The organism is Gardnerella sp. c23Ub_4 (assembly GCF_055804115.1).
This window is the reverse complement of the sequence record NZ_JANUYO010000001.1, coordinates 748,850-806,520: the sequence shown is the minus strand read 5'-3', so window position 1 is coordinate 806,520 and position 57,671 is coordinate 748,850. Positions and strand designations below refer to the sequence as shown.

The 57,671-nt window shown below is 41.0% G+C and carries 44 protein-coding genes and 3 tRNA genes (2 of these 47 running past the window's edge); 14 read left to right on the top strand and 33 right to left on the bottom strand.

The features are described from left to right. Positions 1-1,550, top strand: partial view of an FAD-binding protein gene (locus tag NYP67_RS03180; RefSeq protein WP_473411167.1) — the 3' portion only. 394 nt of this gene lie to the left of the window's left edge; the window shows 1,550 of its 1,944 coding nt (coding positions 395-1,944); its start codon lies off the left edge, out of view; it ends in the stop codon at positions 1,548-1,550. 66 nt (positions 1,551-1,616) lie between these two features. Continuing rightward, positions 1,617-1,703 (top strand) — tRNA-Leu (locus NYP67_RS03175). Positions 1,704-1,807: 104 nt separating this feature from the next. On the opposite strand, the gene NYP67_RS03170 is transcribed toward NYP67_RS03175, so the two are convergent. The 8 genes from NYP67_RS03170 to NYP67_RS03135 all read right to left on the bottom strand — a co-directional run bounded on the left by NYP67_RS03170 (position 1,808) and on the right by NYP67_RS03135 (position 12,136). After that, positions 1,808-2,662, bottom strand: a complete 855-nt coding sequence (locus NYP67_RS03170) for a Nif3-like dinuclear metal center hexameric protein (protein WP_018633800.1) — start codon at positions 2,660-2,662, stop codon at positions 1,808-1,810. Positions 2,663-2,732: 70 nt separating this feature from the next. Further along, complete coding sequence (gene polA / locus NYP67_RS03165) at positions 2,733-5,744, bottom strand: DNA polymerase I (RefSeq protein ID WP_473411166.1); 3,012 nt, start codon at positions 5,742-5,744, stop codon at positions 2,733-2,735. A 97-nt stretch (positions 5,745-5,841) separates the two neighbouring features. After that, positions 5,842-6,630, bottom strand: coding sequence for an ANTAR domain-containing response regulator (locus NYP67_RS03160; RefSeq protein ID WP_102704988.1), 789 nt, complete (start codon positions 6,628-6,630; stop codon positions 5,842-5,844). Positions 6,631-6,844: 214 nt separating this feature from the next. After that, on the bottom strand, positions 6,845-7,945 hold the full coding sequence (menA, locus tag NYP67_RS03155; RefSeq protein WP_116286012.1) for a 1,4-dihydroxy-2-naphthoate octaprenyltransferase: 1,101 nt from the start codon (positions 7,943-7,945) through the stop codon (positions 6,845-6,847). 56 nt (positions 7,946-8,001) lie between these two features. Continuing rightward, a complete protein-coding gene (locus tag NYP67_RS03150) occupies positions 8,002-8,775 on the bottom strand; it encodes an energy-coupling factor transporter transmembrane component T family protein (RefSeq protein WP_473411165.1) in 774 nt (257 codons plus the stop codon). Between the two features lie 14 nt (positions 8,776-8,789). Continuing rightward, a complete protein-coding gene (locus NYP67_RS03145; RefSeq protein ID WP_020759067.1) occupies positions 8,790-10,658 on the bottom strand; it encodes an ABC transporter ATP-binding protein in 1,869 nt (622 codons plus the stop codon). Between the two features lie 125 nt (positions 10,659-10,783). After that, the gene (locus NYP67_RS03140) at positions 10,784-11,365 is read right to left on the bottom strand and encodes a tryptophan transporter (RefSeq protein ID WP_473411164.1); all 582 of its coding nucleotides are present in this window, start codon (positions 11,363-11,365) and stop codon (positions 10,784-10,786) included. 141 nt (positions 11,366-11,506) lie between these two features. Continuing rightward, positions 11,507-12,136, bottom strand: coding sequence for a hypothetical protein (locus NYP67_RS03135; RefSeq protein ID WP_004130264.1), 630 nt, complete (start codon positions 12,134-12,136; stop codon positions 11,507-11,509). Between the two features lie 609 nt (positions 12,137-12,745). Between NYP67_RS03135 and NYP67_RS03130 the strand changes: the two genes are divergently transcribed. Continuing rightward, positions 12,746-12,818: transfer RNA gene (locus tag NYP67_RS03130), tRNA-Arg, on the top strand. Between the two features lie 66 nt (positions 12,819-12,884). On the opposite strand, the gene NYP67_RS03125 is transcribed toward NYP67_RS03130, so the two are convergent. Continuing rightward, positions 12,885-15,575 (bottom strand): ATP-binding cassette domain-containing protein, encoded by a 2,691-nt coding sequence (locus tag NYP67_RS03125; RefSeq protein WP_473411163.1) that lies wholly within the window; start codon positions 15,573-15,575, stop codon positions 12,885-12,887. A 434-nt stretch (positions 15,576-16,009) separates the two neighbouring features. Further along, on the bottom strand, positions 16,010-17,377 hold the full coding sequence (locus NYP67_RS03120) for a dipeptidase (protein WP_020757943.1): 1,368 nt from the start codon (positions 17,375-17,377) through the stop codon (positions 16,010-16,012). Positions 17,378-17,514: 137 nt separating this feature from the next. Between NYP67_RS03120 and NYP67_RS03115 the strand changes: the two genes are divergently transcribed. Both NYP67_RS03115 and NYP67_RS03110 read left to right on the top strand, forming a co-directional pair. Beyond that, positions 17,515-18,171 carry a DUF3043 domain-containing protein gene (locus NYP67_RS03115; RefSeq protein ID WP_016635977.1) on the top strand — a complete coding sequence of 219 codons (657 nt, stop codon included), beginning with the start codon at positions 17,515-17,517 and terminating at the stop codon, positions 18,169-18,171. A 171-nt stretch (positions 18,172-18,342) separates the two neighbouring features. Beyond that, positions 18,343-19,128 carry a DUF4191 domain-containing protein gene (locus tag NYP67_RS03110; protein ID WP_020973363.1) on the top strand — a complete coding sequence of 262 codons (786 nt, stop codon included), beginning with the start codon at positions 18,343-18,345 and terminating at the stop codon, positions 19,126-19,128. A gap of 113 nt (positions 19,129-19,241) precedes the next feature. Here NYP67_RS03110 and NYP67_RS03105 read toward each other — a convergent pair whose 3' ends face one another. From NYP67_RS03105 to NYP67_RS03095, 3 genes are all read right to left on the bottom strand, one after another. Then, on the bottom strand, positions 19,242-19,787 hold the full coding sequence (locus NYP67_RS03105) for a low molecular weight protein-tyrosine-phosphatase (RefSeq protein ID WP_004130272.1): 546 nt from the start codon (positions 19,785-19,787) through the stop codon (positions 19,242-19,244). Between the two features lie 18 nt (positions 19,788-19,805). Next, positions 19,806-20,429, bottom strand: coding sequence for a dihydrofolate reductase (locus NYP67_RS03100; protein WP_473411219.1), 624 nt, complete (start codon positions 20,427-20,429; stop codon positions 19,806-19,808). Between the two features lie 79 nt (positions 20,430-20,508). Next, positions 20,509-21,381, bottom strand: a complete 873-nt coding sequence (locus NYP67_RS03095; protein ID WP_004132547.1) for a thymidylate synthase — start codon at positions 21,379-21,381, stop codon at positions 20,509-20,511. Positions 21,382-21,497: 116 nt separating this feature from the next. On the opposite strand from NYP67_RS03095, the gene NYP67_RS03090 reads away from it, so the two are divergent. Together NYP67_RS03090 and NYP67_RS03085 are read left to right on the top strand one after the other, a co-directional pair. Continuing rightward, positions 21,498-21,917, top strand: coding sequence for an OsmC family protein (locus NYP67_RS03090; protein ID WP_004132549.1), 420 nt, complete (start codon positions 21,498-21,500; stop codon positions 21,915-21,917). Positions 21,918-22,068: 151 nt separating this feature from the next. After that, positions 22,069-23,307 carry a glycosyltransferase gene (locus NYP67_RS03085; protein ID WP_004130279.1) on the top strand — a complete coding sequence of 413 codons (1,239 nt, stop codon included), beginning with the start codon at positions 22,069-22,071 and terminating at the stop codon, positions 23,305-23,307. Positions 23,308-23,414: 107 nt separating this feature from the next. Here the strand turns inward: NYP67_RS03085 and NYP67_RS03080 are convergent, their stop codons facing one another. The 3 genes from NYP67_RS03080 to NYP67_RS03070 form a co-directional block, all read right to left on the bottom strand. Beyond that, positions 23,415-24,458, bottom strand: coding sequence for a universal stress protein (locus tag NYP67_RS03080; RefSeq protein ID WP_004132552.1), 1,044 nt, complete (start codon positions 24,456-24,458; stop codon positions 23,415-23,417). Positions 24,459-24,656: 198 nt separating this feature from the next. Continuing rightward, positions 24,657-25,424 (bottom strand): C40 family peptidase, encoded by a 768-nt coding sequence (locus NYP67_RS03075; protein WP_128831910.1) that lies wholly within the window; start codon positions 25,422-25,424, stop codon positions 24,657-24,659. A 100-nt stretch (positions 25,425-25,524) separates the two neighbouring features. Further along, positions 25,525-26,550: a CHAP domain-containing protein gene (locus NYP67_RS03070; RefSeq protein ID WP_004130282.1), complete on the bottom strand. Its 1,026-nt coding sequence runs from the start codon at positions 26,548-26,550 to the stop codon at positions 25,525-25,527. Between the two features lie 145 nt (positions 26,551-26,695). Between NYP67_RS03070 and NYP67_RS03065 the strand changes: the two genes are divergently transcribed. Next, positions 26,696-26,962: a hypothetical protein gene (locus tag NYP67_RS03065; RefSeq protein ID WP_004130283.1), complete on the top strand. Its 267-nt coding sequence runs from the start codon at positions 26,696-26,698 to the stop codon at positions 26,960-26,962. 71 nt (positions 26,963-27,033) lie between these two features. Here NYP67_RS03065 and NYP67_RS03060 read toward each other — a convergent pair whose 3' ends face one another. Then, positions 27,034-28,449, bottom strand: a complete 1,416-nt coding sequence (locus tag NYP67_RS03060; protein ID WP_473411162.1) for a sensor histidine kinase — start codon at positions 28,447-28,449, stop codon at positions 27,034-27,036. A gap of 166 nt (positions 28,450-28,615) precedes the next feature. Here NYP67_RS03060 and phoU point away from each other — a divergent pair, with 166 nt between their 5' ends. Then, positions 28,616-29,296: a phosphate signaling complex protein PhoU gene (gene phoU / locus NYP67_RS03055; RefSeq protein ID WP_032843002.1), complete on the top strand. Its 681-nt coding sequence runs from the start codon at positions 28,616-28,618 to the stop codon at positions 29,294-29,296. 144 nt (positions 29,297-29,440) lie between these two features. On the opposite strand, the gene NYP67_RS03050 is transcribed toward phoU, so the two are convergent. Then, the gene (locus NYP67_RS03050; protein WP_004132563.1) at positions 29,441-30,181 is read right to left on the bottom strand and encodes a phosphoglyceromutase; all 741 of its coding nucleotides are present in this window, start codon (positions 30,179-30,181) and stop codon (positions 29,441-29,443) included. A gap of 172 nt (positions 30,182-30,353) precedes the next feature. Continuing rightward, entirely contained in the window at positions 30,354-32,030 is a 1,677-nt protein-coding gene (gene lysS, locus NYP67_RS03045; RefSeq protein WP_473411161.1) for a lysine--tRNA ligase, read from the bottom strand. 433 nt (positions 32,031-32,463) lie between these two features. Between lysS and NYP67_RS03040 the strand changes: the two genes are divergently transcribed. The 3 genes from NYP67_RS03040 to NYP67_RS03030 all read left to right on the top strand — a co-directional run bounded on the left by NYP67_RS03040 (position 32,464) and on the right by NYP67_RS03030 (position 35,509). After that, positions 32,464-32,537 (top strand) — tRNA-Pro (locus tag NYP67_RS03040). Positions 32,538-32,667: 130 nt separating this feature from the next. Next, positions 32,668-34,758 (top strand): DUF4037 domain-containing protein, encoded by a 2,091-nt coding sequence (locus NYP67_RS03035; protein ID WP_473411160.1) that lies wholly within the window; start codon positions 32,668-32,670, stop codon positions 34,756-34,758. 100 nt (positions 34,759-34,858) lie between these two features. Then, entirely contained in the window at positions 34,859-35,509 is a 651-nt protein-coding gene (locus NYP67_RS03030) for a DUF4125 family protein (protein WP_115761792.1), read from the top strand. A 25-nt stretch (positions 35,510-35,534) separates the two neighbouring features. On the opposite strand, the gene NYP67_RS03025 is transcribed toward NYP67_RS03030, so the two are convergent. The 6 genes from NYP67_RS03025 to hflX form a co-directional block, all read right to left on the bottom strand. Then, positions 35,535-36,215 (bottom strand): HAD family hydrolase, encoded by a 681-nt coding sequence (locus NYP67_RS03025; RefSeq protein WP_473411159.1) that lies wholly within the window; start codon positions 36,213-36,215, stop codon positions 35,535-35,537. Positions 36,216-36,228: 13 nt separating this feature from the next. Next, on the bottom strand, positions 36,229-36,705 hold the full coding sequence (locus NYP67_RS03020) for a metal-sulfur cluster assembly factor (protein WP_004130295.1): 477 nt from the start codon (positions 36,703-36,705) through the stop codon (positions 36,229-36,231). 77 nt (positions 36,706-36,782) lie between these two features. Then, positions 36,783-37,442 carry a Fe-S cluster assembly sulfur transfer protein SufU gene (sufU, locus tag NYP67_RS03015; protein ID WP_427898332.1) on the bottom strand — a complete coding sequence of 220 codons (660 nt, stop codon included), beginning with the start codon at positions 37,440-37,442 and terminating at the stop codon, positions 36,783-36,785. Between the two features lie 28 nt (positions 37,443-37,470). After that, complete coding sequence (locus NYP67_RS03010; RefSeq protein ID WP_473411158.1) at positions 37,471-38,817, bottom strand: SufS family cysteine desulfurase; 1,347 nt, start codon at positions 38,815-38,817, stop codon at positions 37,471-37,473. A 192-nt stretch (positions 38,818-39,009) separates the two neighbouring features. Beyond that, positions 39,010-39,972 (bottom strand): L-lactate dehydrogenase, encoded by a 963-nt coding sequence (locus NYP67_RS03005; protein WP_004130300.1) that lies wholly within the window; start codon positions 39,970-39,972, stop codon positions 39,010-39,012. Between the two features lie 130 nt (positions 39,973-40,102). Further along, entirely contained in the window at positions 40,103-41,572 is a 1,470-nt protein-coding gene (hflX, locus tag NYP67_RS03000) for a GTPase HflX (protein ID WP_020758225.1), read from the bottom strand. 168 nt (positions 41,573-41,740) lie between these two features. On the opposite strand from hflX, the gene NYP67_RS02995 reads away from it, so the two are divergent. Further along, the gene (locus tag NYP67_RS02995; protein ID WP_016787395.1) at positions 41,741-42,442 is read left to right on the top strand and encodes a class I SAM-dependent methyltransferase; all 702 of its coding nucleotides are present in this window, start codon (positions 41,741-41,743) and stop codon (positions 42,440-42,442) included. A gap of 28 nt (positions 42,443-42,470) precedes the next feature. After that, positions 42,471-46,544, top strand: coding sequence for an ATP-dependent RNA helicase HrpA (hrpA, locus tag NYP67_RS02990; RefSeq protein WP_473411157.1), 4,074 nt, complete (start codon positions 42,471-42,473; stop codon positions 46,542-46,544). Positions 46,545-46,639: 95 nt separating this feature from the next. Here the strand turns inward: hrpA and NYP67_RS02985 are convergent, their stop codons facing one another. The 8 genes from NYP67_RS02985 to NYP67_RS02950 form a co-directional block, all read right to left on the bottom strand. Then, complete coding sequence (locus tag NYP67_RS02985; protein ID WP_415695128.1) at positions 46,640-48,043, bottom strand: MFS transporter; 1,404 nt, start codon at positions 48,041-48,043, stop codon at positions 46,640-46,642. Positions 48,044-48,172: 129 nt separating this feature from the next. Continuing rightward, complete coding sequence (locus NYP67_RS02980; RefSeq protein ID WP_032813541.1) at positions 48,173-49,129, bottom strand: nucleoside hydrolase; 957 nt, start codon at positions 49,127-49,129, stop codon at positions 48,173-48,175. A gap of 420 nt (positions 49,130-49,549) precedes the next feature. Beyond that, positions 49,550-50,887 carry a type I glutamate--ammonia ligase gene (gene glnA, locus NYP67_RS02975; RefSeq protein WP_004130324.1) on the bottom strand — a complete coding sequence of 446 codons (1,338 nt, stop codon included), beginning with the start codon at positions 50,885-50,887 and terminating at the stop codon, positions 49,550-49,552. Positions 50,888-51,075: 188 nt separating this feature from the next. Next, entirely contained in the window at positions 51,076-51,768 is a 693-nt protein-coding gene (locus NYP67_RS02970; RefSeq protein ID WP_004130326.1) for a hypothetical protein, read from the bottom strand. Positions 51,769-51,922: 154 nt separating this feature from the next. After that, a complete protein-coding gene (gene dnaE / locus NYP67_RS02965; protein ID WP_004130328.1) occupies positions 51,923-55,474 on the bottom strand; it encodes a DNA polymerase III subunit alpha in 3,552 nt (1,183 codons plus the stop codon). 52 nt (positions 55,475-55,526) lie between these two features. After that, entirely contained in the window at positions 55,527-56,495 is a 969-nt protein-coding gene (locus tag NYP67_RS02960; protein ID WP_020758929.1) for an RluA family pseudouridine synthase, read from the bottom strand. Beyond that, positions 56,488-56,982, bottom strand: a complete 495-nt coding sequence (locus NYP67_RS02955; RefSeq protein ID WP_473411218.1) for a signal peptidase II — start codon at positions 56,980-56,982, stop codon at positions 56,488-56,490. Before NYP67_RS02955 ends, NYP67_RS02960 begins: the two co-directional genes overlap by 8 nt. A gap of 68 nt (positions 56,983-57,050) precedes the next feature. Then, positions 57,051-57,671: the 3' end of a DivIVA domain-containing protein gene (locus NYP67_RS02950; protein ID WP_004132601.1), read on the bottom strand. Its footprint extends 693 nt past the window's final position; 621 of the gene's 1,314 nt are visible here — the last part of the coding sequence; the start codon falls outside the window, past its right edge — the gene reads right to left on this strand; the stop codon is at positions 57,051-57,053.

The following is a 57,671-nucleotide window of genomic DNA, read 5'->3' as shown; positions in this document are numbered from 1 at the left end:
ACTTTGGAGTTGCTTTTTCTAGAACAAAAGACGGTCACATTAATCAAAGATTCTTTGGAGGTCACACTGCTGACTTTGGGAAACAGCCAGTTAGGCGAGCTGCGTACGCTGCAGATAGAATCGGTCACCAAATTCTATACAGCTTGTGGCAAAAATGCTTAGAAGAAAACATTGAAATTAGCGAAGAAATTTACGTTACAGATATTGCAATAAATAGCGAAACAAACAGCGTAGAAGGAGTTATAGCGCTAAACGAAAAAACAGGAAACGTAGAAAAAATAAGCGCAAATAATGTTCTTATTGCAACTGGAGGCGCTGGCAGACTATTTGCAACAACTTCTAACTCCTGGGATTTAACTGGAGACGGAATGGCTTTAGTGCTAAATGCTGGATTGCAATTAGAAGACATAGAGTTTATACAATTCCACCCAACTGGATTAGCGCACACTGGAATATTGCTTTCGGAAGCCGCGCGAGGAGAAGGCGGAGTGCTTAGGAATTGCAAAAACGAAGCATTTATGAAGAACTACGACAATACGCACGCGGATTTAGCTCCAAGAGACGTTGTAAGCAGGGCGATTATAGCAGAAGTCGATGCAGCGCGAGGAGTGGAAGACACAACTAGCAACGTTGATAAAAAAGATTGCGTTTGGCTAGACATGACTCATATAGAAAAACAGCATATGCTAGAGGCTCTTCCGCAAGTTGTTGAGACGATTGAAAAATATGCGCATTTAGATCCTTCAAAAGATCTTGTACCTATTAAGCCTACTGCACACTACACAATGGGCGGAATACCAATCACTCTTAACAGTCAAGTCTATAAGTTAGATAGAGGGAAAAAACAAAGCATAAAGGGATTATACGCTGCTGGAGAATGCGCTTGCTCAGGAGTACATGGCGCTAATCGCCTTGGCGGAAACTCGCTTCTTGACGCTTGCTTATTTGGAAAAATCGCAGGAAAATCTATTGCAAAAGACTTGCAAAATCAAGAAGAAACTCAAAATCAAAATAATTTGCAAAACAAAATCCAAAAAATAGACGAATTAGCTAAAAAGCGAATCCAAAAAATACTATCACTTATGCAAAGCGAGAACGATTCAAAAGATGAGCAAAATCCATACATGCTTTTAGATGCGCTAGAAGAGATTATGGAAACAGCTATTGCAGTAAGATGCAGCGAAAAGAGCATTAAAGAAGCTTTGCAAAAAATAGATACGCTTATTATTCCAAAAGCCAATATGCTTATTTTGCATTCTAAAAATCTTGTTTTTAATCAAGAGCTAACAGCTATTTTGGAATTGAAAAACTTGATTACATTTGCAAAAGCAGTTTTGCAAGCATCGTTAGCAAGGCATGAATCTAGAGGATCTTTTACAAGATTGGATTATCCACAGCATAACAACAGCCAAAATCCGCAACATTCTATAGTGGATTTAAGCGGAAAAGTGCAAAATATTCCAGTTACAGTAGTGGATTTTGACCCAAATCGTCCAATTAACGCTCAAAATGCTAGCGAAATTAAAGAAATTATTACAAAAATCAATTAATTTGCAACACGCCGAAGCAAAGAGTTGAAAAAAATGTTATAGTTCTATCTGTTGTCTAAAACACCCGTCCGGGTGGCGGAATGGTAGACGCGCTAGCTTGAGGTGCTAGTGCCTATTTGTACAGGCGTGCGGGTTCAAGTCCCGCTCCGGACACAAAATAAAGTCTTGTTGAGAAATCAGCAAGACTTTTTTGTTTCGTATTCGCAAACACTAATCGCGTAAATAATCGCACTAACTAATCGCGCTAGTTAATCACGCTAGTTAATCACGTAATTCCAAGGGTCAAAAGCTCTGCCAATCCAAGAAACATCTAATGATTCACCAAAATTCTTATATATAGAATCGTGAATATCTTTAACAGCATACTTAAACCATAAAGATTCAATAGCGCTATGAGGAGTGTTTATAAGCATAGGCTTAATAATATTAGAGTGCGCTAGTTGCGATTCATAAATAGCTTGCTCGTACGCGTCCGTTGCAGGATGATGTCTTAAATCACTTGTTACATACACGTCTGCTCCACAAGCGCGAACTTCATCAAATAAGGAATCACCAGATCCTGGAAGAACAGCTATTTTACTAACCATTGCATCAACATCTCCGCACACTTGAACCCCTAGCTTAGTAGCAGGTAAAGCGTTAAAAACGCGCATAGCAAACTCTTTAAGCGTGATTTTTTGCTCAAGCACTCCAACTCTGCCAAGCCCAATAGAAGGGTTATTGCTTGCAGGAACAAGAGGATGCAAATCCTTAAGACCAAAAGCATTCGCTGCGGCATCTGCTACTCCCCTAAAAGCCGCATCCGCATTAGTGTGACCAACCCACAATCCGCAACGATTTTCAATAAGCGTTTGAACTATTTTCCCGCGAACAGAAAAACCAGAAACTTCGTGAACCGACTTAAAAAACAAAGGATGGTGCGAAACAATCAAATCCGCTCCCATTTTGCACGATTCTTCAACAGCTTCTAAAGTTGGATCCGATAAGCAAACAATTTTATTAACTTTATGCGAAGGATTCCCAACGATTAATCCTGGATTATCCCAAGACTCAGAAAGACTTAAAGGATATAAGTCTTCTAAAACATTAACAATCTCACCTAAAGTTGCCATTATTCCTATCCTTTACAACAAGCCTACAAGTATGATTTTTTAGCGATTCACAAACACATTCGCAAACACATCAATGCGCAGCAAGCTGCCAATCAGCACCAACTCCAGTAGAAACACTAAGCGGAACAGAAAGCTCAACAGTATGTTCCATAGCATTTTTAACAATGTTTTCTACAACATCCGCCTCACCATGGGCAATCTCAAGAACAAGTTCATCGTGGATTTGCAAAATCACGCGACTCTTAACATTAGCTTTTCGCAAATCATCATCTACTCTAATCATTGCAAGCTTCATAATGTCTGCAGCGCTTCCTTGAATAGGAGCGTTTAGAGCAGCTCGTTCTGCAGCTTCTCTAGATGCTCTGTTCGTAGAATTTAACTTTGGGAAATATCTTCTTCTACCAAACATTGTTTGAGTGTATCCAAGCTTTCTAGCTTTATCTACTAAAGACTCCAAATAGTCGTGTACTGCACCAAAAGTATTGAAATACTTTTCTTTAAGCATCTCGGCAGCCGCAGGACTAATTCCTAGTTGCTTTGCAAGACCGTACGTACTGAGTCCGTACGCTAACCCGTAGCTCATTGCTTTAACATGACTACGCTGATCTGCGCTAACTTGCTCTACTGGAATCCTATAAACTAGGCTCGCTACAAACTTATGAAAATCAACACCAGACTGGAAAGCATCAATAAGCGTTTTATCTGCAGAAGCATGAGCCATGATTCTAAGTTCCACTTGCGAATAATCACAACTCATAAGCTGCTCATAGCCACTTCCTGGAACAAATGCCGCTCTAATCTCTCTTCCTGCAGCATTTCTATTAGGAATGTTTTGCAAGTTTGGGTCCGAAGAACTTAGTCGTCCAGTAGCAGCAATAGTTTGCTCAAAAGTTGTGTGAATCCTACCATCTTTATATCTTGCAGCATCAATAAGGCTCTGAACGATTTGCTTTAACTTATTAGTTTCTCGATACTTAAGCAAAGCGCCTAAAAATTGACTTGGCTTTTCATCTGGATCAATTTTTGAATACAACTCTTGTAAAGCTTCGGCATTAGTAGTATACGAGCCACTTTTTGTTCTACGAGTAGGCTTTAGACCCATGTCTTCAAACAGTAATTGCTGAATTTGCTTAGGACTTTGCAAATTTATTGGCTTAGCTGCAACGTCTAGCGCCATTTTTTGAGCAAAATTCGCTTCACTTGCAAAATTATCTTTCATAGACGCAAGTCGGAGCATATCTACAGCAGCGCCCGTATCTTCCATCTTCCTTAAAACTCTAGAAACAGGCATTTCAACGTCTATCATTAAGCCAGTTTGCTTGCGCTCATCCAACTTTTTCGCATATTGTTTAGAAAGCAAACGTATAGTCAAAGCTGTTTCTAGCATGCTTTCTTCTAATTCTTTGTTATCTTGACTTTGCGAATCTTGCTCTTTAGAATCTTGGCTGCTATCAATATCAAAATCAAGTTTGCCTTGCGTCGGTTCATCGTTTAATTGCGAAGAGCCTATATGAATATTCAAAACATGCTCAGCCATATCGCAAAGATTTTCGTTCTTAAAATCTGGCTCAATTAAGTAAGATGCTAAGCGAGTGTCGACTAGTGGGCTAAAAGAATAATTATCTTCTACGACTCTTAGAGACACTAAAAGAGCAATATGCTTTTTATAATCATGCAAAACCACTGAAGACTCATGCTTTTTTATAAAATCTCTTAGTTTAGAAGCGATTCCGCTATTTTCATTAATAACATTTGCATACACAATTGCAGCGTCGTTACCAGCTAAGATTATTAATGCTTTTGCAAAAATACCAAACTGATTAGTGTTGTTTTTTTCTTCTACAGCAAACACTACTAATTCTTTATTCTCTTTTATTGTTTTTGCGCATTCTAAGTCGTTTCTTATAAGATTTGCGCTATTTATATACGAGTCGGAAAAGTCGCTGGAATCCGCAACACAAGATTTTGCAATACTAATCCAATTATCTGCATCAGACTCGGAATTAATATTATGCACGTTTATTTTATCTAACAGAGCTTTAACGTCTTCTATATCATCTGAATCATTTAATTCCGTAGAACCACTATTTTCTGCATGCGCACTTCCAGCAGAAATCATTGTTTTAATATTCTCATCTAAAAGCTCTTTGCTCCCGCGCGTAAACTCTTTTAGAATCTTTCTTCTAGTACGTGTACCAAATTCAAGATTTTCGAACAGCTCTCCAACAGACGCAGCGTTTACATTGCCAAAATCAAGATCGTTAACACTAACTCCAAGGTCTAAATCTTTAACAAGAGTATTAACTTTTTTGTTTAATCGAATCTGATCAATGCTTTCTCGTAAAGACTCGCCTTTTTTACCACTGATTTGACTTGCGTTTTCAATAATGCCTTCTAGGCTGCCAAATTGATTAATCCACTTAGCAGCATAACCATCTCCAACTCCTGGAACTCCTGGAATATTGTCAGACGTTTCCCCGCGCAATGCTGCTAAATCTGAATACTGACTAGGCGTAACATTGTATTTTTCAACAATCGCATTAGAATCCATTTGCTTTAGATCCTTAAAATGCCTGCCTGGGTACAGCACGTTAATAGTGTTATTAATTAGCTGAAAAGCATCGCGATCTCCAGAAAGCACAAGCGTTTTATAACCAGCATTAGCACCCATAGTTGCCAAAGTAGCAATAATATCGTCGCCTTCGTAGCCCTGCTTTGTAATGTACTTAACACCTAACGCACTAAGCATTTTTTGAATAACGGGCAGCTGAGCTATAAGTTCTTCTGGAGCAGCTTCACGAGTACCCTTATATTGCGGCAAAAGCTTGTTTCTAAAAGTTCCACCTTTAACGTCGAAAGCAACCGCAAGCTTATCTGGTTTCTCTTTTTCTATGACTTGCGAAAGCATAGTAGCAAAACCCCATATTGCATTAGTTGCAAAACCAGATTTTGTAGAAAAATTGTCTGCCGATATTGCGTAAAAAGCACGAAACGCAAGTGAGTGGCCATCTACCACCAACAACGTTCCCTTATAATCCTCATTATTCAAAGAATCCTCGTTTGCAACGATGCTGGTATTCACTTAACACCCACCTGCGTTTTTTGTAAAATAAACTTTTGAAATTATTTATGCATAGCTCGCGCAAGAAACCGCGATTACCAAAATTATTTTGACTTTACTACGCTTCGTCTGATGGCTTTTCTTCGCCATACTTAGCGATAATAGCCAACGCAAGACGCTTCTTTGGAATACGCTGATCCATAGAAGTTTTTTGAATCCAACGGAAAGCACCCTGCTCCGAGAAGCCAGCTTTATCCATAAGCAAGCCTTTTGCTCTATCTACAAGCTTGCGCTCTTCGAGAGTATCTTCTGCTTTCTTAAGCTTTTCTTCTGCTTTACGAAGCTGATCTTGAGCATCTTGAAGCTTGTTTTCTGTGCGCTCAACACTATCAAGCAAATCGTTAATCTCGCTAAATCGGCCCATTGCAACTTCTAGAGCTGGCAAAAGCTTTGACTCTTCGTAAGGCTTTGTAACATACGCCATTGCTCCAGCGCCAGTAGCGCGCTTAACAAGATCTGTTTGCGAAAAAGCCGTTAGCATAACAACAGGCGCAATATTTTCATCGCAAATAGTAGCAGCTGCTTGAATTCCATCCACGCCAGGCATTTTAACATCCATGCAAACAACGTCTGGACGATTTTCACGAGTAAGATCAATAGCCTCTTGCCCATTAGCAGCTTGACCAACAACCTTATATCCGTTATCTTCCAGCATTGCTACAAGATCCATACGGTTTACTGCTTCATCTTCTGCAACAATAACAGTTTTAACGCCGTTTTCTTTTTGCTCGCTATTTTTATTATTGCTTTCTACGCCATTCGACGATTCATATGCATTACGCAATTCATCATCCGTAAGCACAACAGACGCCTTCCCCATCTCTTCATCGCTGTTTTCAGCCGACATTCTAACCTCATTTCCTTACCAAAACACAAGGCAACAGCGCTATGCATTAACTAACACATACATTCGCACACTTAATACTCATACTCGCCATCTTTGCGTTTATTTTTTAGGCTAGCATCATGCAAGTTTTATGCACAAACACTAAAAGCACACTGTGCGCGTTGCCAATGATTTTACTCGCATGCGTGTATAAAAATACGCCATAAACCGCTTTTTAATGCGGTAAAGCACATGCAAATAACGACAATACAAAAGTCAAAGCACCGAGCATTGCTAACTGTACGCACAACGGAAAAGCACTAGCATAATTCCCATTAATAACTGCGTATATTAGCGAGCACGCTTTTTTAATAAACATGCAAGTAACCAATAGTAACAGAATGCAAGAAACAATAAACACACCTTTATTAAATAAGATATTGCTTAATGCGAAAACAGTTTTATGTGGATTATTAATACTTAAAAATACGCCTATAAATCGAGAATCGAACACATATAACAGCACATAAGATGATTGTAAAATCGCCACTAAAACAGCAACACAAGTAAATACAACACCACCCTTGCGTTTGCCAAGCCAAGCCATTGCAGTAATCTTTTTATGTTGCGTATCGCTTTCTATATCTCTTAAATTATTAATCATCATAAGGCAAGCAGAAAATCCGCCTGGAATAAAAGATAATAATACGCAAAAAACAATTTGCTCAATGCTTGCTGCAGTTATTGAGTCTTTAGAAAAACCACTTGCATAAAAAAGAGCACACAATGTTCCTAAAAACGCTACTGGTCCAAAGAACAAAAACGCACTAAGCTCTCCCCAACCCCTATATCCGTATGGGTGTGATCCTCCTGCATAAAACCAAGCTGCTATAACGCAAATTAATCCAAGAGGAATAAACATCCAAATTCCGCTTCTAATCGTAATAACTAGTCCAAAAACGCACGATATTAGAGCAGATATGCAAGCAGCATACAACACTGATTTTGGCTTAATACCAGCGTTTGCAAGCCTCCAAGACACATCGCACAACGCTTTGTTTTTTACGCTTACATCTCGCTTAGACCTTTGATTATCTAATCCGCGCAAACCGTCACAATAATCGTTTGCATAGTTTACTGAAATTTGCATAAAAACAGCAACACACAAACACAAAAACGCTTGCAAAGCAAAATTTTCAACATTGTAAGTCTTTACAAGTATTTGACCGCTAAATAAATACCTTGCAAAAATCGAAATTGCCATAACAACTGGCACGATTCCAATTGGAAGAGTATAAAGTCTTGCACCTTTAAGCCAAAACTTAATATTAGTCATTAAAATCGCCTAAATTCTAGAATTTTTTAATTGATTCTAGATTAGTTTAGACTATTTTAGATTATTTGTGGAGCAAATATATACACAAGTATTGGCAAAGCAATCATTAAAACAGATATAACAAGAAGAACAAATCCACGCCAGCCAAAAGGATATTTTCTAAAAGAAGACTTACGTGTGCGCAAATAGAATCCTCGCTCTTCTGCAGCCAGCGCACAGCTATCTGCTTTACGAACAGACAAAACTAAAAGAGGCACAATCAAAGGCATCATAAGCTTAATCTTTTTGAAAGGATTCTTTGTATCGAACTCCACTCCTCTTGCCATTTGAGCTTCTGTAATTTGAGACATCTCGTACGCAAAAATAGGAACAAATCGCACAGCTGTAGTGATTGTAAAAGCATAGCAATATGGAATGTGTAAGTATTGAACAACAGCGTTAGCTAAATCGTTTAGTTTTGTAATGCTAAGCACGCTTACAAGAGGCAATGCAAAGCAAAAAAGTCTTAAAGATGCTCGCAATGCAACAGAAATTCCCTTTGTACTAAACCATAAGAACATGTAGTTTCCGCCTTGAGCAATAACTGTTTGTAAAAAGAACATTACAACGCCAAGAATAAGCATTGCGCGCACAAGAGGAAACAGCGCTTTAAGAATACCAGCCATAGCCATGCCAGCAAGAATAAGAACTGCAATAAATACAAGAATGCTAAATTGTTGAGCTATAAAAGCAGACACAACAACGCTTACAGCTAATATGAGCTTTGCAATAGGATTTGCTTTGTGAAGCAAAGTTGAGCCTTCGTTATACGTTAAGATTTTAGTTTGCATAATTACACCTTGCTTTACAAATTGCTACTCTTTTTAAGAGCATCAACCAACATATCCCTCTTATACAAGCCCTTACAAGCGTCAAAACCATTTTTGACTAAGCCTTGAGATACAGCACACAAAAGTGGAGCACATAATGCAGCTTCTTTGCAAATCGCATTGTTTTCAAAAACGCAACTTATGCTTCCGTCTTCTAGAATTTTGCCATCGTTTACTACGATTAAACGCGTTGCAAAGTCAAGAACCACTTCCATATCGTGGCAAACCATTATTATGCAACAACCGTGATCTCTAAGGTCTTCTACAACTTGCATAATGCGCAAGCATTCCATGTAGTCTAAGCCACACGTTGGCTCGTCTAAAACAAGAATCTTAGGTTTAGTTACAACAGTTGCAGCCAAAGCAACCATTTGACGCTGGCCTCTAGAAAGCATAAATGGGCTTGCTTTAGGATCTAGATTTAGCTTTTCAATCACTTGCATTGCATGATCATTAGCATCTTTAACAGACTCTCCTAAAAGAATGCAACTAAATGCTACTTCTTCTAAAACAGTATCTTTGCAAAGTTGACGATCTGGATTTTGGAAAAGCGTAGAAACATAGTGAGCAATTTGGCTTATTTTCATATTGCTAGTGTCTTTGCCATCAATAAAAATATTGCCGCCGCTCGCCTTAAGCAAACCGTTGATTAGCTTAGTAACGGTTGTTTTTCCAGCGCCATTTCTTCCAACAAGAGTTACAAGCTCCCCAGCGTAAGCTTCAAAAGACACGTTTTTTAGCGCACTAACGCCACTTGGGTAGGAAAAACTAACGTTTTTAAGCGAAAGACATGGAGAAGTATTTTGCTCCGGCTGATGTGTTGAAGATTGTTTGGAGACTTGCGACTCATTGGAAAAGTCGCCAGCAACCGCCGATGTGTTTGAATCGCATTCGCTATTATCAAATTCAGCATGAGAATCACCATGAGAATTACTATTAGAAGTCAAAGATTTTCCACTATTAATCGTATTAACAATAGTATTTACTGTATCTTCTACAGACACAGGCAAATCGCTTTTAGAGCAAACATTCTTGCTCTGTAAATCATTAACCAAATGCGTAGTGCGCGGATAATTTATTCCAATAGAATAAAGCAAATCCATGTTTTTCAACGCTTGACTAACAGGCAAATCAAGCGACAAAGTGCCATTAGAAAGCACAACTAAGCGCTTGCAATACTCGCTTAAAAGCGCCACTTTTTGCTCAATTACAACAACCGTTATTCCAAAATTCTTATTCAAATCTTTAAGAATCGAAAAAATCATTTTAGAAGAAACAGGGTCTAAAGCGCACGTAGGCTCATCTAAAACCATAACTTTAGGCTTTAGCGCAAGAATAGCAGCAATCGCAACTTTCTGCTTTTGGCCTCCAGAAAGAGTATCTAAATCGCGGTTGCGCAAATCACTAATGCCAACAATTTGCAAAGCTTCATCTATTCGACTTGGTATTTCGCTATGCGCAACGCCAAAGTTTTCTAAGCCAAAAAGAATCTCATCTTCTACATTTGCAGCAACCATTTGCGCATCAATGTCTTGAATAACAGATCCAATTAAGCAAGCAATATTAGTTAAAGCAAGATTTTTAGTGTCTTGACCAGCAATCTTAACACTTCCTAAGAGTTCGCCAGAATAATGATGCGGAATCGCGCCAGAAAAAAGCGAAGCAAGCGTTGTTTTTCCAGACCCAGAAGGGCCAATAATACCAACGAATTCGCCAGATTCTATGCTAAGACTTACATCTTTTAGCGCAAGAGTGGAATCGTGTGCCTTTGAAGAGTCTAAAGAATCATCTTTATTCCGATTCACATACTTAAAAGACACATCTTTTAACTCAAGCAAAGGCACAATAATTCCTAACTCTTAAAACCAATAAATTGATTACTAATTATTGATTATTATCTAACGATTATATAATTTACCAAACATTCCTAACACATATTGCGTAGTACATATTGCAAACACAAACTGTGCTACTTATGCAAAACGAGTCGAATTGGAGTGTAAAGAACTTCAACAACAACAGCATTAAACACAGCAGTTCCAAAAATGATTGGAAGCATAACAAGAATCATCTTAGGAGAATGAAGAACAAAGAAAGATGCAGTAGAAGCAAATATTAAACCAGAAACAACTGTAGTTATAAAAGTTGCTATGAGTGGGAAAATACTAAACTTTCTAGCAGCATCCTTAGGGAAAACGTGAACATAAGCCATAATCATCAAAGTCATAACAATTGCTGCTGGAATATCGCAAACATAATTGAGACCAGGAATAGATGCGTTAAATTGCATTAAAGTTGCAGCCAAAGCACCAATAATCGCACCCTGAATAACATTTGGACGAACCAGCAAAATCGCAAGACAGAACGATGCGATTAAGAAGTTTGGTTTAATGTTTCCAATTGAAAGTGCTTTTGCAACTGTAAAGTCAAGAATACATCCTGCTGCAAAAAGAACAGCAACCAACACTAAAGACGTAACATCTAAAGCGTGCTTTTTAACACTTACAGCATTGATCATGCTACCTGCATGTTCGTTAATTCCCTGATTCATAATCTTCTCCTTTATGTTGCGATAATCAAGTTTTAATTATCGACTTTTGATGTTTATTTACGTTTATTTACGTTTGTTTATATTTGTTTACGTTGATTCAAGTTAATTTATTTCTCATTTTCAATGGCGATTTATTTGTGATTACTTATGCAAAACGAGTCGAATTGGAGTGTAAAGAACTTCCACAACAACAGCATTAAACACAGCAGTTCCCAAAATGATTGGAAGCATAACAAGAACAGTGTTTGGAGAGTGAAGAATAAAGAAGGATGCGATTGTTGCAAAAATCATTCCAGAAATAACAGTTGCAACAAACGTAGATATAAACGGGAACACACTGAACTTTCTAGCAGCATCCTTAGGGAAAGCTTTTAGATATCCCATAAGCGCTAACGTCATAATGATTGCTGCTGGAATATCGCAAGCGTATTCAAGACCAGGAATCGAAGTGTTAAATTGAATCAAAGTAGCAGCCAAAGCGCCAATAATCGCACCTTGAATAACATTTGGACGAACAAGCAAAATAGACAAGCAGAACGATGCAATAACAAACTCTGGCTGAATGTTTCCAATCGAAAGCGACTTTGCAACTGTAAAATCAAGAATGCATCCAGCTGCAAAAAGAACAGCAACCAACACTAAAGACGTAATATCTAAAGCGTGCTTTTTAACATTTACGCCTTTTAGCAAAGTAGCTGCTTGATTAATTTCGGACTGTGCAGATGTTTGCTCTGTGTTAGTAGCTTCTACGTTAGTTGACTCTTGATTCATGATTTTCTCCTTTACGTAAATTTTTACGTTGTTTGTTTTCAACAATTTTGGTTTAAATTGTTGTTAGTTTGTAGATTGTTATTGGTTTTAGATTGTTTAGATTGTTTAGATTATTTTCAATTTGGATTAAATCCAAATGGATTCTTGCGTTTTAGGATATAAAAAAGACCCCTAGGTTTACCCTAGAGGTCTTTTATAAGCCTAAACAAGCAGCTTCTAAAACTTTAGAGTAAACTACGCCAAAGAGAAGTCTGCCACCACCACATACGAGCAGCATCAAAAGTATCGCGAGCTTGAGCATTCATGTTACGCATGATAGCCGCCTCCTTAAATACTTTAGCTGCAAAGCTAAATGCCTATGTGGTCAATCACAAACCTAACACCGTAAAATTTACGATATGCGTTTGTGTTGTGTTCGATGCTAACACCATAAAAGTACAAATGCAAACAAAAATATAAAATTAGCAAAAAATCACACAAAACACGTAAAAATATCCACACTTAAATCGGCGCAATTCCAGGCAAAACGCCGTAAGCGCATAAAACGCATGTCTAATCTTATATAAAACAACCTCAATCCCTAGCAACGTGTATACTTTCACAAGTTGCGGGCTTGTAGCTCAGTGGATAGAGCGTCTGCCTCCGGAGCAGAAGGCCGTGGGTTCAAATCCCATCAAGCCCACAAAATATCCCAAAATGGCTTTATTTCAACGTTTTCAGCATGTGTCTCACATGGGACACATCAAAATTAATTTCCACCAAGAAGTGCAAACGTACCGTAGTAAACAGATGCAATTAATGCAATTGCAGGAATAATTAAGCACACAACCATAAACACATAGTCGCGCTTATTTACGTGACTTATGCGTGCATGAGATCTTGGATTTTCTCCTCCAAAACCGCGCGCTTGCATTGCTGTTGCTAAAGTACTAGACCTACGAATCGAAAGAACAAGAAGAGCAAAAGCTTGAGGCATAAATGCGCGAATCTTACTATCGTCTCCAAGGCCGCGAGAACGCCTAGACGCACTAAGAGCTGCCCAATCGTCTTGTAAAACGCTAAAAAGCCTCATTCCTGCTAATCCGCCATAAACAAACTTATCTGGCAAGTGCATAACTTGACTAAAAGCATCTGCTAAATCAGTAGCATCAATACCAATAACAGTAACAATTGCAGGAACACCAATCGCTAAAATACGAATAAACGTTGCAATTGCAAGAGTTGTTGAGTGCTCGCTTACGTGAATAATTCCCCAATCAAACAATGTTGCTCCGCCAGATTTACCATACAACCACACTGCTAGAGCAGATCCAGGCGCACCAACCCAAACAGGCCAAGAAAGCTTAACAACACGCCAAGGATTCATTCCAACAATCCATAAAATTATAAACTCTAAAACAAGCGCAATAGTCGAAGAAAGCCAATCAAGAGTAAACAGCAAAGGAATGGAAAGCATAAAAGCTCCAAGCATGCGGTAAACAGGATTTAGTGATGCCAAAAATGGCGAGCAACTTGCAGCTCTTTCTTTCTCATCACGCTTATTTACAGCGCTAACTTTTATTCGAGAAATATTCGTTGCATTAGTTGTAGAAGACAAGCTTTGCGATGATTCTAAATCTTCTTTTGCTTGCGACTCGCCAGCGCGTGTTAAATCGTCAGAATCACTATTTTTATGCTCACTAGTATGCTCACTAGTCGGCTCGCTTGTCTGCTCACTAATAGGCAAAAGTTCAACCAAACGCGCGCCAAGAGCGTCTACTAGCTCTTTATCGTGAGTAACAACAATAACGCTAACGCCGTCTGCTCTAAGACTTGCAATCAGCTTTATAATTTGCATCCACGTTTTTCGATCTTGGCCAAAAGTTGGCTCATCTAAAATCAAAACCCTTGGAGCTGCAGCCAAAGATGCAGCAACTGTAAGCCTGCGCTTTTCTCCTCCAGAAAGCGTGTACGGATTGGCGTTGGCATATCTGCCTAATCGGAATCGCTCTAGCAATTCTTTAGCTTTTGATCGAGCATCCTCCTCGCTCATGCCTGTTCTAATAGGGCCTAACATAACCTCTTCTAAAACAGTTCCGCAAGCAAATTGATGTTCTGGATTTTGAAAAACGTACGATATTCTTTTAGCGAGTTCAGTTGACTTCCACTTTATAGGATCACTTGAGTCTAAATCTTTACAAAGTTCCTCGCTTGCTACAACTTCGCCTTCTATTGACGGAATTAGCCCTGCCAAAGTTAGAGACAAAGTTGATTTTCCAGCACCATTTGCGCCAACCAAAGCCGTTATTTGGCCAGAATTAAATTCAAGATTAATGTTTTTAGCTATTGGAGTATCCGTATGACTAATCGCAAGGTTTTTTGTAGATAAAACTACTTTCCCATCTCCTACAGAAGGATCGCAATCAGGCTCTCCTTCAACATGAATCCTACCTATATTTCGATTTTTTGAATCCTTATACTTATCTGGGAGCCATATTCCAAGATTTTCAAAGTCAAGATCCTTGCGATTAAACACCTCGTCTGGAGTTCCGTCGGCTACGATTACTGTTTTAGCACTCTCGTCTCTTGCAATATCGTCATCGTGAACAAAGTTTTTGCTATCTTCGCCATTCTTGCTATTACCGCTATTACCGCTATTTTCAAGCCCCAAAACAATTACTCGGTCAATTAAATCAATCCAAGGCTGCGCATGATGTTCCACAAGAACCATTGTTGCGTGAGTATCGTCGAGCACTTTTCCAACTGCTGAAACAATTTGCTCAACGCCGTCTGGATCCAGATTTGCTGTAGGCTCGTCTAAAAGAAGAACACTAGGCTTCATTGCCAGCGCACCCGCAAGAGCCAATCGCTGCATTTGACCACCGCTTAAATGTGCAGTAGAGCGATGAAGTTGCAAACCATCTAAGCCAACCTCTTTAAGACTTTCGTCAACAATATTCCAAATCTCTTTACGCGGAACATTCATGTTTTCTGGACCAAACGCAACGTTATCTCCTAAACGTTGAAAAATCGCTTGAGATTCTGGGTCTTGTAAAACTAAACCAACGCGTCCGCGAGCCTTATGAACTGGTACATCGTCTACAAATACTGCGCCTTCACTCACTCCGCCATCTTCGTCTTCAACTAAAACATTATGCGAAGAAGAGTTACTATTTTTATCGTTTGAATCACTTTTAAGAATAATATCGCTGCCGATTAATCCAGCAGCACCTTCAAGAATAGTGGACTTGCCTATGCCCGATGCTCCTAATAGCAATACTCTCTGCCCTGCTTCAATAGTCAGGTTCAAACCACGAACAGCAAACGCTTTGCGAGAGGCATGACGATAACCCCAATTCTCAAAACGCAACTGAGCAGCACTAAAAGCCGATGGAAGGAAAGTTTCAGCTTTGTACTGGTTAGTATTGTTCAAAACCTGCGTTTTAGATTCATCGGGCATAGCAAATCCTTTATGGCAATGATTTTTATTTAATTATTTATTAAATTATTTTTAGGATTATTAGACTTTACTATAGATTTTTAGAATCTTAACAAATCTTAGAATCTTAGCAAATCCTACAATCCCAAAACGCCTACTTGCTTAGAAAAATCTAAACAGCATACAGCATTTAATTGCTATATGCATAGAAGACGCTTGTTGACATGATTGTGCCTTTTTACTTTTAGGCACGGGAAAAACAGATCTCCGTGCGCCAGTATTACCTGGATTCACGTTCAAGCGGTTTCTCTCAGCTTTACGAATTAACGCAAAGCACCCGTGTCGAGTGAAAATTTTACGGCATTGTGTAGACTCGCGCACAAAATCCATCAAAATCCATATATCTAGGTACTTTATGCGCGAGTTAGAACTTACAATATTACTTCACTGCTTTATTACTTCGCTAAACGGCTAAGAAGCAAAGCTTCCGTTACAATATTTGACTTCAAGCCAGAAAGAGAAATCGACTCGTTTGGGCTATGAGCATTAGACTTTGGATCTTCTGGACCTGTAACCAAAACTTGAGCTTTAGGGAAGATTCTTTGCAATTCTGGAATAAATGGAATCGAACCACCTTCGCCCTTATTAATAGGATCCACACCAAAAGCGTCTTTCATAGATGCGAGCGCATCTTTAGTTGCAACAGCATTTGGATCCATAGCCCAACCCATGCCATTATCTAAAGGCTCTACAGTTACTTGCGCGCCAAACGGTGCATTTTTAACCAAAAAGTCACTCAATGCTTTTTGTGCTTCCTCAGGACGCTGGCAAGGCGCAGTTCTAAGCGAAAGTCGCAAGCGTGTCTCGTGAGCAATAACGTTAAAGCTTTCCTCTACTGGATGAGCGTCCATTCCAATAACAGTCAAGCTTGGCTTAGTCCACATACGAGCAGCAAGCGATCCCGTTCCTGCAAGCTTGTATGAATCCACTACCGAAGAATCGGCTCTAACTTGCGATTCGTCTAAATCGCGTTGCAAACCGCCAACAGGCTCTTGCGATTCAACTCCAGGAACATCTAAATCGCCGTCTTTGTTGTAAAGAGAAGCAACAAGCATTGAAGCAAGCGTGTATGCGTCTAAAATAGGACCACCAAATTGACCAGAGTGAACTTGATGATCAAGAACCTTAACCTTAACGTCTACAGTAGTGTTTCCGCGCAAGCTAGTCGTAAGACTTGGAACTTCGGCAGACCAATTTCCAGAATCTGCAACAATAATCACATCGGATTCAAACTCATCTTTGTGAGACTCAATAAAAGGAATAAAGCTTGGAGAGCCCATCTCCTCTTCGCCTTCAATAAACACTTTAATGTTTACGCCTAAATCTTCACTTAAAGCGCGCAAAGCACCGTAGTGAATGGCAATTCCGCCGCCATCGTCCGCGCTGCCGCGACCATACAAGCGCCCATCTATCTCGGTTCCTTTAAAAGGATTCGTGTTCCACTCGCTTGCATCTGGAACAGGCTGAACATCGTGATGAGCGTAGAGCAAAACAGTTGGAGCATTTGGATTTACAATTCTAGATCCAACAACCTCGAATGCGCCTGGAGTGCCATCTGGATTTTGCGACTGCTCAACGCGAGCATCAACGCCCACTTCGCGCAATACTCCAGCAACGTATTCAGCCGAGGCGCGCATATGATCCCCAGTAATGCCTTTAGCAGAAACAGCTCCAAGCTCTATCTTTTTACTAAGAACGGATATAACATCATTCCACGCAGCGCTAACACGATTCTTAACATCTTCCACATTAAGATTAGCCATACAAATCTCCTTAAAACAAATAGCCAAAACAAATAGTCAAGCGGTTAACTACTATCTAACCACTATCACACTATTAACAACATTAACAGCCAGCAAAATCTATGGAACGCGTCTAGTCTGTTGGGTAATCTGCAAACATGACATGGAATCCATTTGTAAAAAAAGATGCTGATAATAATGCGCAAAATGGCAATAAATCAGCAGCCAATGAAAATAGCGAAAATAAAGTAGAAAATAAGGCAAAAACTCGCACAAAAAACGCTCCAACTCCAAAGCAAAGCGAAGCTGCAGCGCAAAATCTTAGGCCGCTAGTTCCAACCGATAGAAAAGCTAGCGCAAAGGCTGCGCGAGCACGATTGCGCGAAAGAGAAAACGCACAATACGAAGCTATGAAAAATGGCGATTTAGCGCATATGCCAAAGTCGGAGCAGCTTCCTTGGAGAGTTTATATTCGCGATTACGTAGACGCACGCTTTAATATTGGCGAGTTTTTCGTTCCATTTGCAATCGTAATTATGATTTGCATCTTCTTTACACAAAACTTCTTGTCTACTAAGTATATTGCTCTTTATTTTGCGCTTGCGATTATTCTTTACGCGTATCTTTTTGCTGCGATTATTGACGTTTTAATAATGTGGCGAAAACTTAGAAAAGAACTTGTTAAAAGGTACGGCCAAGCTGCTGTTGCTAAAAGCTCTAGGTCTGCAATGTATGCTTGCAGTCGCGCAATACAAATGCGCAGATGGAGGCTACCAAAGCCGAGCACGCCAAAGCGCGGTAATTGGCCAAAGTAAAACGCTAGTATACCAACAAAGATATGATTTATAGAAATGTGTGTTTGTAGCATGCTACTTAAGGCTACTTAAGTAATAGTTGCACAAATGTGGTAGTAAACCCGTTGTAGAAAACCTTGCAATAAGCACAAACAAAATTAACGCGAATATCGTATAGGGGATAAACGCAAAATGGCAAACGAGAAGTCAAAGAACACTAAGAAATCTGGCATGATTTCACAAATTGTGCGCATTTACAAGTACACGTATACAGAAGATAAGCAGCTTCCGCTTTGGCTTGGCTTGGCTTTTGTAGCCCCTGTAGTGTTATGCGTTATAGCTGGCGCTATTTTACGCTGGTCCATTTTTACGTGGATTATGATGATTGTAACAGCGCTTATGCTTGGTCTTTTGCTTTTTACTGTTGTTCTAACAAAGCGCGCAGATAAAGTTGGATACGCAAAACTAGAAGGTAAGCCTGGAGCTGCAGCTGGAATTTTAAGCGCAATCAATAAAGGTGGTTTTACTTTCCCACAACAGCCAGTATGGGTTGATCCTCGCACCAAAGATGCAATTTGGCGTGGAACTGGTTTTAACGGAATCTTTCTTGTTGGAGAAGGAAATTACGAACGCTTGACTCATGCTATGGAACGCCAAGAGCATGCTATTAAAAGTGTTACAGCTGGGTCCAATATTCCTGTTTACCGCATTTACGTTGGAAATGGCCAAAATCAAGTTAAGCTTAAGGATTTAAGGAGTAAAGTTCTAAAGTCTAAAACTTTGATTCCTACAAATCACAAGTTTGCTCCTCTTGCTGCAATTCATCCAAATCGCAGATTCTTCCTAACTAAAACAGAGCTTGCGATTCTAAACGACCGTTTACGCACTTTGCAAGGAAAGCTAGGGTTTGGAATTCCAAAGGGCATCGACCCTACTCATGCTCCACGCGTAAGTCGCAGAGCTTTAAGAGGAAAATAAATCTAGGCTTTTAGCTCATAAAATTAAACCAGACGTTCCAAGCGGTTCGTCTGGTTTTAATATATTTATACGCGATTTTACTTGCGATTTTACTGGCGATTTATATGCAAATACTATTCTCGCGTTATACGCGACTGAACCCAATCAACAATGTACGGAGCGCACTCCTCCACTTGATCCATTGCAATCTCAAACTCTTTAGGACCACCATACCAAGGGTCTGCCAAATCTAAAACAGCTTCACGACCAGCTTGTGGCTTTTCTAAAGACGGATCAAACGACCTATACATGTGTACAAGACTACGCTTTTGCGGTGGAATAATCCTAAGCAAAGATTGCATATGCGAAGCCGTCATTGGAAGAAAAAGATTCGTCTCTTCTATTTCGTCTCGCTCAATCCTATGCGCAAAATGGCTTAATGGCAAAGAATATCCCCTACTTTTAAGCTCTTTTTGCGCACGCCTATCAATCGGATTTCCATATTCTTCGTCGCTTACACCACACGATTTTACAGCAACAACATCGCTTAATCCTCTAAGCTTAAACTCGTTACGCAAAACAATTTCTGCCATTGGAGATCTGCAAATATTCCCCGTGCAAACTGTCATAACAACATACGGATGCTTAGCATCTACGTGAATTTTGCTTAAAGATTCCATACATATCCTTAATCTAGCTTATTTTTTAGATTTAACTGGCTCATAAACCATAAACTTATATTTTGTATTGAATTGTTTTTCGCCAACTTTTATAGGCGATTCCTGCCAATCGCCATCGCGCGCAACTTTCCACAATCCATCATCTACAAGTTTTTGAATGTTTGGAGCAAAGGTATCTGCTTCTACTCTAGCGTCAATTTGAGTTACATAAGATGCGTCAACAATTTGTGACTTAATCACTTCTCTAAAAATTGCTCCGCCACCAATAATCCAAATTGCTCTGCCATCTTTTGGCAAATCCAAAGAATCTACATGCTCAATAGGATTATCTTCAATCCACTTTTTTGCGTAGCATATTGCGTCTTCGATCTTTGTAAAACTTTTTGCTCCATTTGGATTAAAGTATGGATTCCTAGAAACAACAATATTTTCGCGACCAGGAAGAGGCCTAAATTTTTCTGGCATAGAATCCCAAGTTCCTCTGCCCATTATTACTGGGCAAGAGATTGTCATTGCCTTAAAATAGCGCAAATCTGGGGAAAGTCTCCAAGGCATGCCGCCATTTACACCCATCGCTCCTGCGCGACCTTCAAAATCGTATGCTTGCCCCCAAATTAAACGAACGGGAATATTATTAGTCATAATATTGTTAGTCATAAAACTCCTACGTAAGCCTACTAATCAATCACTAAACAAAGCAAACAAGCAAACAACCAAAAGCTCACACAGCTACAGGAGCTTTAATCGTAGGATGATGCTTATAATCAACAACCTTAAAATCGCTATAGTCGTAGCTAAAAATAGAATCAGCTTTGCGAATTTCTAGCTGCGGATACGGGTACGGCTCGCGCGAAAGCTGCTCAAGCACTTGCTCTACGTGATTATCGTAAATATGACAATCGCCGCCAGTCCACACGAACTCTCCTGGTTCTAATCCTGCTTGTTGAGCCATCATCATTGTTAAAAGCGAGTAAGAAGCAATGTTGAATGGCACGCCAAGGAACATATCGCAAGAACGCTGGTAAAGCTGGCAAGAAAGCTTGCCATCGGCAACATAGAACTGGAAAAGCGAGTGACAAGGCGGCAAAGCCATATTCTCTACTTCTGCAGGATTCCATGCGCTAACAATCATTCGACGAGAATCTGGATGATTCTTAATAAGATCCATAACGTTTGCAATCTGGTCGATTGTGCGATTTGGATTTTGCGCGGTTGGAGCTGGCCAACTACGCCACTGAACGCCGTAAACAGGCCCTAAATCGCCATTTTCGTCTGCCCACTCATCCCAAATATGCACACCGTTTTCTTGCAACCAACGCACATTGCTAGAGCCTTTAAGGAACCAAAGAAGCTCGTACGCAAGCCCCTTAAAGAACACGGTTTTTGTTGTTATAAGCGGGAAACTCTTGCTTAAGTCAAAGCGAATTTGCTGACCAAAAAGAGATATTGTTCCCGTGCCAGTGCGATCTGATTTTAATGTGCCTTCCATAAAGATTTTTCTAACCAAATCCTCGTAAGGAGTAGGAATATTTGACACTGGTTTTTGCGGCACGCGCGCGCGCAAATCTGCAAGTTCTTGTTGAGTTAAAGCCATACGTTTATTCTATCATTAGCTAAATTCAACACTACCAATGCATGTGCAAATATACTTATACTGTACATCTCTATATAATTGTTTTAGCTAAGCACAACAAATGCAAAGGAGCAAAAATGTCTAGAAGAATATGGGTTGAGCGTTTAGAAGACGGCTCTTGGATTGCAAAAAGCGAAGACGGAGCAACACTAAAATTTGGCAAAGGCGAAGGGCAATTTTCTCCCGTAGAACTAATGCAAATAGCTCTAGCTGGTTGCACAGCTTTAAGCAGCCAATACGCTGTTGAGCATGCGATTGGAGAAGGAAAAGGCGCGCGCGTAGTTGTAAATGGCACTTACGACCCAGAAGAAGGAACTTACTTAAGATTCCAAGAAGACTTAACAGTAGACGCTACAAGCGCAAAGCCTGCGCTAACTAACGAAGATGCACAAGCACTAAAAGAGCGTATGGAAAAGCATATTAGCAAGGGTTGCACAGTTAAGCACACTCTTGAACGTGGCGCACAAGTGCGTGTAACAGTAAATATAAGACACTAAGACACTAAAACACTAAAACATTAAAAACACCAAATATAAAACGCTAAAAACGCAAAAAATCACAATTTGTGGCGCAATGCTAAACACAATGCTAAACTTTTAACGTTGTTAGAGCTATTTATGTAAGCTATTTATGTAATCGGAGGAAACTTTGAAAATCGCGATTTTTACAGAAACGTATCCACCATACATAAACGGCGTAGCAACACAATCCTACATGCTTAAAAAAATGTACGAGGAACTTGGTCACGAAGTTCTTGTTGTTACAGTTGGCTCCGAAAAACAGCGTAAAACCAAGCTTGTAGACGGCGTTGTGTACGTTCCAGGCATTCTTTTGAAAAAGCTTTACAAGTATAGGGTTGCAATTCCAATTGGAAACATGCGCAAAAAGTTCCCGATTAACTTTAAACCAGATGTTATTCATATTCAAAACGAATTTGGCATTGGAGAAATAGGCCTAGAAGTGGCCAAAAAAGAGCATGTTCCTGTTGTTTACACGCTACACACCGAATACGATAAATTCCTGTTTTACATTGGTCTAAAGCATTTTACTGAGTTTTCTAGGAATATATCGGCAAAATATTTTACGCGATTTTCTAAAAACGCAACAATTATTACCAGCATGTCTGCTAAGGCTCAAGCTTATATTGACCGACAAAAAGTTGATAAAAAGGTTGTTGTTCTTAGCAATGCTGTTGAATACAAAAAGTTCTTGCCAACACCAGAACGAATTGCTTTTAGAGAAGAATTCCGTAAAAAATACGGCATTGCAGATTCTACAAAGCTGTTTGTTTTTGTTGGAAGAATCGGAGCCGAAAAGAACATTAGCGAGTTGATTGACAACTTTATGTATTGTGATTTTCCTCGCGATTTAGCTCGACTTGTTGTTATTGGCGGAGGCCCTGATCTAGAAGACTTGCGCAATAAGGTAGCAAGCAAAGGATTTGAAGATAGAATCTACCTTCTAGGACCTATTGAACACACGCAAATTCCTAAATATTTGCACGCAATGGACTACTACACTACCGCTTCACTATCAGAGATGCACTCGCTTTCTATGCTGGAAGCAATGGCCTCTGGCTTATTTGCGCTTGTTAAGCACGACGCTCCTAATGAAAATCAAATTATTAGTGGCAAAAATGGATACCAATGGGATTCTAAAGAAGACTTTAAGCAAGTGTTTAGCCGCGTTCTTAATATGAGCAAAGAAGAGCAAGAGCAGCTAAAAGCAAATGTTCTTGAATATTCAAAAAACAATGACTTTAAAAAGCAAGCTCAAGAGTTAATTAAGATTTATGAGCGCGCAATCAGCATTAACAATCAAGAACTTGCTAAAAAGCGCGCTGCTCGAGAGGCAAGACGAGCGCGTTTCTTGCTTAAGAAAAACTAAAAGCATATTAGCATATGTATGTTTGAAAAATCGCGTATAAAACACAATTAGTGCCTTATACGCGATTTACGTTTTAACGCTTAGTGTTACTACTTAGCGTTACTACTTTAGTGAAGCGGATCGATTGTTTGCTCAATTTGCTTAGCTTCTTCAACACCAGCCTTTGGAACATCAACTTTATGAACACCACTTATAGAATCAATAGCACTAGTATCGTTACTTACCTTAGCCTGCTGAGCCACTTGTGCAGCGCTCAGCTCCACATACTTGCGAGGAACAACATACACTGGTCTAGACGAATGCTGAAGCAAACCTTGACTAATCGAGCCAAGAAGCAAACCAGTAAATCCACCCCTGCCCCTAGATCCAACAACAACCAAATCGTTGTTTAAGCTAGCTTGAGTCAAAGCGTTTACAGCAGAGCCAGGAACTACAGAACGATGAATCTTTAAGTTTGGCAAGCGTTGCAAAATTGGCTTTACACGCTCGTCAAGATCTTCCATATAAGATCCCATAACTGCAGTATCTCCCTCGGCTCCTTGAACGCTAGGAACAGCAGAAATCACATCTAATTGAGCATTCCAACTATCTGCCAAATCTGCAGCAATCTCAAGTGCCTTTAATCCCCACTTAGACTCGTCGGAGCCAACAGCAATCTTAGAAATCTTATTGTTCAAGTGGATTCGTTGACCATCATCATCCGTATATGGAACAACAACAATTGGGCAATAAGCGTATGCAGGAAGCGAAGAACTTGTTGTGCCAAGTAAACGCTCTGCTAATCCGCCTTTGCCACGGTTTCCAATAACAATAAGTTGATAGTTTCTAGAAAGCTCCACAAACACAGAAGATGGGTCGCCAGTAACAATCAAAGTTGTTGCATCCACACCCTGCTCTAAAGCTACAGCTTTAGCTTTAGAAAGAATCTCTTGAGCGTCTTGATGAGCAACATTATCGTCTCCGATGGCAGTATAAGTTGCGTCAAAAGACACAGCAGCATAACTTGGCAAAGAGTATGCACAAACAATTTGAAGTTGCAATCCAGCATGCTTAGCGTAGTTTGACGCCCACCAAACAGCCTTATAGCTTGCATGAGAACCATCAACGCCTACAAGAACAGCTTTTTCTTGTGTAATAACATTCTGTGTCATCTAGATCCTCCTAGCATTGCGCGAATTTTGCAATCTTTACTTAAGTACTACAATAGCCGTTTAATTGTTTTGAGTCTATCGCGACACAGAAGATTTGCTATTTATGACTTGCCAATTGCCGATTTCTGCTAAAACAACTTGCGACTAACGCTAGAAAACTAACGCTAGAAAACTTGCGACTTACGCCAAAAACTTATGCTAGAAAACTCGGCGAATGGAATAAGCAGATGTAAAAACGTAAGGAATAGGGCTATATTTTGTTCCGCCGTATTGCGAATTAATAACCATTCCATTGCCTACGTAAATCGCAGCGTGAGTACCATTTGCAATAATATCTCCTGGAGCTGCTTGAGCAAGACTTGGAACAGCTGTGCCAACTGTTGCTTGCGCGCCAGAAGTTCTAGGCAAAGAAACACCCATATTTGCAAAAACGTATTGCACAAAGCCAGAGCAATCCCAACCAGCAGGAGTTGTTCCACCAGAACGATACGGCACTTTGTTTAAGAATTGAGCAGCAAAATTAAGCATTGCCGACGTAGAAGAACCATCTGGAGGAGCAACAAAATAGCTTTGCGATGTTCCTCTAGCACCAGAACGGCTTGCAGCGGAATCGTAATCGCCATCATTATTGCGAGCAGCATTACGCGCATTTTCTGCAGCCGCTTGAGCAGCAGCCTGAGCCGCCAATTCTGCAGCACTTTTAGTTTGCGGAACATTCAAAGACTCAATACCGCCCCAATGCGAATTAGAGTCAACGCTTGTAGAAGTAGATTCTGTTAATAAATCGCGCTTAACAGATGTTACTTTAGGGAAGGAACGCGTAGAAGTAACTGCAGACTCTTCTGCATAAGCACAAGCAAAAGGAACCATAGTAGCAAGAAGAGTTGTGCATACAGCTCCCGCAACTATAGAAGAAAAAATCTTATTTTGTTTAATATTTTGATTAATCTTTTGCTCAACCATCATTAGCGATGTTAACACATTAACAATACAAAGCACCTAAAAACGCGTAGCAAACCAACAAAAGTTGATAAATCTAATATTATGCGAGTAATGCTTAAAAGATTTAGTAGTGAATAAACTCAAAAGCGGAAGCATCTTTAGCGCTAACGACTCTTGAATAGGTTCTACCATGATATTCGGCACTAGATTCAGATGTTTCTATAGAACCATCTTGATTAATCTTTTCAACAATAGCAACGTGGCCATAAGCGCGGTTAACTCCAGCCTGACCGCGGCCAAACACCATTATGTCTCCAACATGACGAGGTGTGTTATCTACCCAGTAGCCAAGCTTGCGAGCAGTCCAGCCCCACATCCATCCGTCTCCCATATTGGATCCAACAGGAAGTCCAAGCTGATGCCTGCGAACATAAACCCACCAAGTGCATTGGCTAAATTCGTAAGCATTTCCCGAATCGCCAGAATCGTGATTTGGATTAAAACCAGATGGAACAATCTTTGCGTCTGAATCCAAGAAAACAGCAACATTCGGATTATTTGCTGCAGACTTAGACATTTCCGACACCTTAAAATCGGAATTAGAACCCAAATCCCACTTAGACTTATGAGAAGACTTAGTAGAAAATGCGCTTAAATCGGATTCAAGTCCAGCAACTGCGCTGCTAAAGTTCAAATATTTATTAGCGCGATTAATGCTTTCTCGCATACTAGAACGAGATGCTGCTTGAGCAGAAGAATCGTCTACAAAACTCAACTTAGAAGAATAAGATTTAGAAGCCAAAGAATCAATGCTATTAGGCTTGTTCAACGCCATAGAAGTTAAAGCAGCTCCGACTAACGCAAACAAAGAAGCAGAAACAATCATGCGATTCTTACGTTCTTTAGCAACACGTGCTAAACGAAGCTGGCGACGAGATAACGAAACAGCAAATTCTTGATTTACGTTCTCTAAATCTACGTTTTCTAGACTTACAACAGCACCATTATTTGCTAAAACGGCTGCACTATTATTGCTAGAAAATGCATGATGATTGTTAGAAGATGCATGCGAACCGCGCACAGAGGTAAAAAGCATAAAAGGCGAATTAAACCGCCCCTTTGCTTTAGCACCATGCTCAGCATGCTTCATAAAATCGCTCCTAAAATCTTCTAAATGTATTCACAAATTCACACTTACAAATCTAAAGGATACAATGTGGTACGGATACGCAACACAATACGCAACACAATACGCAATGTAATTCTTAAAATTGATATTGAACACGCAAAGATGTATGGTTAATCATATGAAGCTAGCACCGATTATTAATCCAGATGCGCGCAAAGAAGCGCCTAAGCCATTGCGAGTAGACTTGTGCAAAGCATTTATGGCTGGAACGATTATTTGGCTCATAGCATCATTAATCACAGTTGTTCTTGCTATTTTACACTTTTTATTGTGGTTCTTTGCTGTAATTTGCCTTAGCGGATTTGCAATTGGAATTTTGCTTTTAATCTGGGAACACTTTGATCGCTGGGATTATAGAAGATTAGGAAAATAAGTTACTAATCAAGCTTTGCAACAAGACTTTGCATAAGACTTTGCGCCCTACTTTGCGGCTTACTTTGCTCACTACTTTGCAAGCGGAATAGCAAAATTAACAGTAGTTCCCTGCCCAGGCCTACTCCACAATGTTATGCTGCCGTGATGCGTAAGAGCCACGTGCTTAGCAATAGCAAGACCTAATCCAACACCGTCTTTACTAAAGTCATTTTGATTACTCGATCTATAAAAACGTTCAAAAATACGCGGCTGATCTTTTAGCGGGATTCCAATTCCAGAATCAACAACGCGAATAACAGCAAATCTATTATCTTCTGACTTTAAAGCGCAAAGCGCAACAACACTATTTTTATGAGAATAGATAATAGCGTTTTCAACAAGTTTTCTAATCGCACTGCTTATTTGATTAGAATCCGCTAAAATGTTAAGTGAAGAATCTGCTTTAATAATTACGCGAACATTTTGACTAGACGAAAGAGCAGAAACAAGATTTTTAACATCTTCCAACACTTTCAAAACGTTTACAACACTAGCTTTTGAAGCATCAATAGGACTTTGCGCTCGCATAAGAAGAAGCAAATCTTCTAACATATGTTCCAAGTGTTTAGACGATTTTTGAGCAGACGCAGCAATATCTTTAATGCGACTTGCATTAACATCTTTGCATTGCAAAACATTAGTAAGGCTGGAAATCATGCGTGTTGAGCTAATAAGTTGATTGGAGACATTGCTTATAAAATCGTTACGCGTTTGCTCAAAAAGATGCTCCGCACTGGAATCATTTATAATAACAACAACTTTGCCTTCTCCAACACTTCCAACTGTAATATTAAGCCAATTAGGTCTAGAAATTGTAGAAGGATTAGGCGCTGAATCGCTAGATTGTGTTGATGAAGAATCGAAAGCAGCCGAAGATTGCAAATACGAAGTTTTATCTACATTATCTACATAAAAATCATTATCTTCACTAATTGTTACATACTGTTTGGGGGTAAATGTCACTAAATCAAAGCTTTCATAGCCTCCAGAGAAACGCACGTTATTTACAGCTTGCAAAACGCGCGGCTGAACAATCGAATCGTCTAAAACAACTCCAAGAGTGTAACTTTGTGAACTTGCGCGCAAAACGTCGTTATTTTTATCAACAACAATCGTAGCTCCTGGAAGCATAGCTAAAACAGCGCAAGCGTCGGAGCTAATGTCTTCGGAACTATCGTCTATATCAAAGTCGGAATCGGAATCGGAGTCGCCCAAAACTTTTTGCATTTTCTTATGAAAAATGATGAGAAAAATGCGCTTAGAACCACGTCTAAAAGTCATAAAAATACGACTAAAAGTAGAATCAAAAAACGGAACAAAAACATTACGAAATGCCGATAGAACAAAGTCAAAAGCAAACATAACCACAACAATTGCAACGCAAAGTGCAATCAAAGCAAAAACAACAAACACCATTAAAGGCGAATATGGCGAATCTTGAAGCATACTCTTAAAGAATACTCTAACGCGCTCACATTTAAGCGACTAATACAGTGACTAATACGTTTAACGCACGTGCGCACAGTAGTCTATACTTGATTAGGGCAATCTAAACAAACGCGAATATGCTCCAATGCAATTTAGCGCGATTGAACGCAAGAAAGGACACACCATGCGAGTGATTTTCAACGAAGAGATGAAGGCAGTTGCATTAAACATTGAACGCATGGCAGAGCTTGTTGCAAAAGCCATGAACGATGCTGGAAGCGCTCTAGTAAACGCAGACTTAGAAGCTGCGCAAACAGTTATAGATAACGACGCAAAGCTAGACGCACTAGAAGCAAACGTTATAGATCAGTGCTTAATATTACTTGCACGTCAAAATCCAGTTGCAACGGATTTGCGAGAAGTGGTTGCAACTATGAGGCTTGCTGCGACTTTTGAGCGCATGGGAGATTTAACAAGTCACGTTGCGCAAATCGCAAGACGCACATGGCCTGATTGCGCAATACCAAGTCAAGCAAAAGAAACTGTTGAAAAAATGGTTGACTTTTTGCGCGCTCTTTCTACGCAACTAACAGACATGCTCTCAAATAGAGACGTTAATGTAGCAGATGCAATTATTCACGGCGACGATGTAATGGATAAGTTGCACGAACACATTTTTGCGCTTGTAGAAAGCGAAGATTGGAACGGCACTAGAAAACAGTTGATTGACTTGGTGCTTCTAAGCAGATTCATGGAACGCATAGGCGATCATTCAGTTGCTGCAGCAAGGCAAGTTGTATTTATTGTTTCGGGATTTGACCCAACTAAGAAACCAGAACCAGACAAGGACACAGTTGTAGCATAAAACACAAGTGGCGTAGAACACGATTTTTAAATAGAAACCTAAAAAGTAGCTTGTAAAACAAAAGTAGGCTTGCAATTAATTTTGCAAACCTACTTTTTATTTAAGTTAATTTAAGATAATTAAGCTAACTTAAGCTAATCAAACTCACTTTTGACCCTGAGCAGCCACGGCAGCAGCGCCAGCAGCAGCAGCTTCTGGATCCAAATACTCACCACGAGGCTTGATTGGCTTAAAGTTCTCATCCAACTCGTAAAGAAGAGGAATAGCTGTTGGAATATTCACCTTGGAAATCTCTTCTTCGCTCAAGTTGTCGAGCATCTTAACGATTGCTCGCAAGCTGTTGCCGTGAGCTGCAATCATTACAGTCTTACCAGACTTAAGCTCTGGAATAATATCCGACTCCCAATAAGGAGTTACGCGAGTCACAACGTTTGCCAAAGCTTCAGTTTCTGGAACTGGGTCGCCTGCATAACGAGGATCATTCGCCTGAGAATACTCATCGTTTGGATCAATCTGTGGAGGTGGAGTTGCGTAAGAACGACGCCAAATCATAAACTTCTCATCGCCATATTCCTGACGAATCTCAGACTTGTTCTTGCCTTGCAAAGCACCGTAATGACGCTCGTTCAAACGCCAGCTACGACGAACTGGAATCCACAAGCGGTCTGCTGCATCAAGCGCGTAATTCGCGGTGTTGATAGCACGACGAAGCAAAGAAGTGAACACGATGTCTGGAAGAACGTTCTTCTCTTTAAGAAGCTCGCCACCATGCTTAGCTTCCTCAACACCCTGCTCAGTGAGCGGTACATCAACCCAACCAGTGAACTGATTGGTCTTATTCCATGCGCTCTGACCATGTCGGAGCAATACTAATTTATATGTCATAGTTACCTAGTCTATTCGTTTCGTGCGACTACTTACAAAAAGTAAACAAACACGAAAAATTTAATCAAAAAAGTCGCCGAACACTAAAAACAGCATTCAACGACTTTTAAGATTAATTCAGCTGATTATAACTGATACAACTAGCGATAATCACAACTAGCGATAATCACAACTAGCGAAGAGGCTTTATGAGTGGGAACGTAATCGTCTCGCGAATAGTTGCGCCCGTAAGAGCAATCAGCAAGCGATCAATACCCATGCCCATACCGCCGGCAGGAGGCATACCAACGCCGAGAGCCTCAATGAAGTCCTCGTCAATATCCATTGCCTCAACATCGCCAGCCAAAGCATCCTTAGCCTGAGCCACAAAACGCTCGCGCTGCACAACAGGATCGTTAAGCTCGGAGTAGCCGGTTGCAAGCTCAAAGCCGCGCACGTACAAATCCCACTTCTCAACCATTCCAGGCTTCGTGCGGTGACCCTTAACAAGCGGGCTGGTCTCCACTGGGAAGTCGCGCACAAACGTTGGCTCGTAAAGCTTATCCTCGTAGAAGTGCTCCCACAAGTGCTCAACCAATTTGCCGTGATTCTCCACTTCGTCGCGCTCAACGCCAAGCTTGTCTGCAATCGCACCCAAATGCTCAACGGAAGTTTCCGGCGTAATCTCCTCACCCAAAGCCTCGCTAAGCGAGCCATACATTGTAATCTGCTTCCACTCGCCGCCAAAATCGTACTCTTCGCCATTAAGCAAAGTCACCTTGGTAGAGCCGAAAGCATCGATAGAAGCCTTCTGAATCAGCTCCTTAGTAAGAGCGCCAATCGTATCGTAAGTGCCGTAAGCTTGGTAAGCTTCGAGCATTGTAAACTCTGGAGCATGAGTTGCGTCCACGCCTTCGTTTCTAAAATCGCGGTTGATTTCAAACACGCGGTCAATGCCACCAACCAAGCAGCGCTTCAAGAAAAGCTCCGGAGCGATGCGCAAATAAAGATCAATGTCAAAAGCGTTCATGTGAGTTGTGAACGGACGAGCAGCAGCACCGCCGTGAACCGTTTGCAACATTGGGGTTTCAACTTCCAAGAAGTCGTGACTGTCGAAAGTGCGACGAAGAGAAGCAACAGCATGCGAACGCCTGCGAACCATATCTCGAATCTTCTCGTCCGCAATCATGCCAATATAAGGCTTGCGCGTACGGGTATCGTCGCTTAATTCCTTGTGCAAAGCTGGAAGCGGCTGCAAAGCCTTAGCTGCAATCGCCCACTCGGTTGCAAAAACAGAAAGCTCGCCGGTCTTAGAAGAAATCACGCGACCGCGCACGTACAAATGGTCTCCCAAATCAACCATCTGCTTGAAGCTTTTAATGGATTCTTCGCCGATTTCCTTCTTGGAAACCATGGCCTGAATCGTAGTGCCGTCGCCAGCCGAAAGCTTAACGAAGCACAAGCCGCCAGCATTACGCAAGAAAAGCACGCGTCCTGCAATACCAACCTCGGTATCGGTTTCTTCGCCGGCTTCAAGCTTACCGTCAAAATCAGCACGAACTTTTTCAATTGTGTCAGTAACGTTAAGATGCACCGGGTAAGGCTGCACGCCTTCCTTAAGAAGCATCGCGCGCTTAGCAACGCGCATCTGTACCTGCTCCGGGTGCGCAAGAGGGCCAAACTCTTTATTGCTTGGGTCGATTGCTTCATCCAGGCTTGCGCCCTCGTTTACACGCTTAGCAATAGCCTCATCCTGCGCGAGCAGCATTTCGGCATGCTCAACGGTGTCAATTTTGTTGACGTTGTCTGTTGATTCATTTTCTGCTGCATCGTTTTGCGCAGCGAGCATTGTAGTATTCGTGTCACTCATAGTCGCTAATTGTAGCTACTAGGTAATACAGATAAGTGCGCAACAAATACGTTTTATTGCGTTATTTAGTTGATTGTGCGAATCATTTTTACATCAAATACACATTTTTATAGAAATATTTATATTTTTCTGTTTTCGGAAGAAAAATAGATTTACAGTAAAAATTTTTATTATTTTATTAAGATATACAAAATTATTTACGAAAAGAGACATGATTTTGCAAATATTGCAGATTGCATGTAAGCCATAAAAAGTGAAAGTAAATTTTTAATAAAATCTCAAAAAATTTATTTACTAGCGACACACACTAACGACACACAATTATATTTTGTAGCAAGTTCACGCTATTATAACCAAGTTATTGTAGTGCTGCTTGCACAATTCAATATGTAGTTGCATCATGTATTTGTAAGATGAATTCACACAATAACATCGGGCTGTAGCGCAGTTTGGTAGCGCGCTTCGTTCGGGACGAAGAGGCCGCGGGTTCAAATCCCACCAGCCCGACTTTTGATTTTTGCACAATCGCGCGTATTGCAACACTCTTATAAACTTATAATTCTGTATAAACGCATAATTTTGTATGATTGAGTAGTGAGCAAAACGGAATTAAATCGCAAGAAGCAAGGTGGCTTAAATGTTAAGCGTTTCGCAATTGTATAAAGAACTAGACAATATGTTTGCTAATCACGCAAACGCACAAGAAATCGAAAAATACTTGCTAAATGCTCTGCACGAAGCAAATTGCGAGCCAGACGAACCGCAAGATGCAAGCCAAGAATCAAACCAAGAAAAAGCAAGCGCTCAAGCATTGCAACTATCTGTGTTAAATGAGTTGATGGGATTTTATAGGTCTAGAGGAGAATACGCAAAAAACAAGCCAATCATTGATAGTGCGCTAAAACTTTCAGATAAAATGCAACTAGCAGGCAGTGAAGCTGGCACAACAACACTTATAAACGCTGCTACTAGCCTTCGCGCAGCTGGCGATTATGAGCGCGCAACAGAAATATATTCTAAAGCTCTTAAAGAATCATCGAAAACACTAAAACCAAACGATAGAAAGCTCGCTGCCCTTCACAACAATCTTTCAATGCTTTATAGCGAAACAGGCAAAATTAAAGAAGCAATAGATCAGCTTGAAAAAGCATTAGACATATTGCAAAAATCGAGTATCAATCCTTCAACAGACATAGATATAGCAGCAACTCACACAAATCTTGCGCTTGCGATTTTGCAAGAATGCTCGCAGCCTAGTGAAAGCACGAATAGCAAATCTAATAGTCTTAACGCTGCTTTTGAACACGCTTCAACCAGCATTCGCATGTACATTGCAGGAAACAACCAAAATCAACCGCATTACGCTTCTACGTTGGCAGGATATGCGCAAGTTCAATACGCACGAAAAGAGTATTCCGACGCTGTAAAAGCGTACAGCGAAGCTCTAGATTTAATAGCACAATGTTACGGAAAAGATAGCGAGTCCTATGCGATTACGTTGGAAAATCTACAGCAAACACAGAAGGCAGCAGAAAAATTTACGGAGACTGGCGTGGCGGATGCGATTCAGTGCGCTGCGGAAAAATCGCCAGAAACCGATGAGCCGCATCCAGAATCAAATAAAACCATAAAAATAGATAAAACTATACAATCAAATAACACTATAAAATCAAGCAGAACTAAAAAAGCAGAAGATAATCCAAAAATAAAAAACGGCATGCAACTTTCAAAAGAATATTGGCAAACTTACGGAAAGCAACTACTGGAATTACCAAAATTTAGGGACTATAAAAACCGCATAGCTGCAGGATTAGTTGGCCACGGATCGGAATGCTACGGATTTGACGACGAGATTTCTAGAGACCACGATTTTGGCCCAGGATTCTGCATATGGCTTACAGATGAAGACTATGCAAAAATTGGCGAGGATTTGCAAGCAGCTTACAACGATTTGCCGCAAGAATACGCTGGATTTGACTCTAGAAAAGAAACGCCGCGCGCTAAATCATGCGAAAGCAGCAAGCGAGTCGGAGTATTTAGCATAAGCGAATTTTTTGAAAACATAACAGGATTTTCCGCCGCGCCAAGCCAAGACGAGCCGTATTTGTGGATTTCGCTAAGCGAGCCAACACTTGCTGCAGCTACGAACGGCCAAATTTTTGCAGACCCACTTGGAGAATTTAGCAAAACGCGTCAAAGTTTTAAGCTTATGCCAGACGATGTGAGAATCTCGCTAATCTCTAGAAGGCTTGGCATGATGGCTCAAGCAGGCCAATACAATGTTCCACGAATGCTAGCGCGAAAAGACGGAGCTGCAGCATGGCTTTCTATAAACGAGTTTGTGCGCGCAGCCGCTTCAATCGTATTTTTGCTAAATAACCCAATAAGTGCAGGATATTTGCCATATTATAAGTGGCAATTTGCAGCTTTACGCAAGCTCAGCGCGCGAATGGCGTCTAGACTTTCAAACGTGTGCAATCAACTTGAATCGCTTATGCGACTAAGTAGTGCGGCGTGCTTTGGCGGAATCGGATTTGGCGAAGGCACAAAAGGAAGCAGCGAATCTGAGTCTAAAATAAACGAGATTATTCAAAACGTGTGCAACGAAGTAGTGGAAGAGCTTAAATATCAAGGCTTAAGCAATTGCGGCGAAACGTTTTTAGAATGGCAGCGCCCATATGTTGAAGCACATATTAAGCAAAAAGATTCATGCTTGCATAGCTTGTAAAACTCGTGAAAATTAAAACTCGTGAAACTCTATTAGCGTACAACAACGCTAATCGAAAATAGTATAAAAATTGGTAGAACTAAAATCGGTAGGATTAAAAATGATTAGCAAAGAAGACAACGCACAAATAACGCAAATAGACAGCAAAAATCACACAATTGCAGAAGAAATTACAAAACTAGAATGGCAGCAATTCCAGCTTACGCAAAACGAAGGCGGACGCGCGAATTGTCAAGGAAACTGGCCAACATTCCACATTATGCGAATGAGCCAATTTTTAACTTGGCCTCTGGATTTGCAAGAATCTTATAAAAAAGATCTTGAGCGCGCAAATAGTGATGGCAGAAATTTGATAACAGAAAAATATGCAAGAATGATGGAGTCTACTGCTCCAGAAATTTTTGAGCGCACAATTAAGCCTTATATTAAGCCGATTTTAGAGCCTAGAAAAAGCGAGCAAGAGAAGATTATTTTAACGCAAGTTAAATGGGCCGATGATTTTCGCAATCACTACCCTCATTTAGGTCTTGCAATGCGCGTTCTAAAAACAAGCGAAGATACAGAAGAAAATACATCTTTTGAAACGTATTTGCGAGGAGAATTAAGCACGTATTCTGATGATACTTTTGCTAAATATAAATCTTTTATAGAAGATTTGCTTGCAAAAAATCTAAATCTTACTCAGATGATTATTGAAAATACTGTGCATATGTATGGCTACGATTCACTTGAATCAGCCGACAAATGTTGAGGCAACTATAGCGTGAATAGTTTTATTACAGAGTAAATAATTTTGCAAACGCACAGTCGATTCTTTGTGCAGTTTTTAAGCTACGCAAATCCGATTCAACAAAAACAGTAGAAGATGCGTTCAAACCATTTTTGCTCAAAAAATCTCGATAAATCATAATATTCGGCTTTAGCAAATGAGATTCGCAAGATGCGCTAACGCCATTTATCTCGCCAAGTATTGGGCAAGTTGCGCGCGCACAATCAATCCACTCTTGCGAAGCGTTTCCCAACGCCCAAACGCGCACACCTTTTGAGATTAAATCGCGAGCAAGAGACGCAAAACTCGCTCGCTCCCCTAAAAATCCGCGTGAAAAATTCTTAAAATACAAGCGATAAAGCCAAGTTACAGCAGGACCGTGATGCTCACTAAACGATTCCAGTGCGCGCTGGCTGCTCCATGCAGCCTCTCGCAAAGCTTCGTGAAACTCAAAACCCCATTCTGGCTCGTAACTAAACAGAACTTCGCCAATATAATCTGGGTAATCTGACTCCAATGTGCGGCGCGCATCCCAATCAACAAGAAGATGCAAGTCAAAAACAACATCTGTTATGCCGTTTTCAATAATTTTTTGCGCGCACAAATCGCAATAATCATCGCTATTCCTGCAATCGTCACTATTCTTAAAATCATCGCGATCATGCAAAAAATCTTCTGTACAAACCATTAAAAATCCTAAATTATTCGGTTGGCGAAATTCCGCCAACATAGGATGACATTCCAGAAGTGCCAGGAGCTACAGAAGAACCAACGCCAGAAACCCCAGCCCCAAGCCCAGCCCCAAAGCTAGCAGGCAAATTGTTCAAATTATAGCCAAGCGCCTCAAGCTGCGCGCGCCCATCTTCCGTAATATTTTCAACGCTCCAACGCGGCTTCCAAGTCCAATCAATCCTAAATTCGTCTACAAGTCCAACCAGCGCACTCGCGCACTCGTCTTCAATCAAATCCGTAAGCGGGCAAGCAGGTGTTGTAAGCGTCATAGTAAGAATCGCGCGACCAAGCTCGTCAATCTCAATCCCGTAAACTAATCCCAAGTCAACAACATCAATACCAAGCTCTGGGTCCACAACATTGTGCAAAGCCTCTTGAATATCTTCCTCAGTTACGCGCCCAATATTGTTTGCGCTAAGAGTTGATTCTGCTTGATTTTCTGCCATCTCGTTCCTTATTTTTAAGTGTTACAACGCGATTTTTTTAAGTGTTACAACGCGATTTTATAAAGCTACATACGATTTTATAAAGCCTCAATAGCCTTTGCAATACCGTCTTTTAAGCCTTCCCACGCAAGCAACGCACACTTGATTCGCATTGGATATTTAGAAACGCCTTGAAAAACCATAGCATCTTCCAACTCATCTTCGTCTTGCTCGCTTTTTAATCCAACTCCCCTAGATTCCATAAGTTTGTGGAAAAGAGCGGCCAATCGCAATGCATCCGCAACGGTTTTCCCCTCAACCAAATCAACCATAATCGAAAGACTCGCTTGCGAGATTGAGCAACCGTGTCCATCCCACTTAATACTTTTAATAAGCGCATTGCTTGAATTATCAACGTTTTTAGCGAGTTCCACATGCATTGTAACCTCATCTCCACAAGTTGGGTTAAATTGATGAGATTCGCCAAAAGCATAATCTTTATTAGCTTCTACAGCACAATTTTCGTGATGATTTGTAATTGTTATATTAGAATCGTTTTTTAGCTCATCGGTTGCTGGCGATTTACCAGAAGCCTCCTCAACTTTCTCTTCACGCTCTTCTGCTTTAGAAAGACTCTCTGTGCTTAAAAAATGTGTTTTTCCGTGCGGATTTCTAGCAGCATCTAGAATAACTTCTTGATACATGCTTTCTAAGCTGTTACTTGCACCGTTAGCGTCATCAAAACTCACATCAAACATACGCTCTCCTTGCATTAAAATATTACGACTATGCGCCAAAATATGCGCGAACTTGGGAAACAGCTTCGATTAATTCGCGAACTTCTTCGATTGTGTTATAAACTCCAACAGACGCGCGATTCGAAGCGTACACGCCAAAATGGCGATGAATCGGCTGAGCGCAATGATGCCCAACGCGAATCGCAATCCCTTGCGCATCCAAAAACTGGCCAACGTCATGCGGATGCACGCCTTCAACTTCAAAAGAAACCGTTGCAATGCGCTTGCTTAAATCAAGTGGGCCAAGCACGCGAACTCCTGGAACATCTTGCAATTTAAGCAATTCTGCAGCAATCTGACGCTCATGCTGTGCAACTCGATTCATGCCCAACTCTCGAAGCCAATCCGCAGCTACTCCTGCAGCGACCATTTGCGCAACTGGCTGAGTTCCTGCCTCAAAACGGTAAGGCGCTTCCATATATTGCGCTGGCTTATTAAGCCACGCAAGCTCCACCATGGACCCCCCAAAATTAGCAGGCGGAAGAGCTTGAAGAAACTCACGTCGACCATACAAGAACCCAACTCCCGTCGGTCCGTACATTTTATGAGCACTAAAGGCTGCAAAATCAACATCTAGCGCGTGAAAATCAACTGGAATATGCGGAACGGACTGACAAGCGTCAAGAACAAAAATCGCCCCAACCTGGTGCGCGCGCTTGCAAATCGGCGAAACATCCGTGATTGCGCCCGTAACATTGCTAATATGCGTAACAGCAACGATTTTCGTGCGCTCATCAATAACAGTGCTCAAATAATCCGCGTCTGCACGTACGCGACCATCTTCAGTTACATCAATCCAGCGAAGCTCCGCACCCGATCGAATCGCAAGCTCTTGGAATGGCAATAAAACGGAATGATGCTCTGCGCGAGAAACAACAATATTATCTCCCTCATTAATCACAAAATGATTGCGCAAAGTTAAGTTATCTTCCGCAAAACCAGAGCGATTTAGCTTAGCGTTAATAGTGGCGTTTCCAATAGAAGTTGCAAGAAGATTCAACGCGCCTGTAGCGCCAGGCGTAACAACAATCTCTTCGCTACCTTCTTTGCTACAAGCACCAACGAGTTTTGCAACCTTTGCGCGCGCTTCTTCAAACGCAACTGTGCTAAGCGCTGCCAACTCGTACGCTCCTCTATGCACGCCAGCATTAATCGTTTTATAAAACTCGCTTTCGGCATTAATTACAACTTGCGGCTTTTGAGAAGTTGCTGCAGAATCCAAGTAAATCAAGGGTTTTGAATGCACTTTGCGACTTAAAATTGGAAATTGGAGCCTTAAATCTTCAAAATCACGCATTAGCGCAAAATCTGTATCAAGATTTTTATGATTAAACATTCAAAATCCCCTTTTAAGCAATTTATGCAACTCAAATTTTATAAATCTTATTTATAACTTAAAAGCCGCTCCCCCAAAACAATGATTGAAGGAGCGACTTTCAAGACTTAAATCTTAGTAATTAGCGCTTTACGAACAGCTAAGCCTAAAAGCATAAAAGCATAAACGCTTAAATCATAAAGCAAAAACTAATTAGAATCCAAATTGTGCCGCAGCTTGACGAAGAGTCTCTGCAGAACGCTTCAAAGCAGCAAGCTCGCGATCCGAAACTGGAGTATTCAAGCGAGAATTTACGCCGTTGCGGTTCAACAAAGTTGGAACCGACATGCAAACGTCTGAGATTCCATGGAAGTCTTCAAGCAAAGAAGAAACTGGCAAAATGCGGTTGGTGTCTCGAAGAACAGCCTCAACAATATCTACGCCAGACATTGCAATAGCGTAGTTTGTAGCGCCTTTACCGTTAATAATCTTGTATGCTGCGTTCTTAACTTCCTGATGAATCTCTTCGCGCTTAGCTTCATCCAATGGCTCATGTCCTGGAAGAGCATTCCACTCGCACATTGGAACGCCACCAATAGTTGCAGAAGCCCAAAGAGGAACTTCGGAATCGCCATGTTCGCCAGCAATATAAGCGTGAACGTTCTTAACATTCACACCAGTATGCTGAGCAATAAGGAAGCGCAAACGTGCAGAATCAAGGTTTGTACCAGATCCGAACATTTGATTAGCAGGAAGACCAGAAAGCTTCATAGAAACATGCGTAACAACATCAACAGGATTTGTAATAAGCATGTAAATTGCGTTTGGAGCAACCTTAACAACATTAGGAATAATCGACTTCATAATATTTATGGTTGCACCTGCAAGCTCCAAGCGAGTCTGTCCAGGCTTTTGACGAGCGCCAGCAGTAATAACAACCATATCGGCATCGCGGCAAATTTCAACATCGTCGGAGCCAGCAATAGAAACAGCTGGGTAGAAGCTAGAACCGTGCTGCATATCGAGCACTTCTGCTTCAACACGTTCCTTAGCGATATCCTCAAGCACAATTTCACGAGCAACACCGCGCTGAGCAGCAGCAAACGCAAGCGTAGAACCTACTGCGCCAGCACCAATAATCGCAAGCTTTGTTGGCTTAACCTGAGAATTCACCATTAGAAAACCCCTTTTCCACAAACCGAATCAGCCCTCTAGCTAATAAATAACTCAAAATATAAGGGCTGCTCTAATAATAGAGATATATGCATGAACAGTTTTTACTTTAATCACACCTAAGGAGTTTTGCTTAAAACGCAATTTGCATAAGTTTTGCCGCCAAAGAATCTCCAACAAAAGCATCTAATTCTATGCCAGAATCCTTATATTCCGCCGATTTTACAATGCCATTTTCTCTAACTTTAGATAGCAAAGATCCAGAATAATCACTATAAGGAAGCCTAACTTTAACATGAACGTGTGGTGAAGGTAACAAATTTTCTATGCGCGTTCTTAAACGGTCAATATTTGTTCCACTTGCAGCAGACACAATTAAAGAATCAGGGTACAACGATTGCAAGCGCAAACGCATTGGCTCTTGCATAACATCCGACTTGTTAAACGCAATAATTTGCGCAATGTCTTCCACTCCATCAATTTGAGCTAAAACCTCGTTAACTGCTTCAATTTGAGAAACAGGGTCTGGGTGAGATCCGTCAACAACGTGCAAAATAACGTCTGCTTGGCCAACCTCTTCCAAAGTGGACTTAAACGCTTCTACTAGCTGAGTTGGCAGCCTTCGCACAAAACCAACCGTGTCTACAAGCGTATAAGCGCGACCATCTTTAGTTAAAGACTTTCGAACAGCAGTATCCAAAGTGGCAAAAAGCGCATTTTCTACAAGCTCCTTAGAGCCAGTAAGCCTATTTATAATCGAAGATTTTCCAGCATTTGTATACCCTACTACTGCAACGGTTGGAATATCTTGACGACGCCTAGATCCGCGCTTTGTCTCGCGAGTTGGTGCCATTAGCGCAATGTCGTGACGCAATTTTGAAATTCGATTCCTAATTGCGCGCCTATCCATCTCGATTTTTGTTTCGCCAGGACCTCTAGAGCCTATTCCAGCGTCTCCAGCAGCGCGGCCGCCAGCCTGCCTAGAAAGAGCAGCACCCCAACCTCTAAGTCGCGGAAGCATGTATTGGAGCTGAGCAAGCTCGACTTGTGCCTTTCCTTCCCTACTTGTTGCATGTTGAGCGAAAATGTCTAGAATAACAGCCGTTCTGTCTACAACCTTGACTTTAGTGGCATCTTCCAAAGCTCTTCTCTGGCTTGGTGGAAGATCGTCGTCTACAACAATCGTATCTGCATCATTTTGTGCCACAACTGCCGCAAGTTCACGCGCTTTTCCAGAACCAACATACGTTGCTGCATCTGGCCTATATCTTTGCTGCAACATGCCGTCACACACTACTGCTCCAGCGGTTTTAGCAAGAGCGGCCAACTCTCTAAGAGACTCTTCTGCTTGGCTTAAAGTTCCGCGAGCGCTAGACCACACACCTACTAAAACAACGCGTTCCAGCCTTAGTTTTCTGTACTCTACTTCGGTTACGTCTTGTAATTCTCCAAGACCAGCAACTCGTTTTAACGCGTTTCTTGATTCACGCTCTTGCCAAGCTTCGTCGTTACTTTCTATGCTTGATCCAGCGTTTGCATCGTCTAGCAGAACTTCACTATGGCCTGAAAGAAAGTCTTTATGCTCATTTTTATGCTCGGGCATATTATTATCACCACTTGCCAAATCACTATTTGCTAAAGTATCTACCAAAACTATGCCCTTTGCTATTTTTCTTTAACTACTTACGTTAAATCCTTTATTAATACGCGATTTACAACGTTTGTTTTATTATTGTGAATCTAGAAGACATAATTTTTAACCAACACTAAAATGACTATTAACACTTTTAATAAAACTAAAAAGACAAGCAGCATTAATGCTACTAAAACAAACAAAAATGCTAAAGAATCTAAGACTAGCGGCGAACAGTATTTTTCCACTAACCCAAATTCTTTAGACTTAAGACGAACTTTGCAAGTTGATTTGCGAGGCAAAGAAGTTAGCGTGCAAGTTTCTAACGGAGTTTTTAGCTCTTCTAAACTTGATTTAGGAACTGCAGTTCTTCTTAAACACGCTCCACAACCCCCAGAAAATGGGCGATTTTTCGACATCGGTTGCGGCTGGGGCGCTATTAGCTTGGCTTTAGGTTTTGAATCCCCTAATGCGCAAATTTACGCTGTAGACGTTAACGAGCGCGCTCTAGAGCTTACTAATATTAACGCCAAGAATGCTGGATTAAATAACATTCACACTTATCTTGTAGAAGATGCGCTAAAAGAAGATTCATCTAAAAACATTGATCTTATTTGGTCTAATCCTCCAATACGCGTTGGAAAAGACGTTTTACACAATATTTTGCTCACGTGGCTTCCTCGCTTAAAAGTTGGTGGAGCTGCTTATTTGGTTGTTCAAAAAAATCTTGGCTCCGACTCCTTAATCCCTTGGCTTTCTAAAAATCTTGGTGAAGATTTTAGCGTTGAAAAATACGCAAGCTCTAAGGGATACAGGATTATAGAAGTCTTAAGAAAATAGTATTTAGCAGGATTTAATAGGATTTAATATGAATTTTGACTATCCTAGTGAACTGCCGATTTGTTCCGCACGCAACCAGATTATTGAAGCTATTAAAGAGTCGCAAGTTGTAATCGTATCTGGTCAAACGGGTTCTGGAAAAACCACTCAAATACCAAAAATGGCTTTAGAGCTTGGCAGAGGCGGTCGCGGAAAGCAAATTGTTCACACACAACCTCGCCGACTTGCTGCACGCACGGTTGCAGAGCGAATCGCAAGCGAAATGGATGTTAAGCTTGGCGAAGAAATCGGCTACCAAGTGCGTTTTAACGACGAAAGCTCATCTAAAACAAAGCTTCGCATAGTTACAGACGGTATTCTGCTTGCTCAAATTCAGCGCGATCCACTTCTTACGCGCTACGACACGATTATTATTGACGAAGCTCACGAGCGCAGCCTAAACATTGATTTTTTGCTTGGATATTTAACAACTCTTTTGCCAAAGCGCAAAGACTTAAAGCTTATTATCACTTCTGCAACAATCGATTCTGCAAAGTTCAAAGACCATTTTGAGCAAGCTTTACATATTAAAGTTCCTGTTATAGAGGTTTCTGGGCGAACATACCCAGTGCGCGTACTTTACGAGCCACTTGGAGGCGCACCTTCGCTTATGAAGCACGTTCCAGGTTTTGCAGATATTGCTATGGACGATGAAAGCGTTGCACAAAGCCAATCTAACGAAAGCAATCGAGAAGATATTTGCGATGAAGACATTGCTTCTGCTGTAACTCGCGCATGTGCTCAACTTGTTATTCATTCAACACACACTCAAGGCGCGCGAGATATTATGGTTTTTGCTTCTGGCGAGCGCGATATTCGCGAGTTTGAAGCATCGTTGCGTTCTTATTTCGGTACACGCACAAGCGACATGAATCGCAGTGACGCCATTGAGATTGTTCCACTTTTTGCGCGTCTTTCTTCTAAAGACCAGCATCGCGTTTTTGAGCATCACACTCATCAGCGTATTGTAATCGCCACTAATGTTGCAGAAACTTCTCTTACAGTGCCTGATATTCGCTACGTTGTAGACCCTGGTTTTGCTAGAATTTCGCGCTATTCTAAGTCTGCTAAAGTTCAGCGTCTTCCTATAGAACCTATTTCTCAAGCAAGCGCGGATCAGCGCTCTGGTCGTTGTGGGCGAATTGCAGATGGCATTGCTATTCGCTTGTATTCTAGGGAAGATTACGATACTCGCCCGCGCTTTACCGATCCCGAGATTTTGCGCACTTCACTCGGCGCTGTTGTTTTGCACATGCTCTCTGTCGGTGTTGCTAAAACTGGCGAAGATATAACGAATTTTGGATTTATTGATCCTCCAGATATTAAGGCTGTGAGCGACGGCTTTAACGAGCTTAGCGAGCTTGGCGCAATAAGCAGAAAATCTGGTGTTATAAGCTTGACTCGAATTGGCCGCGAGCTTAGTCATATTCCAATTGACATTCGTTTAGGCCGCATGATTATTGAAGCTGCGCGAAACACTACGCCTAATACTTTAGCTGCGATTCTTGTGATTGTTGCATTTTTGAGTTTGCAAGATCCGCGCGAGCGCCCAGAGGACAAGCGCGACGAAGCAGATAGATTACACAATCGTTACGCCGATGAGTTAAGTGACTTTTTAACAGCATTGAATATTTGGGATCGCATATTCCAGGCAGATGGCGAAATCAGCAACAACGCACTAAGGCGACTTTGCAAAGAGGAATTTTTCCACTTTTTACGCCTAAAACAGTGGAAAGATTTAGTTAATCAGCTTAAAGATTTATGCAAAGAACTCCATTATAATGTTGGCGAAGCTCTGCCAATTAAACGCGCGCCTTTGCAAATCCGCCAATTGCCAAACAATCAGCAGGCGGCTCACAGTCTTTGCTGCACTTGGGATTATCAAGGAATCCACTCTTCTATGCTTTCTGGCTTGCTTTCTATGATTGGCATGCAAGTTATTCGCGAGCCTAAGGCTTCGGATTTTGCAGGACTTCGCGGAACAGCCAAAATTCGTGCCATTAAGCGCGCTCAAAAAATGGCAAAAAACGATTATCAAGGCGCTAGAAGCACAAGGTTTGCAATCTTCCCATCTTCATCTGTTTCTAAAACAACTCCTTCTTGGATTATGTGTACGGAATTAGTTGAAACTTCTAGACTTTGGGCAAGGTATTGCGCGCAAATAGACCCTGCTTGGGCGGAGTCTTTAGCCAAGAACCTTACTCGCGTAACATATTTAGATGCTCATTGGAGCGCAAGCAAAGGTGCAGCAATTGCTCAATCGAAAGTGCTTTTGTACGGATTGCCTATTGTGCAAAATCGCACTGTTCAATGGTCTAAAATCAATCCTTACGAATCTAGAATATTGATGATTCGTCAAGGCTTAGTCGAAGGAAACGTTCAACAGCGTTTTCCATTCAACGATTTTATCTCCTCAAATATTAACGTTTTGAACGATGCCGATAATCAAACAAATCGCACTAGGCAAGCAAGCGAAACTGTAAACGACGAGGATTTGTTTACTTTTTACGATAATAAACTTCCTCAAGAAGCTACGACCATTGCAGATTTGGCTAAATGGTGGAAAAATTATAGGCTTCAAGACCCGCATTTTCTTGATTTTAACCCAGATTGTGTTGAGCGCTTGCAATACGCAAATGATACTGATTTAGCAGACTACCCCGATACTTGGCATACGATTGGAACAGACGGCCAGAAAATTAATTTGCGCTTAAGCTACATTTACGATCCGCATAATCCTTTAGATGGCGTAACCGTACACGTTCCACTTCATGCGCTTTTGCGACTTAAGCCTCAAGAGTTTACTTGGAATGTGCCAGGCTTATTAGACGAGCTTATTATTGGCATGATTAAGTCTCTTCCTAAGACTTTGCGCGTGCAATTCGTGCCAGCTCCAGATACTGCTCGTAAAATCCGCGAGTGGATTGACGAAAACTACGATTATCTTCCAGGAATAAATGAGAATCCACAAGAAGATTTTATTTGGCAAGACTTTAGCGAAGTCTTTACTAAAGCTGCGATTAATGTTGTTGGAGCACAAATCCACCCAGAAGTTTTAAGCGAAGATCAGTTGCAACGGTTATCTCCTTATTTGCGCGTAACTTTTAGCGTTGAGCAAAAGAAAACTAATAAAAACAAACCTAATCAAAACAATTCGCATAATCAAAGCAACAAGCGCATTAAGCCTACTGTTTTAGGAACAGATAAGTCGCTAATAAGTCTTCAGCATCGATTTGCAAAATCAGCTCAAGAGTGTGCATTAAATGTTGTTAATAGCAAAGCGATTAAAGCAGCAGAGGCCGGAAATGTTGTTGAGAGAGCAGATTTGTTACACAAGTCTGGAGCAACTAATCTTTCTAGATCTCAAATGGTTTGGCAAGGCGCACTTAACATGCTTATTTTAGACGATAAGCGCATTACATCTAGATGGCTCGGCAGCGAGGCTTTGCTACTTGCTTCTGCACCTTATAAGTCTTCTAAAGATTTGGCTCAAGATTTGCAAATGGCAGCTATTAAGCGACTTATACCAAATACGCAAAAAATTACTAACGATGTTGAACTTAAAGAAGCCGTTGGCAATATTGCCGAAGTTTACGAAGACACGGTTTATAGCGTTGCACACAGTGTAATTGCTATTTTGGAGCGATTTGCTAAAGTCGAGTCTGCTGTTAGCGGCAAAGCCGACTTGCCAATGCTTAGTGTTCTTCAATCGATTAAAGAACACGCATCTTCGCTTGTTTTTCCTGGATTCATTGCAAAAGCAGATTCTAGCGCACTTACTTCAATAGAGCGCTACTTACATGCGGATTTGATTCGACTTAACAAAGCTAAGTCAAACAAAGATCGAGATGTTCAATGGGCTTGGCAGGCAGATGAAGCTCATAAGCTTGTACTAGAAGCTCAAAAGAGAGCAGAAAGCTTGCCTGCAGGACCTAATAGAGATGAGGCTCAAGAAAAAGCTCAAAAACTAAAGTGGATGTGCGAAGAATTCTATGTTTCTCTTTGGGCGCAAGAGCTTGGAACAGCATACCCAATCAGTATTCAGCGTATGAAAAAAATTTGATAGCACAAAAGCAAAATAATACAAAAGTGGTCACTATCCACGCAGCCAAAGATGACTGCAAGATAGTGACCACTAACATATTGAGTAAATAATAATTACTCTTTAACCATAAGGCTACGAGCAATGTAAACTACTAAGCCAATAAAGGCTACAATAGCGCCCATCATAAGCAAGTTAGAATAACCTGCACCTAAGCCTTGGATTCCAGCAAAAGAGAATCCTTTTAGCAAGTTTCCGCCAAAGAAACCGCTGAAAATGGAAATACCGATTGATGCAGTAACATTCATAACTAAATCGTTCATACCGCATCCACGACCCGATTCTTCAACAGGCAATGCGCTAAGAACCGTTGAAACGATTGGCGAATACATAAGTCCGCAACCAGCGTAGTAGACGCATGCGCACAAAGTTAGAACAAGGAATCCGCAATTGATGAATACAGCAGCTCCAACCCATCCAAGAATCATAAGAACAGCAGCTATAATAATGCCAGCTTTACGTCCAATGAAACCGATAATTGTTCCAGAGCATGTTCCAAACACTGCTGCTACAACGAATGCCCATACAAGGTAGGAAGAAACTGCCTCAGTGCTCATATGATACAAAGCTCCACCAATAACATTGTAAATTGGAGGCATGCAATAGTTAGTAAAGTAGAAGATGAATATTAAGACAATGCCCGAAAGCCAACGCTTATTCTTAAAGAATGCAGGAGTTACAAACGGGTTCTTTGCCTTCATAATATAGCCAGCAAACACAACAAACAGCACGATGGATCCAAGCAACAATCCCCATGCCTTGTACGAGAAGAACAAAGTCAGCAATGCAACAGCAATACCAAACACTGTAAAGCCAAGCTTATCTATCTTTCCACCAATACCGTTCTTTGTAGGCAAGAACTTAACAAGAACTGGCAAGAACAGAATAGTAATTGCAGGAATCAAGAACAAATACTGCCAAGCAATAGAGCTAAGAGCACCAGCAGCAAAAACGCCAATAGAAGCAGAAAGCTGATAAGCAGCAGTAAAGAGTCCAAAGAAAATTACCTTAAGATCGTTGCGCAAATACTTAGTTGCAATAACAAGGAAGGAAGAACCTGCTACCTGCTCGCCAGCGGTTTGTAAGATACGCGCAATAATAACAGTCCACAAGTTTGGAGTGAAGAAGAAGTTTGCAATAAAACCAAACAACGATCCAACAAACAGTGTTACAAGTCCGATTGTTATGAGTCTACGAAGCGACACAAAGTCACCCAAAGAACCGTAAATAAAGCACACAATGCCTAAAACAATAATTGGCAAACTCGTAATAAGAGAAGCTTGATCAGGCGCGCCAACAGCTTTACCAATCTGATCAAATACCAGATTAAATCCTTGCAAACACAATGTTCCAAGAATAAAGGTTATAAGAAGTAAAATTAGCGAGTAAATCGCCACTTTGTCGCGGGTTTTTGGATCCTCATATGGGTCTACCGCACTAGATTTTGCAATCTCAGTCATAATAATCCAATCAATTAATATTTTTAGTTTTTACATTGGCAAATAAGGCACATCGCATATTGCGGAAAATGTTGCGATTTGCGGCGTGTCGAACAACAAAAAGCGGAGCTAAAACTCGTAAAATCCAACTCAGCCAGCGATTTTTGCCAAGCCAGAAATACGCGTCATAAACTCGTTCAAGAATCGTGGAACATCAACACCAACAGCAACTTGCATTGTCTTAACAGGGTCATTCAAGCGCGTAACATCACCAATTGTGCGTCCACGAGTTGGGCCTTCAACATCAACTTGCATATTGATTGGAAGCGTTGTAACAAGTGTTGGATCCACAGCTACAGCCACTGCCAAAGGATCATGCAAACCGCACCCGCCAAGGTGTGGAGCCGTTGTTTCATATGCCTTAATGTAAAAGTCGGTCATATCTGCAAGGAACTTGCCAGCCTTTGTACCAAGGTCACGCCACTGCTTTGTCTCCTTGTAGGTAAGCAAAGTCTGTAAAGTAACATCCAAACCAATCATTGTTACTGGAGCACCAGAGCGGAATAGTACATCTGCAGCATCTGGGTCTTGAGATATATTCGCTTCGGTCCAAGCGTTTACGTTTCCATGAATGGTAAGCGCTCCACCCATAAGAACAATCTTTCCGATTTCGTCCTTGATTTCTGGAGCTTTCTTCAACGCAGCAGCAATATTTGTCATTGGTCCCGTTGGAACATACACCAAATCCTTGCCATATTTCTTTACAGAATCGATAATAAAATCAACAGCTGATTCATCCTCTGCTTTGCGCGCAGAATCTGGAATCTCAACATCGCCAATTCCGTTATCTCCATGAATAAATGCAGATATTGGAAGAACTTCAAACGAATCTTTTTTGCTTGCGTGCGAAAGTCCCTTATAAACTTTTACTTCGGGATGCCCAAGTAAGTCTGTGATTGCAAGCGCGTTACGAACACCTTGCTCCATTAAAACGTTGCCATACGTGCCAGTTATGCCAATAAGCTCCATTTCTGGACTTCCAAGAGCATAAGATATAGCGAGAGTATCGTCAACACCAGTATCAAGATCAAGAATCAGCTTCTTCACTTGAGTTACCTCCCTTTGTGTATTTGGCATGATCTTACAGTCGTTGTAAATCATGGATTGCGCGAATATTTTCAAAATTATTCAAATGCAACCAAGCAAAAATTCTATCCCCATAATTTTGAAAATCAACATTACAATTGGATAATTTTAGATATATCATTGTTTCTTTATTGTGCAATAGTTTGCGATTTTTGTTATAAAATGTTCCAATCGCAAGCAAAAGTTAAATTAAATAAACAAAGGTTTAGATTATACTTAAAAACTAACATTCAAACACAAACATTCAGATATAACAATATGAAAAAATTTTGCGAAAAATGTTAAAAAACAATCAAAGAAAAACCTAAAAATAAAACGCGCGACACGCCACCACAGCACATCGCGCGATTTTAATAGTCAACACAAACTAAACGCAAAAACCTAAAGTCTAGGCAAATATTTCTCGAGTTCGTAAGGAGTTACTTGGCGACGATACTCTTCCCACTCTTTATGCTTGTTGCGCAAGAAGTATTCAAACGCATGCTCACCTAAAACGCTAGCTACAAAATCAGACTTCTCCATAATCTTCAAAGCTTCATCCAAAGACTCAGGAAGAGGCTGAATGCCCATAGCTTGACGCTCAGCATCTGTAAGCTCCCAAACGTCGTCGCTAGTAGGATCACACAAAGTCATTTGCTTTTCAATGCCATCTAAACCAGCAGCCAACAAAACAGAGTATGCAAGATATGGATTCGCCACAGGGTCGAGCGCGCGAAACTCCATACGGCAAGAATTGCCTTTGCCTGGCTTATATTGAGGCACACGCAAAAGCGCAGAACGGTTGCTATGACCCCAGCAAACATAGCTAGGAGCTTCCGCTCCACCCCACAAGCGCTTGTAAGAATTAACGTATTGATCTGTAACAGCGCAAATTTCTGCAGCATGATGCAAAATACCAGCCGCAAATTGGCGCGCAATAAGAGACATATTAAACTCTTGACCAGCCTCATAGAAAGCGTTTGAATCTCCTTCAAACAGGCTTAAATGCGTGTGCATACCAGAACCAGGCTGATCTGTAAGCGGCTTAGGCATAAAGCTGGCATACATTCCGCGCTCAAGAGAAATCTCCTTAACAACAGTGCGGAAAGTCATAATGTTATCTGCAGTAGTAAGAGCGTCTGCATATCTTAAGTCAATCTCGTTTTGACCAGGACCGCCTTCGTGGTGAGAATACTCAACAGAAATACCCATCTGTTCAAGCATGCTCACAGCACTACGACGAAAGTCCATTGCCGAACTTCTTGGAACGTGGTCAAAATACCCACCTTCATCAATAGGAACAGGCGCCTTAGACCAATCATCTTGCGCTTCAAATAAGTAAAACTCAATTTCTGGATGAACGTAAAAAGTAAAGCCTTTTTCTTTAGCTTTTGCGAGCGCAGTTTTAAGAACGTGACGCGGATCTCCAAGAGACGGCTCCCCATCTGGCGTTAAAACGTCGCAAAACATGCGCGCCGTGCCTTCTGGACCGCCATGCCATGGCAAAAGTTGGAAAGTCGAAGGATCTGGCTTAACAATCATATCGTCTTCTAAAACGCGAGTCATGCCTTCAATCGCAGAACCGTCAAAGCCAATACCCTCTTCAAACGCAGCTTCAAGCTCTGCTGGAGCAATAGCAACCGATTTAAGCGTTCCAAGAACATCCGTGAACCATAGTCGAATAAAACGAACGTCACGCTCTTCAACTGTACGCAAAGCGAATTCTTGCTGTCTATCCATATCTACAGTCCAATCAATTTAAGTGTGTAACTATGTGTTTTTCTCTCATACTCTTTAACTAATATTTAAGAGACTAATTATTATATTATCTCTTACTTTTCGCTTTTATTTAGCTTTATGAGCATGAATTTACTTATTTTTAATGTAACAATCTAATAGCAATCTAGTAGCAATCTATTTAACATAGACTACATCTTTTTGCCATATTTATAAAAAATCTCTTTGGCTTGATCATCGCTTAAATCATCTGTACTTGTAACTTCAATCCCAGATTCTTTAAGATCTTTAACACTTGAGTAACAAATCATAAGATCTTCAACACATCTAGCAGCCATTGCAAGAATCATAGGAGGAACAACGTCTAAAACGCCTCGATTGTATTCATAAACTTTTGCATCAATCTTATTAGCGCGATTTACCATTAGAACAGCAGGCATTCCACGAAAATAGTCGGTAAATTTTTTAACTGATTTTTCTGGATTGTCTTCGTCTAAATCACGTAAAACTGCGACTCCACCATTTTCGTCGTTAAAACAATCCGCATTAACTCCAGCCATTTTGCAAAAAGATGCAAGAAGCTCTCCTGGCTCTATAGCTGTTAAGAACAGCGCGCACTTTGCCTTTTTTCCAAGCAAACCTTGCAAATCTTCTTCAAAATCCGCTTGCTCAATCTTTTTTACAGCATCATCGATTGAATCACGATTTTGCTCTTCGCTAAACTCTTTTTCAAAACCAAGCAACGCGTCTTCCAGCTCTTTATCGGTAAAAGAAGTACGAACATCGTTAGAATCATTAGAACCAACGCCATTATTGCCATTAACGCCATTATTATTATCGCTAACGTTATTGTTTTTACTCAAATCGTCGTTATCTTTACACATATCTTTTACCTTCTAAATTAAAAAGCCTTGCTTTACTTGTTTTTACTTATCTTCACTTATCTTTACTTATAACTATCACTTCTTAAAACGCTTAAAATCACTCTAAATCACTCTAAGAATATTCTACGCGATTAGCTTATTTTAGGCGCTTATTTTAAGCACTTGGCAAGCAAGCTGGGCCAAACAATATTTTTAGCTCTGCAAAAAGTGACGTATCTCGCTTGACTCTAAATCTATCTCCAAAAGATAAGACTTTTGCGCACCCCTTAGAGTCAATCAAAGCAAGATTTACTTCGCAACAACCGGGATGCCTTGTAACAATGTTTTCAAGCTCTTTTATACGAGACTTTTCTAGCGCTTGCAAAGGCAAAACAATAGTTACAGGTTGAGCGTCTTCTGCCTCTAAGCTTGGAACTTCAAAATCCGTAGCTCTTAAAGAAACAGTTTCGTCTCGAACTTCTACCTGGCCCCTAATTCGCACAACTTGATCAATCGCAAGTTCTGCAGCAGAAGACTCGTAAACTTTGCCAAAGAACATGCATTGTATTGAGCTTTCCATGTCTTCAATAGTTACAATCGCCCAAGCATTACCTTTTTTAGACACTCGCCTATCTACGCTAGTAACAAGTCCTGCAAGAGTTACTTGTTGATTTTCGCTCATAGTTCTAGCACGGTTTAGAAGCTGCGCAATCGACATTTCTCTAAGACCAGCCAAAACAGCAGAAAGTCCACTCAAAGGGTGATCCGAAACATAAAGTCCAAGCATTTCTCGCTCAAAGTTTAGCTTCGTTTTTTTATCCCACTCTTCAACATCTGGAATATTGATTTGTGCATCTCCAAGCTCATTACTTGAATCATCCAAATCGGCAAAAAGGTCAAATTGGCCACCTGCCTGCTTTCGCTTAATAGAAATAACTGAGTCAATTAGTGGATTATAAACTTCAAAAAGTGCTCGCCTACAAGTGCTAATTGAGTCAAAAGCACCAGATTTAATAAGCGATTCAACAAGTCTGCGATTCAGAGATTCAAACGATACGCGATTTACAAAATCCTTAAAATCAACGAATTTTCCGCGCTCGCTTTCCCTCTCGCTAATAATATCGTTAACTGCTTTATCTCCAACGTTTCGTACAGCTCCAAGGCCAAAGCGCACAACATCTCCAACTGCAGAATATTCAAGAACCGACTCATTAATATCTGGTTGCAAAACGCGAATACCCATGCGCCTTGCTTCGCCTAAGTAGAGTGCTGTCTTATCTTTATTAGTGCGCTCGTTTTGAAGCAATGCAGCCATAAATTCCACAGGATAATGCGTTTTTAAGTAAGCAGTCCAATAAGAAATCAAACCGTATGCAGCCGAGTGAGCCTTATTAAACGCGTAACCCGAGAATGGAACCAGAACATCCCAAACAGCTTGGGCAGCTTCTTCTGAATAACCATGTTCCTTCATGCCTTTAAAGAACGGTATTTTCTCTTTAGCTAGCACTTCTGGCTTCTTTTTACCCATGGCTCTACGCAAAACATCTGCCTTGCCAAGGCTGTATCCAGCTAAAATACGAGCAGCCGACTGCACCTGCTCTTGGTACACAATCAAACCATAAGTTTCTCCAAGAACATCTTTTAGTGGCTCCGCAACCTCTGGATGAATAGGCGTAATATCTTGCAAACCGTTCTTACGCTTAGCATAATTGGTGTGCGAATCCATATCCATAGGACCTGGTCTGTAAAGCGCAATCAAAGCAGAAATATCGTTAAAGTTATCTGGTTTTAGAGTGCGAAGAAGCGCACGCATACCGTCGGAATCAAGCTGGAAAACGCCTAAAGTATCTCCTCTTGCAAGAAGCTGATATGTTTCTTTATCGTCAAGCGGAATTTTAGTATAGTCAATAGGCTCTTTTCCATTATTTTCAACGTTTTTAAGAGTATCTCTAATAACTGTTAAATTAGAAAGACCCAAAAAATCCATCTTAACTAAGCCAAGCGTTTCGCAAGTGTGATACTCAAAGGTAGTTGTAATCGTGCCATCAGTGCGCTCCAACAGAGGAGATGTATCTGTAATAGGCTCCGAACCCATAATCGTTGCACAAGCATGTACACCCGTTTGGCGAATCAGACCCTCAATACCCTTTGCTTCTTCTGTAATTCGCTTTGTATCTGGGTCGCTATCATACATCTCGCGAAACTCGCGAGCTTCCGCATAACGCTTTGACTTTTCGTCAAAAATATCGTGGAAACTCATATCTTTGCCGTTTTTTGGAGGCGGCAAAATCTTTGTAATTTTTTCTCCAACAGAAAACTCATAGCCCATTATTCGAGCAGAATCTTTAAGTGCTTGTTTTGTTTTAATTGTGCCATAAATCACGCATTGCGCTACTTTGTCTTTTCCATATTTTTCGCCAACGTATTCCAAAACTTTGGCTCTACCTTCTGGGTCAAAGTCAACGTCAATATCTGGCAAAGATACGCGCTCTGGGTTTAAGAATCGTTCAAAAATCAAGCCATGCTTCATTGGATCTAGTTCTGTAATGCCCATTGCATACGCAACCATTGCGCCTGCTGCACTTCCTCGGCCAGGTCCAACCATAACGCCATGCTCTTTTGCCCAATTAATATAGTCTGCAACAACTAAAAAGTAGCCACAAAATTGCATTTGGCATATAACGCCGCACTCGTAGTCTGCTTGTTTTAAGACTTCAATAGGAACGTTATTGTTATATCTGCGCTCTAATCCTTCTTCGACTTTTTTAAGAAATAGCGAAGTCTCATCCCAACCTTTAGGGCAGTCAAATTGCGGCATAAAAGCGCCATCTTCGCCGTCATCAAACATAACATTGCATCGGCGAGCAATCTCAAGAGTATTATCGCAAGCTTCTGGGAACTCCTTAAAAAGCTCACGCATTTGCTCAGCAGACTTCAAATAATAGCCAGAACCGTCAAACTTAAAACGATCTGGATCATCTAAGCGAGATCCAGAATTAATACAAAGCATTGCATCTTGCGCTTCGCGATCTTCTTCGTGCACATAGTGCAAATCGTTTGTAGCAAGAAGTGGAGCATTCAACTTTTTAGCAATCTCGAGCAAATCTTTTGTAACGCGTGTTTCAATAGAAAGCCCGTGATTCATAAGCTCAATAAAGAAATTATCTCGACCAAAAATATCTTGGAACTCACCTGCAGCGCGTAAAGCCTCATCAAATTGACCCAAACGAAGACGCGTTTGAATAATTCCAGATGGGCATCCAGAAGACGCTATAACGCCTTTAGAATACGTTGAAAGCACATCTTTATCCATTCGAGGATATCGCATAACGCGACCTTCCAAATTGGCTATAGACGATGCTTTAAGTAAATTTGTTAAGCCTTCATCATCTTCGGCCCACATTGTCATGTGAGTAATCAAACCACCGCCAGAAACATCGTCGCTTCTTTGCGCTTCCGTTCCCCAATGAACTCGGCTTTTGTCTTGTCTGGCTATTTCTGGAGTCACATAAGCTTCGATTCCAATAATCGGCTTAATCCCAGCTTTTACAGCCGTGCTCCACATCTCGTATGCTCCATGCATATTGCCGTGGTCTGTAATCGCAATAGCTGGCATACCCAATTCTTTTGCACTCGCAACTAGGTCTGGTATCTTTGAAGCACCATCCAAAAGCGAATAATGCGTGTGATTATGCAAATGTACGAAGTTTGTTTCTGGCCTAGTCATGCTTGCTATTTTATAGATGCAATATGACCTGCTTTGCTAAATATGCTCGCTTTTATAGTTGCCGCACGGCTTGTAAAGCGTGTTGCAAATCTAGCGGATACTCCGATTCAAGCTTAACTAATTTTCCTGTTCTAGGATGCTTAAATTCTAGCTTAGTTGAGTGAAGCCATTGGCGTTGTAACTCTAGTTTTTCCGCGAGTTTTGGGTTTGCTCCATACATTTTATCCGCCACTAACGGATGGCCAATCGAAGAAAAATGCACGCGTATTTGGTGAGTTCTACCCGTCTCTAAATTTACGCTAACTAAAGTTGCAATTCCAAAGCGCTCCAAAACATCCCAATGTGTTACAGCTGGCTTGCCATTTTTTGTTACAGTAAACCTAAAGTCAGATACTTTCGACCTTCCAATCGGAGCTTCAATAGTCGCTTTGTTTTGCTCCAAATTTCCTTGCACTAATGCCGTATAAGTTTTTGAAACACTATGACTAGCAAATTGCTGCTTCATCTTTTCGTAAGCAAAATCCGTTTTGCAAACGAGCATAAGGCCGCTTGTTCCAACGTCTAACCTGCTTACGATTCCTTTGCGTGATTCGTCGCAAAGCGTTGTGTTTATTCTAATCCCAGCAGCTTCTAGGCTTTCTGGAACAGTAGGCCCGTTCCACCCTTTTGCTGCGTGAGACGCCATTGCAACAGGCTTGTTTATTACTACAACATCGTCATCGTTGTATACGATTTCTAAATCGCACATAGCGGGCTGGCTTTGAAGATTACTGGAAGAATCGCAAGCACTAGCACAATCGCAATCGCAAGCACTAACACAATCGTCTTCTTGATTTACAACAATCACATAAGACTCTTGCAAAATAGACGATTTTTGCGACTTTCTATTTAAGATTTTTGCTTTACCACTATCGATTAGCGATATTGCGTTTGCACGCGATACTCCCATAAGCTTCGACAAGCACACGTCGAATCTGCATCCGGCAAATTGACTCGTAACAGTAAAACGAATATCACTCATCAGCGCGCCCTATAAGAGGAATCCCAATCAAAATAAGGCATATAACTGCGATTCCTGCAAACATAAGCTCAATATCTGCCACATTTCCAACGGACCATCCGTAGTTTATAAAATCTACGACTTTTCCGTTCAAAAAGCCTTGAGCATATTGCGCTCTATCAATAAGATTTCCAAAAGCTCCAGCAAAAGCCAAAGCAAGCGCAATGGTCCAATATAAGGATTTTGTGTGCTTAATAACAGCAATCATAGCAGCGCACGCAGCGCACGCTAACACGCTAATAACCCAAGTAAAAGAAGATCCTAAGCCAAAAGATGCTCCAGGATTCCTAACAAGAGTAAAAGAGAGCAAGTGTGGAAAAATATCAATGTTTTTTCCGCCACTAAGCGCTGCTAATGCCCAAACTTTGGTTATGCGGTCTAGAGCCACGCCAATAAAAGCAATCAGTGCAAAAACGGCTGCGCGATTACGCAGCCGTTCTACACGCACATAACTATGCGTCAATGTATTTTCCAATCTAAAGGGATTTAGTAAATACTACTAAATACTAGTAAATACTACTTATCCTGCTTATCTTGATTTTCCATAGATGTATACGTGTTTTCGTCGGAAACTTGAGCAACAAGCTGACCCAAGAAGTCGGTCAAGCGAGTACGATACTCAGTTTCAAACTGCTTAAGGCTTTGAATGTTTCCTTCAATAACCTTAGTTTGCTTCTCGAGATTCTCACGTACTTGTCGAGCATATGCGTCTGCAGAAGTGCGAGTCGTGGAATCGTAATCCGCAGCTCTATGCTGAACTTCTGCTTCGTATTGATCAGCTTGATCGTGAGTTTGCTTGGAGTAGTCATCTGCAGCTTGACGAACCTTGCCAGAGTAAGCGTCTGCCTCGTTGTGAGCGCGAGCCGCATAAGCATCGGCGTCTCCGCGAGTACGCACCGAGTAATCATCCGCATCCCCGCGAGTCTGCTTATTGTATTCATCCGCCTCGGTGCGCGTACGACCAGAGTATTCGTCTGCTTTAGCAACTATATCGTTGTAGCGCGCTTGGCTTTCTTCTACAATCTGCTGAGCCTTTGCCTTGCCCTTGTCTACGTATTGATCATGCAATTGCATTGCAAGAGTCAACATTGCAGTAGCACGCTCTGGCTCCGAACCTTGAGCTTCCGCACCCGCGCC

Excerpts from the sequence above, each read along its gene's own strand:
- NYP67_RS03105 (WP_004130272.1), bottom strand. The coding sequence starts at position 19,787 with ATGGAATCTTTAAGCAAAATTCACGTAGATGCTAAGCATCCGTATGTT.
- NYP67_RS03060 (WP_473411162.1), bottom strand. The coding sequence starts at position 28,449 with ATGCTTCAAGATTCGCCATATTCGCCTTTAATGGTGTTTGTTGTTTTT.
- NYP67_RS02960 (WP_020758929.1), bottom strand. The coding sequence starts at position 56,495 with ATGAGTGATATTCGTTTTACTGTTACGAGTCAATTTGCCGGATGCAGA.
- NYP67_RS03110 (WP_020973363.1), top strand. The coding sequence starts at position 18,343 with ATGGCAAACGAGAAGTCAAAGAACACTAAGAAATCTGGCATGATTTCA.
- NYP67_RS03090 (WP_004132549.1), top strand. The coding sequence starts at position 21,498 with ATGTCTAGAAGAATATGGGTTGAGCGTTTAGAAGACGGCTCTTGGATT.
- hrpA (WP_473411157.1), top strand. The coding sequence starts at position 42,471 with ATGAATTTTGACTATCCTAGTGAACTGCCGATTTGTTCCGCACGCAAC.
- NYP67_RS03025 (WP_473411159.1), bottom strand. The coding sequence starts at position 36,215 with ATGGTTTGTACAGAAGATTTTTTGCATGATCGCGATGATTTTAAGAAT.
- NYP67_RS03095 (WP_004132547.1), bottom strand. The coding sequence starts at position 21,381 with ATGGCTTTAACTCAACAAGAACTTGCAGATTTGCGCGCGCGCGTGCCG.
- NYP67_RS02970 (WP_004130326.1), bottom strand. The coding sequence starts at position 51,768 with ATGTGTAAAGATAACGACGATTTGAGTAAAAACAATAACGTTAGCGAT.
- NYP67_RS03125 (WP_473411163.1), bottom strand. The coding sequence starts at position 15,575 with ATGCCCGATGAATCTAAAACGCAGGTTTTGAACAATACTAACCAGTAC.
- NYP67_RS03100 (WP_473411219.1), bottom strand. The coding sequence starts at position 20,429 with ATGACTAATAATATTCCCGTTCGTTTAATTTGGGGGCAAGCATACGAT.
- NYP67_RS03170 (WP_018633800.1), bottom strand. The coding sequence starts at position 2,662 with ATGGCAACTTTAGGTGAGATTGTTAATGTTTTAGAAGACTTATATCCT.
- NYP67_RS03070 (WP_004130282.1), bottom strand. The coding sequence starts at position 26,550 with ATGAAGCATGCTGAGCATGGTGCTAAAGCAAAGGGGCGGTTTAATTCG.
- menA (WP_116286012.1), bottom strand. The coding sequence starts at position 7,945 with ATGACTAATATTAAGTTTTGGCTTAAAGGTGCAAGACTTTATACTCTT.
- dnaE (WP_004130328.1), bottom strand. The coding sequence starts at position 55,474 with ATGACTAGGCCAGAAACAAACTTCGTACATTTGCATAATCACACGCAT.
- sufU (WP_427898332.1), bottom strand. The coding sequence starts at position 37,442 with ATGTTTGATGTGAGTTTTGATGACGCTAACGGTGCAAGTAACAGCTTA.
- NYP67_RS03020 (WP_004130295.1), bottom strand. The coding sequence starts at position 36,705 with ATGGCAGAAAATCAAGCAGAATCAACTCTTAGCGCAAACAATATTGGG.
- NYP67_RS02995 (WP_016787395.1), top strand. The coding sequence starts at position 41,741 with ATGACTATTAACACTTTTAATAAAACTAAAAAGACAAGCAGCATTAAT.
- NYP67_RS03080 (WP_004132552.1), bottom strand. The coding sequence starts at position 24,458 with ATGACACAGAATGTTATTACACAAGAAAAAGCTGTTCTTGTAGGCGTT.
- NYP67_RS03150 (WP_473411165.1), bottom strand. The coding sequence starts at position 8,775 with ATGCAAACTAAAATCTTAACGTATAACGAAGGCTCAACTTTGCTTCAC.
- NYP67_RS03075 (WP_128831910.1), bottom strand. The coding sequence starts at position 25,424 with ATGATGGTTGAGCAAAAGATTAATCAAAATATTAAACAAAATAAGATT.
- NYP67_RS03005 (WP_004130300.1), bottom strand. The coding sequence starts at position 39,972 with ATGGTGAATTCTCAGGTTAAGCCAACAAAGCTTGCGATTATTGGTGCT.
- NYP67_RS03115 (WP_016635977.1), top strand. The coding sequence starts at position 17,515 with ATGACATGGAATCCATTTGTAAAAAAAGATGCTGATAATAATGCGCAA.
- NYP67_RS03160 (WP_102704988.1), bottom strand. The coding sequence starts at position 6,630 with ATGTCGGCTGAAAACAGCGATGAAGAGATGGGGAAGGCGTCTGTTGTG.
- NYP67_RS03140 (WP_473411164.1), bottom strand. The coding sequence starts at position 11,365 with ATGAATCAGGGAATTAACGAACATGCAGGTAGCATGATCAATGCTGTA.
- NYP67_RS02985 (WP_415695128.1), bottom strand. The coding sequence starts at position 48,043 with ATGACTGAGATTGCAAAATCTAGTGCGGTAGACCCATATGAGGATCCA.
- NYP67_RS03030 (WP_115761792.1), top strand. The coding sequence starts at position 34,859 with ATGATTAGCAAAGAAGACAACGCACAAATAACGCAAATAGACAGCAAA.
- lysS (WP_473411161.1), bottom strand. The coding sequence starts at position 32,030 with ATGAGTGACACGAATACTACAATGCTCGCTGCGCAAAACGATGCAGCA.
- phoU (WP_032843002.1), top strand. The coding sequence starts at position 28,616 with ATGCGAGTGATTTTCAACGAAGAGATGAAGGCAGTTGCATTAAACATT.
- NYP67_RS03050 (WP_004132563.1), bottom strand. The coding sequence starts at position 30,181 with ATGACATATAAATTAGTATTGCTCCGACATGGTCAGAGCGCATGGAAT.
- glnA (WP_004130324.1), bottom strand. The coding sequence starts at position 50,887 with ATGGATAGACAGCAAGAATTCGCTTTGCGTACAGTTGAAGAGCGTGAC.
- NYP67_RS03135 (WP_004130264.1), bottom strand. The coding sequence starts at position 12,136 with ATGAATCAAGAGTCAACTAACGTAGAAGCTACTAACACAGAGCAAACA.
- NYP67_RS03120 (WP_020757943.1), bottom strand. The coding sequence starts at position 17,377 with ATGGCTAATCTTAATGTGGAAGATGTTAAGAATCGTGTTAGCGCTGCG.
- NYP67_RS03010 (WP_473411158.1), bottom strand. The coding sequence starts at position 38,817 with ATGTTTAATCATAAAAATCTTGATACAGATTTTGCGCTAATGCGTGAT.
- NYP67_RS03035 (WP_473411160.1), top strand. The coding sequence starts at position 32,668 with ATGTTAAGCGTTTCGCAATTGTATAAAGAACTAGACAATATGTTTGCT.
- hflX (WP_020758225.1), bottom strand. The coding sequence starts at position 41,572 with ATGCCCGAGCATAAAAATGAGCATAAAGACTTTCTTTCAGGCCATAGT.
- NYP67_RS03065 (WP_004130283.1), top strand. The coding sequence starts at position 26,696 with ATGGTTAATCATATGAAGCTAGCACCGATTATTAATCCAGATGCGCGC.